Source organism: Streptomyces sp. Q6 (assembly GCF_036967205.1).
GTDB classification, from domain to species: Bacteria; Actinomycetota; Actinomycetes; order Streptomycetales; family Streptomycetaceae; genus Streptomyces; species Streptomyces citrinus.
This window is the reverse complement of record NZ_CP146022.1, coordinates 4,998,563-5,053,835: the sequence shown is the minus strand read 5'-3', so window position 1 is coordinate 5,053,835 and position 55,273 is coordinate 4,998,563. Positions and strand designations below refer to the sequence as shown.

Here is a 55,273-nt window from a genome sequence, read left to right as displayed (position 1 = left end):
CGGCGGCGCCCTGGAAGGTGAGGTCCTTGTCGCCGCGCTCCGAGGCCGCCGCGGCCGCGTACGTGAGCTGGCGGGCGGCGGCGATCTTCATCGCCATGTCGGCGAGCATGAACTGGATGCCCTGGAAGTCGGCGATCGGCTTGCCGAACTGCTTGCGCTCCTGGACGTAGCCCTTGGCGTAGTCGAGGGCGCCCTGGGCGACACCGAGCGCCTGGGCGGCGATGGTGATGCGGGTGTGGTCGAGGGTCTTCATCGCGGTGGCGAAGCCGGTGCCCTCGGCGCCGATCATGCGGTCGGCGGGGATGCGGACGTTGTCGAGGTAGACCTCGCGGGTCGGCGAGCCCTTGATGCCGAGCTTCTTCTCCGGGGCGCCGAAGGAGACGCCCGGGTCGGACTTCTCGACGACGAACGCGGAGATGCCCTTGGAGCGCTTCTCCGGGTCGGTGACAGCCATGACCGTGTAGTACTCGCTGACGCCGGCGTTGGTGATCCAGCGCTTCACGCCGTTCAGGACCCAGAAGTCGCCGTCGCGGACCGCGCGGGTCTTCATGCCGGCCGCGTCCGAACCGGCGTCCGGCTCGCTGAGGCAGTACGAGAACATGGCGTCGCCCTTGGCCAGCGGGCCGAGGTACTTCTTCTTCAGCTCCTCGGAGCCGGAGAGGATGACGGGGAGCGAGCCGAGCTTGTTCACGGCCGGGATCAGGGAGGACGAGACGCAGGCGCGGGCGACCTCCTCGATGACGATGACGGTGGCGAGCGCGTCGGCGCCCGCGCCGCCGTACTCCTCCGGCACGTGCACCGCGGCGAGCTCGGCCGCGACGAGCGCGTCGAGCGCCTCCTGCGGGAAGCGGGCGTCCTCGTCGACCGCGGCGGCGTGCGGGGCGATCTTCGCATCGGCCAGCGCGCGCACGGTCTCGCGGAGCAGGTCGTGCTCCTCGGACGGGCGGTACAGGTCGAACTCCGGGGTGGAAGTCGATCCGGCCAAGGTGTCTCACGCTCCAAGCGATGCTAATTACCGTTAAGTAACCCGAATTTTAGGTGTCTGCGCACTCCGGGGATACGTGAGCTACGCGACAAGGGGAAAGTTGCCCGGTGAGAGGCCGGTCGACGCCCCGACTATGCTCGGGCAGCGCACGCCGCACCCACACCTCTGGAGCCCCGTTATGGCCCTCAAGATCACCGTGATCGGCACCGGCTACCTCGGCGCCACGCACGCCGCGGCCATGGCCGAGCTCGGCTTCGAGGTGCTCGGTCTGGATGTCGTACCCGAGAAGATCGAGATGCTCACGCGGGGCGAGGTCCCCATGTACGAGCCCGGTCTGGAGGACCTGCTGCGCAAGCACGTCGCCGGGATCGAGGGGTCGAGCGGGCGGCTGCGCTTCACGATGGACTTCAAGGAGGTCGCGGAGTTCGGGGACGTGCACTTCGTGTGCGTGAACACCCCGCAGCGGCACGGCGAGTACGCGTGCGACATGAGTTACGTGGACTCCGCGTTCGGCTCCCTGGCCCCGCACCTGGAGCCGGGCGCGCTGGTCGTGGGCAAGTCGACGGTGCCGGTGGGGTCCGCGGCCCGGCTGGCGGCGCTGCTGCCCGAGGGGACGGAGCTGGCGTGGAACCCGGAGTTCCTGCGTGAGGGCTTCGCCGTGAACGACACGCTGCACCCGGACCGGATCGTGGTCGGCGTGGGCAGCGAGCGGGCCGAGAAGCTGCTGCGGGACGTGTACGCGACGCCGCTGGCGGAGGGCACGCCGCTCGTCGTGACGGACTTCCCGACGGCCGAGCTGGTCAAGACGGCGGCGAACTCCTTCCTGGCCACGAAGATCTCCTTCATCAACGCGATGGCCGAGGTGTGCGAGGCCGCGGGCGGCGACGTCGCCAAGCTGGCCGAGGCGATCGGCTACGACGACCGGATCGGGCACAAGTTCCTGCGGGCCGGGATCGGCTTCGGCGGCGGGTGCCTGCCGAAGGACATCCGGGCGTTCATGGCGCGCGCCGGTGAGCTGGGCGCGGACCAGGCGCTGACGTTCCTGCGCGAGATCGACTCCGTGAACATGCGGCGGCGCGGGGCGATGGTCGAGATGGCGCGCGAGGCGCTGGGCGGCGGGGCGTTCCTGGGCAAGCGGGTCGCGGTGCTCGGCGCCACGTTCAAGCCGGACTCGGACGACGTGCGGGACTCCCCCGCGCTGAACGTCGCCGGGCAGATCCACCTCCAGGGCGGTCAGGTCACGGTCTACGACCCGAAGGGCATGGCGAACGCCCGGCGGCTGTTCCCGACGCTGGGGTACGCCGACTCGGCCCTCGACGCGGTGCGCGGCGCGGACGTCGTGCTGCATCTGACGGAGTGGCGGGAGTTCCGCGAGCTGGACCCGGCGGAGCTGGGTGCCGCCGTGTCGGAGCGGGTCATCCTGGACGGCCGCAACGCCCTGGACCCCGCGCTGTGGCGGGACGCCGGGTGGACGTACCGGGCCATGGGGCGGCCGTCCGCGTGACGGAGTACGGGGACTGCTGAGGTCAGAGGGTGGCCGTGGACGGTCCGCGGCGCTGTTGGGCGGCGCGGGCCGTGAACTCGGCGCCGCGCAGGACCCTTTGGACGTTGCCCCAGGTGAGCAGGGCGACGTCCGCCTCGGGCCAGCCGCGGTCCAGGAGCTCGGCGATGAGGGCCGGGTAGCCGGAGGCGTCGGCGAGGCCCTCGGGGTGCGGGTCCCCGGTGTCGTACATCCCCGAGAGGCCGACCGACTCGGGGCCCGCGACGCGTCGTACGTGGTCCAGGTGGTCGGCCACGTCGCGCAGGGCGGGTCCGGTGCGGGCGACCGAGCAGGGCACGAGGCACAGGCCCTTGCCCGCGCCGACGGCGGCGAGCAGGTCGTCACCGACGTTGTCCGGATGGCTGTTGAGGGCGCGGGCACCGGAGCGGGTGAGGACGGTCGGGGCCTTGGAGGCGGCCAGGGCGCGGACGGCGGTGGCCGGGGACGCGCCCGTGAGGTCGACGAGCATGCCGAGCCGGTTCATCTCCCGTACGACCTCTTCGCCGAACAGGCTCAGGCCGTCGTCGGACGCCCAGGCCGTGCCGCTGAGGGTGAGGGCGCGCAGGCCGAGCGCGTGCAGGGCGCGCAGGGTGCCGAGCGAGTCGCCGGTCGCGGTGCCGGGCGCGGGGCCGATGACGACGGCGACGCGGCCGTGCGCGCGGGCGTCGGCGGTCTCGGACGCGGAGCGGGCCAGGCGCAGGCCCTCCGGGTAGCGGGCGACGACGTTGTTGACGAGGTCGATCTGTTCCAGGGCCGTGGTGACGGGGCGCGCGGGGTCGACGTGCAGCGCCCACAGCAGGGCGCCGGTGCCGCTGGCGCGCAGCCGGGGCAGATCGGTCTCGACGGTGCTCTCGCCGAGTTCGAGGTCGTACCAGGGCAGGGTCCGCAGTGTCTCCGGCAGGCCGCAGTAGCCGTCCGCGACGGGGTGCCGGGCGAGCAGGTCGCGGGCGGTGACCGGGACGGGTACGGGGAGCGGTGGCGGGGGCGGGACCTCGACAGGGGGCTGATCGTCGAGCCCGCCCGCTTCGGCGGGTGCGGTCAGTTCGTCCTGCAGGTCTGCCATGGCAGGGCTCCGGACGTCGGTGGGGCGGCGTTGGGACCACCGTGCCACGGAGTGCGGCACGCTTCTCGGTGAGCGAAGCGTTCGGGTGTCCGTACCGCCGTCGGGGTGAGGCGCGCCGCGTCGGCGTCGCGCCCCACCCCGTCCGGATCGCGTGTCCGGCGGAGCCGGGGCTCAGCCGTCGAGCTGTTCCAGCGTCGCGTTCGACGGCCCGCGCCGGCCCTGGAGGTCACGGGCGACCGCTTCCGCGTCGCCGAGGACCCGGACCGCGTTGCTCCAGGTGAGTTTCGCGAGGTCGCCGCGGGACCATCCGCGGTCGAGGAGTTCGGCGATCAGGTTCGGGTAGCCGGAGACGTCCCCGAGGCCCTCCGGCAGGAACGCCGTGCCGTCGTAGTCGCCGCCGATGCCGATGTGGTCGACGCCCGCGACCTCGCGCATGTGGTCGAGGTGGTCGGCGACCGTCGAGACCGTGGCGACCGGCCGGGGCGTCGCCTCCTCGAAGGCGCGGTGCAGCTTCATCGCCTCGGGCGACGTGTCGAGGTGGTGGAAGCCGTGCGCGCGCAGGTTCTCGTCGGCGGCCGCCGTCCAGTCGACCGCCGCCTGGAGGACGAACTTCGGGACGAAGGTGGCCATGGCCACTCCCCCGTTCCCGGCCAGCCGCTCCAGGACGTCGTCCGGGATGTTGCGCGGGTGGTCGCAGACCGCGCGGGACGACGAGTGCGAGAAGATCACCGGCGCCTCGGTCACGTCCAGGGCCGCGCGCATCGTCGTCGCGGCGACGTGCGACAGGTCGACGAGCATGCCCTCGCGGTTCATCTCGCGGACGACCTCGCGGCCGAAGGCCGACAGGCCGCCGACCCCGGGCTCGTCGGTCGCCGAGTCGGCCCAGGCGATGTTGTCGTTGTGCGTGAGCGTCATGTAGCGGACGCCCAGCGCGTACAACGCCCGCAGCGTGGCGAGGGAGTTGTTGATGGAGTGGCCGCCCTCGGCGCCCTTCAGGGACGCGATACGGCCTTCCGCGCGCGCCGCCTCCATGTCCGCGGCCGTCAGCGCGGCCCGCAGGTCACCCGGGTACCGGGCGATCAACTGGTCGACGCAGTCGATCTGTTCGAGCGTGGCGCTGACCGCCGCGTCGCCCGTCAGGTCGGTCCGTACGTACACGGACCAGAACTGCGCGCCGACGCCGCCCGCCCGCAACCGGCCGAGGTCGGTGTGGAGATGGGCGCTCTGGTCGGTGGCGATGTCGCGCGCGTCGATGTCGTACGTGACCTGCTCGCGCAGCGCCCACGGGAGGTCGTTGTGCCCGTCGACGACGGGGAACTCGGCGAGGAGTTCGCGGGCCTGTGCCACCTGGTCCGTCACGCGGTTCACTTCCCCGTGCCCGAGCCGAAGCCGAACCCGCCGGCCCCGCCCTCGACCTTGGCGCGCAGCCGCTTGCCCTTCTCGGTGGCCTGGTCGTTCAGGTCCTGCTGGAACTCGCGCATGCGGCCGAGGAGTTCCTCGTCGTGGGCGGCGAGCATACGGGCCGCGAGCAGTCCGGCGTTGCGCGCCCCGCCCACCGAGACGGTCGCGACCGGCACGCCGGCCGGCATCTGCACGATGGACAGCAGCGAGTCCATGCCGTCGAGGTACTTCAGCGGCACCGGGACGCCGATGACCGGCAGCGGCGTCACGGAGGCGAGCATGCCGGGCAGGTGGGCGGCGCCGCCCGCGCCGGCGATGATCGCCTTGAGCCCGCGCTCGGCGGCCTGCTCCCCGTACGCGATCATCTCGTGCGGCATGCGGTGCGCGGAGACGACGTCGACCTCGTAGGGGATCTCGAACTCGTCGAGCGCCTTCGCCGCGGCCTCCATGACGGGCCAGTCGGAGTCCGACCCCATGACGATTCCAACCACAGGACTCATTCGGTGATCGTGCCTCTCAGGTACCCGGCGGCGTGCCGGGCGCGGTCCAGGACCTCGTCCAGATCGTCACCGTAGGTGTTCACGTGACCGACCTTGCGGCCGGGCTTCACGTCCTTGCCGTACATGTGGATCTTGAGCTGCGGGTCGCGGGCCATGCAGTGCAGGTACGCGCTGTACATGTCCGGGAAGTCGCCGCCCAGGACATTGCACATCACGGTCCACGGCGCGCGCGGGCGGGGGTCGCCGAGCGGCAGGTCGAGGACGGCGCGCACGTGGTTGGCGAACTGGGACGTGATCGCCCCGTCCTGCGTCCAGTGTCCTGAGTTGTGCGGGCGCATCGCCAGTTCGTTGACCAGGATGCCGGGCTTGCCGTCGGGGCCGCGGGTCTCGAACAGCTCGACGGCGAGGTGGCCGACGACGCCGAGTTCCTTGGCGACGCGCAGCGCCAGCTCCTGGGCCTCGCCCGCGAGCGTCTCGTCGAGGTCGGGCGCCGGCGCGATCACCGTGTCGCAGACGCCGTCGACCTGCTGGGACTCGACGACGGGATAGGCGACCGCCTGGCCGTGCGGGGAGCGCACGACGTTGGCCGCCAGCTCCCGTACGAAGTCGACCTTCTCCTCGGCGAGGACCGGCACACCGGCCTTGAACGGCTCGGCGGCGTCCGCTTCGGAGCGTACGAACCACACGCCCTTGCCGTCGTAGCCGCCGCGCACCGTCTTGAGGATGACGGGGAAGCCGTCACCTTCAGAGGCGCCTTCAGAGGCGCCTTCCGCGGCGAAGGCGACCACGTCGGCCACGTCGCGCACGATGCGGTGGCGCGGGCAGGGCACGCCGAGCGACGTGAGTTTCGCGCGCATCTCGCCCTTGTCCTGGGCGTAGAGCAGAGCGTCGGGTCCTGGGCGCACGGGGATGCCGTCCGCCTCCAGGGCCCGCAGGTGCTCGGTCGGCACGTGCTCGTGATCGAAGGTGATCACGTCACAGCCGCGCGCGAACTCACGCAGCGTGTCGAGGTCGCGATAGTCGCCCACGACGACATCGCCGACGACCTGCGCCGCGGAATCCTGAGGAGTGTCACTGAGGAGCTTGAACCTGATGCCGAGCGGGATGCCTGCCTCGTGTGTCATACGAGCGAGCTGGCCACCGCCGACCATGCCGACTACCGGGAACGTCACACCCTCAGGGTATCGGCCAATCGGCCGGTACCCGTACGGCCCTCCTCTCGTACGAAAGTCCATACGCGCCGTCCGCCCACAGGCGCCCGTGAAGCCGCCTGGTTAGCATGGCCGGGTCGGCCTCTCGCGGGACCGGCGGACCATACGACGGGGACGACGGGGGCTGAGGCGATCACCATGACAGGGACCAGCGGCCCACACACCCCTTCCCGGCTGGGCGCACTGCGGCTGCGTTTCGACGCGCTCGCCCGGGAGATCGCCAAGTTCGGCGTCGTGGGCGCGCTCGGCGTCCTCGTGAACTTCGCGGTGTTCAACCTCATGCGGCACGGCACGGACCTCCAGGTCGTGCGCGCCAGCGTGATCGCGACGGTCGTCGCCATCGTCTTCAACTACGTGGGGTTCCGTTACTTCACGTACCGCGACCGCGACAAGAGCGGCCGCGCCAAGGAACTCACGCTGTTCCTGCTGTTCAGCGTGGTCGGCCTGGTCATCGAGAACGGTGTCCTGTACGCGGCGACGTACGGCTTCGGCTGGGACAGCCCGTTGCAGTCGAACATCTTCAAGTTCCTCGGCATGGGCCTCGCGACGCTGTTCCGCTTCTGGTCCTACCGCACGTGGGTGTTCAAGGCGCTGCCCGCGCGCGAGGCCGTCGCGAGCGCGGAATCGTTTTTGGACGAGCCCGCCGAAGTGACCCGCGTCATCTGATCACCCGCGTCACCTGATCACCCGCGCCATCTCATCAGCCGCGTCACCTGATCATCTGGCCCTCGTCGTCGCCGTCCGCCGGCTTCCTCAGGGGCGTACGGGACAGGAACAGGCCGAAGACGGGCGGCGCCGCCTGGAGCATTTCGAGCCGGCCGCCGTCGGCCTCGGCGAGGTCGCGGGCGACGGCGAGGCCGATGCCCGTCGAGTTCCGGCCGCTGATGGTCCGCTCGAAGATCCGCGAGCCGAGCTCCGACGGGACGCCGGGGCCCTCGTCCGTGACCTCGACGACGGTCTGGTTGCCGGTGACACGGGTGCGCAGGGCGACGGTGCCGCCACCGTGCATCAGTGAGTTCTCGATCAGCGCGGCCAGGACCTGGGCGACCGCGCCCGGGGTGCCGACCGCGGTGAGATGCCGCTTGCCCGACGAGACGATCGCGCGCCCCTCGCCGCGATAGGCGGGCCGCCACTCCTCCAGCTGCTGCTTGATCACCTCGTCGAGGTCGAAGGTGACGGCCGAACCGGTGCGCGGGTCGCGGGAGTTGGTGAGCAGCCGCTCGACGACGTCGGTGAGCCGCTCGACCTGCGCGAGCGCGATCGTCGCCTCCTCCTTCACCTCGTCCAGATCGTCGGTCATGGTGATCTCCTCGAGGCGCATGGACAGCGCGGTGAGGGGCGTGCGCAGCTGGTGCGAGGCGTCGGCGGCCAGTCGCCGCTCGGCCGTGAGCATGCGCGCGATCCGCTCCGCCGAACCGTCGAGGACGTCGGCGACGCGGTCCAGCTCGGGGACGCCGTAGCGCTTGTGCCGCGGGCGCGGGTCGCCGGAGCCGAGGCGCTCCGCGGTGGAGGCCAGGTCGGTGAGCGGGGAGGCGAGCCTGTTGGCCTGCCGTACGGCGAGCAGGACGGCGGCGACGACGGCGAGCAGCGCGACGCCCGCGATGATCAGCAGGGTGCGGCCGACCTCGCGGGTGACGGTGGAGCGGGGCTCCTCGACGGTGACCTGCTCGCCCTGCTCGCCGGTGGCGGTGTACTTGATGACGTCGCCGTCGGGCTCGGTGCCGATGTGGATCGGGGCGCGGTCCGGCATCCGGATCACCGCGTACCGCTCGGTGGCGACCTGGTCCTTGAGGATGTCGCCGTTGATCTGCTCCTCGCTGAGCAGCCGGCTGTCCACGATGGAGGCGAGGCGGACGGCCTCCGACTCGACGCGTTCCTGGGCGCTGTTGGTGATGGTCCGGGTCTCCACGATGACGAGGGAGACCCCGAACACGGCGATCACGACCAGGACGACGGCGAGCGTGGAGTTGATCAGACGGCGGCGCATGCCCTCAGTGTCCCGGATCGGCGCCCGGGACCGGGGTCACCGGCGCGGGGCTCAGCTCTTCTCGAAGCGGAAGCCGACGCCGCGCACCGTGGCGATGTAGCGCGGGTTCGCCGCGTCGTCGCCGAGCTTCTTCCTGAGCCACGAGATGTGCATGTCCAGCGTCTTGGTCGACGACCACCAGGTGGTGTCCCAGACCTCGCGCATCAGCTGGTCGCGGGTGACGACCCGGCCCGCGTCGCGCACGAGGACCCGCAGCAGGTCGAACTCCTTCGCCGTGAGCTGGAGTTCCTCGTCGCCCATCCAGGCGCGGTGCGACTCGACGTCGATGCGCACGCCGTGCGTGGCGGGCGTCTCCTTGGGCTCGGCGGAGCCGCGCCGCAGCAGGGCCCGGACGCGGGCGAGCAGTTCGGCGAGGCGGAAGGGCTTGGTCACGTAGTCGTCGGCGCCGGCGTCGAGGCCGACGACCGTGTCGACCTCGTCGGCGCGGGCGGTGAGGATCAGGATCGGCACCGTGTGCCCCTCGGCGCGCAGTCGGCGGGCCACTTCGAGGCCGTCCATCCCGGGCAGGCCCAGGTCGAGTACGACGAGATCGATGCTTCCCTGAAGTCCGGCGTCGAGGGCGGTGGGGCCGTCCTCGCGGACTTCGACCTCGTAACCCTCCCTGCGCAGGGCGCGGGCCAGCGGCTCCGAGATGGACGCGTCGTCCTCGGCGAGCAGTACACGGGTCATGGGGTGATGGTAGTCCGCGCCGGACGACGGCCGCCGGGTGATCGGGCACAGCGGTCCGCCGACCGAAACGGAATCTCTCCCTCCGCCGTCACACCCTCAGGCTGTGGGGTGCGATCCTGGAGAACGCCTTGGATTCAGCGCGGCGGTTCCACAGGGGCCTGTGATCCATCTCTCAAGTCCTTCCATATGCCGCACTGTCGTGTCGTATGGTGACCGAACGCCTGATGCACTAATGGGGGACCTTTGGAGCGCACTGCGCACCCAAGGTCCCTTTTATGTGTGAGCTGACGACGTCAGCGTTGAAAGGAATGACCTGTGGCCGGGCCCCGCGCGCAAGGATGCGTGCGAGGTGTGGATCTCGGGTCCGCCGTACCAGATCCCCTCTGGCGTGGGGAGGACGGTAGGACTCCGGTGCCGGCCGCCCCCCACCGGGCGCGCAATCGCTGCCGCGTACGCGCGTCCCGACACCCCACGAGGATCGACCATGGCGTCCAGCCTGACGAAGGACTCGGCCGGTACCCCCGGCTCTGAGAAGACCTTCTTCGGCCACCCCCGCGGACTGGCCACTCTCTTCATGACCGAGATGTGGGAGCGCTTCAGCTTCTACGGCATGAAGGCCCTTCTCCCGCTGTACCTGATCGCTCCCGGCGGGCTTCACATGAACCCCGCCACGGCCACGGCGATCTACTCGGTCTACATGTCGATGGTCTACCTGCTCGCCATGCCCGGCGGCTGGTTCGCCGACCGCTTCTGGGGTCCCCGCAAGACGGTGGCCATCGGTGGCGGCATCGTGATCCTCGGCCACATCACACTGGCCCTGCCGACCTCGGGTTCGTTCTTCGCGGGCCTCGCGCTCGTGGCGCTCGGCTCGGGTCTGCTCAAGGCCAACATCTCCACGATGGTCGGCCACCTGTACGACGGCCCGGAGGACCCGCGTCGTGACGCCGGCTTCACCGTCTTCTACATCGGCATCAACCTGGGTGCTTTCCTCGCGCCGCTGACCATCGGCACCGTCGGTGAGAACGTCAACTGGCACCTGGGCTTCGCGCTCGCCGCGGTCGGCATGGCGCTCGGCCTCGGCCAATTCCTGCTCGGCACCCGCCACCTGAGCTCCGAGAGCGACATCGTCGTCAAGCCGGCCTCCGCCCAGGAGAAGTCGAAGGCGCTGCGCACCAGCCTGGTCTGGGCGGCCGTCGCCGCGGTCTTCTACGTGATCGTCGTCGCCACCGGCACGTACACGATCAACTGGGTGCTCGTCCCGCTGACGCTGATCGGCCTGATCATCCCGATCGCCGTCCTGGTCCGCATGAAGCGCGACAAGGAGCTGACGGGCGAGGAGCAGTCCAAGCTCTCCGGTTACGTGTGGTTCTTCGTCGTCGCCGCCATCTTCTGGATGATCTACGACCAGAACGGCTCGACGCTGTCGATCTTCGGCGAGTCCTCGACCACCAACTCGCTGCTCGGCTTCGACTTCCCGACCTCCTGGTACCAGTCGCTGAACCCGATCTTCATCATGGCGCTGGCCCCCGTGGTCGCGTCCGGCTGGCTGTGGCTGAACAAGCGCGGCAAGGAGCCGAGCACCGCCGTCAAGTTCGCGTCGTCGCTCGCGCTGATCGGTATCTCCTTCGTCGTCTTCCTCATCCCGCTGATCGACACCGCCAACAACGGCGGCAAGGTCTCCCCGATGTGGCTCGTCGCGATCTACTTCATCCAGACCGTCGGTGAGCTCTGCCTCTCCCCGGTCGGCCTCTCGGTCACGACCAAGATGGCCCCGGCGAAGTACGGCTCGCAGATGATGGGTGTCTGGTTCCTCGCGGTCACCGCGGGCGACTCCGTCACCGGCCTGCTCTCGACGGCCGGCGTCGACCTGAACACCACGGGCGCCGTCGCCATCGAGGCCGCCCTCGCGGTCGCGGCCGGCGTCGGTATCTGGATGTACCGCCGCAAGGTCAAGGAACTGATGGGCTCCGTCAACTGACGGATCCCGTACGGCTCCGAGAACCCCGTCGCACTTCGGTGCGGCGGGGTTCTCGCACGTCGGGGCCCACGGTCAGGGCCCACCGAGGGCCCGGAGCCTCTGTTCGGCCGCACGACGCCGGGCCGGGCCGAGGCGGGGCGCGCGAGGAGGCCCCGCGGCACGTCGGCCGCCTCGGTCAGGCGCACCCCGGCGCCCGTCCTCCCGGAGATCCGCCCGGAGCCGTCACCTCCTGATCGCGCGCCGTGTCCGTGGCAGGAACGTGAACACCGCGCCGCCCAGCAGGATCACCGTGCCGGCCACCAGGCCGAGGGCGCGCAGGGCGCCGTCGTGGGCGGCGCCGGTCTCGGCGAGGCCGCCGCCGGTGGCGTCGCCGCCGCCCGCCGAGCCGCCCGCGGAGCCGGAGGCCGAACCCGAGCCGGTGCCCGAGCCGGTCGCGCCGCCCTCCACCGCCGTGGTGTCGATCTCCAGGGAGACCTCCGTCTTGGTGGGGGTGCAGGTCGTCGTCGTGCCCAGGGCCTTGACCGTGAGGACGCCCGGCGAGAGCGTCGACTTGCCGTCGGCGCCCGGCTTGTAGGTGCCGGTCAGGTCGGGGATGGTCATCGGGTCGCCGGACTTGATCGGTTCCTTGTTGGTCGGGCCCTCGACCGCGACCGTGCCGCTGTCGGCGCCGCCGAGCTTCACCGCCATCGACGGCTTGACCGAGTCCGCCGGGATGTCGGCGGGGCTGTCCATCACGGACTTCTTGAACTTGACGGTCAGGGCGTAGTTCCCGCCGTCCTTCTTGGCGTTGATCTGCACCGGGGACGTCGCGTTCTTGTCGCCGATGGGGGTCTTGCAGGCGTACGGGATCTCGACCTCCTTGCCGGTGAAGTCGGACTGCCCGCCGCCACCGCCGGTGTCGCCGCCGCCGGTGGACGACGTACCGCCCGTCGAGGTCGTGCCGCCGGTGGACGAGGTTCCGCCGGTCGAGGAGGTTCCGCCGGTCGACGTCGTACCGCCGGTCGACGTGGTGCCGCCGGTCGACGTGGTGCCGCCCGTGGACGTCGTCCCGCCCGTCGAGCCCCCGCCGTCCGTGACCTTGATGGTCACCGCGGGCTTGACCGTCTCCTTCGGCGTGCACTTGGTGTCGGTGGAGATCGGCTTGCTGACGTTGATGGTGTACGCGTCCGGGGTCAGCGTCACGTCCCCGGCCTTGGTCAGTTTCAGCTTGCCCGTCATGTCGGACAGGACCATCGGGCTGTTCTTCTTGATCGCCGGATTCTTCCGGGGCCCCTGCACCTTGAGGTCGCCGGTCTGGGCCCCGCCCAGTTTCACGGTGCCCGTCGGCTGGACGGTGTCGGCGTCGAGGTCGAGGACGTCCGGGTTCTTCGACGCGGCCTGCGTCGTCTTCCAGACCACGTCGATCTCGTCGCCGACCTTGGCGGTGGCCGGGGCGGTGATGTCGGCCACCGTGGTGCCCTGCACCGGGGGGAGCCCCGAGATGGAGGGCGGGATGCACTCCGTCTTGAAGCTCGACTCGGCCGCCTGCGCCGGCGCCGCGGCGAGCCACAGCCCCGCACCGGACAGAATCAGGGCGCAACCGGCCGCACCGGCTCTCCGTAGCGTGCTCACGTAGGTCCTTTCGTCGTGTGACTGGGGTCGTTCGGTGCGGAGAGCTGCCCGGCCGCGGGTCCGCCCGGACGGGTGTCCGGGGTGAACCAGGGCAGGGTGGACGGGGACGGGCCGGCGCCGCCGGGCGCGAGCCCCTCGTCGGGTACGGGATACGGCTCCCGGTCCGGGGCGCCGGCGCGCGGGGGCCGCTGCGGAAGGCTCAGCCTCGGGAGCTTCACGGTGAGTTCGGACAGGCGCTGGCTGCCGCGGTGACGTCCGCTCGCGAACCGGTCGCGGGGGCGCAGCCGGTCCACGATCGCCATGCCGATCCGGAAGACGGCGGCGGGGACGACGACGCACAGCAGGATCCAGAAGAGCGTCACGCCCCAGGGGCGGCCCACGCCCCACGGCTGTTCGGCGAGGACCTTGCCCTCGTACTTGAGGGAGACGAGGTAGTTGCCGTTCGCGCCGGCCGTCAGCTCGACGGGGAGCTTGATCCGCGCCTTGCGGCCGGGGGCGATGGTGCCGCGCCACTGCTGTTCCTCCCACTGGGGCGCGAACACGCCGTGCGAGGTGCCGACCTGGAAGACGGGGTTCCTGACGGGCGTCGGGCCGACGTTGCCCACGGTGAAGGTGAAGGTGCGCGCGGGCGGGGCGCCGAACCAGGTGAGGATGCCGCTGGAGCCGTCGAGCCGGGTGTCGGTGACCATGGACAGCCGGCCGTCGCCGGACTCGGCGGGGAGCGGTTTCACCGGGTGGCCCGCCACCGTGAACGCGGCGTCCGCGGCGGCCTTCTCGCCCATCACGGTCGCCACGTGGACGACGCACGGGCACGCCTTGGGCGGCTCGGCGACGGGCAGCTTCTTGCTGAACCTCCCGTCGGCGCCGGTGGTGACGGCGAGCCCGTCGGCGTTGGCGCAGGAGTTGGTGCCGCCGATGACGCCGCGCTCCGGGCTCGACTGCCCGCAGATCAGCAGCATGAGCAGCGCCTTCGGCCGCCAGTGCGCGCCCTTCACGGTGATCGAACCACCGGTTCCGGCCTGCGACTTGGAGAGGGTGACGGTGGGCCGGTCGGCGGCGGCCGCCCAGGGCGCGGTGCCCGCGAGCAGGGCCGCCGCGAGGACGAGGACGGTCAGCAGCCGCGAGGCACGGGCGCTGCGGCGGTTCATGGCGTACTCCTTGGCCTTGCCTTCGGCGGCGTACGTGGACGGTGGCGGCGGCGCCCGCGCCGGCGAGCACGGCCAGGGCTCCCGCGAGCGCTCCCCACGGCACGAACCGGGCGGTCGTCGTCGCCGAGTCGGCCGCGCCGCCGCCCGCCGTGACCGTCACCTTCACGTCGACGGCGTCGAGCGACGGTGCGTCCGGCCAGGGTTCGGTGAGGCGGACGCGGCGTCCCGGCAGCAGTTCCACCGGCAGGGTGCGCGGCGGCCGGTCGAGGACGGCGCCGAGGACGCCGTCGGCGCGGACCGTGAGGCGCGGGGTGAGGGTCGTGTTGCCGCGGTTCACGACGTCGTACGCGATCGAGTCCCCGTCGACGCGTACGTGCTCGACGGTGAGCGCGGCGAGGGTGGGGCCGCTCACCCGCAGGTGCACGCTGACCCCGGCCCGTCGCGCACCTGCGCTCGCGACGATCACGCCCGGGTGGTCGCCCGGTGTGGCGCCCGCCGGGACGTGCACGGTGAAGGGGATCTCGGCGCGGGTGCGGGCGGGTACCTTCACGGACTTCTCGGCGAACGTGATCCAGGCGCCGACGTCCCGCGCCTCGGCCCGGACGTCGAGCGCGCCGTCGGACCGGTTGTCGGCGTCGGCGCCGCGCAGCGCCACCCGCAGGGGCTCGGAGGTCGGATTGGTGACGGCCACCTTGTCCTCCAGGGTGGTGCCGGGGGTGCCTTCCGCGTAGATGTACGGGCGCCCGTCCGAGGCGGCGGGCCGTGACCCGCCGCCCGCGGACGGGGTGATCGTCCAGGTGGCGCGGTCCGCCGCCGCGGCGGGCGGCATGAAGCCGCACGCCGTGAGCAGCGCGGCGACGAGCAGGGCGCCGACGAGCAGGACCGGGCGCGTCGGAGCCGGGCGCACCGAGCCCTGTGGCCCGCGCGCCGTAGGGGCGTGCCGTGCGTCGGCGAGTGCTGCGACATCGGTGGGTGCTCGCGCCGTTCCCCGCGCCCCTAGCGGGGCGCCCCCTGGCGGCGCCTGGTGAGCCACAGGGTGCCTGCCGCACCGGCCAGCAGGACGGTGCCGCCCAGCGTGCCGAGCGCGATCGCCGAGTCCTCGGGACCCGTCTGCGGCAGCTCGTCGCCGCCGGAGGGGGACGACTGCGAGGAACCGGAGCCCGTGGAGCCCGTGGAACCCGAGCCGGAGCCGCCCGCGCCCTTCACGTCCAGTTCCAGGGACGGCTTCGGCTTGTTGGACGGGGTGCAGGTGGTCGTCGTACCGAGCGCCTTGATGGTGAGGACGCCGGCGGTGAACGTCACCTTGCCGCTCTTCTTCGGCGTGTACGTCCCGCTCAAGTCACTGATCTTGATGGGGGTGTTGGCGGGGATCGCGGCCGCGTTCGGGGGCCCCGAGACCGGCAGCGTGCCGCTCTCCGCGCCGCCCAGCTGGATGACGGCGCTGGGGTTCATCGCGCCCTTGCCGAGTTCGACGGGGCTGGAGGAGACGCCCTTCTGGAAGGACATCGTGATCTTGTAGCCGCTGCCGCTCTTGACCGACTTCATGTCGATCGGGGAGACGGCGCTCTTGTTGCCGATCGGCGTCTTGCACTGGTAGTTGACGTCCTGCACCGTGGCCGAAGCGCTGGGGGCGGCCATCAGCACCGCCGAGCCGGCCAGGGCCGCGCTGAGCGCGAACGCGGCGGTTCGTTTCTGGTACGTCCGGTACGACACCTCGAGAATCCCTTCAGACCGACGGTTACTGACGGTTCATCAGATGCGGGTGGCTCAAGGTACGCCCGGGACCTTGCCGAGGGAAGACAAAGTGCGCGCCGGATCGAAGACGATCCGACGCGCACGAAATACACACAGAACCACAGACGGAACGGCACACGCGCGGGTGCGCGGCCGTGCCCCGCGGGCTCAGACGGGGGCGTCCAGCTCCGCCCACACGGTCTTGCCCGTGACTCCCGGGGTACGCACAACTCCCCAGTCGAGGCAGAGGCGTTGGACGATGAACATGCCGTGGCCGCCGGGGCGTCCCGCGCGGTGCGGGGTGCGCGGCGCGGGCTGTCCGGCGCCGCGGTCGGCGACTTCGAGGCGCAGCACCTTGTTGCTCAGGGAGACGGTCAGCTCGTCCGCGCCCTCCGCGTGCAGGCAGGCGTTGGTGACCAGCTCGGAGACGACAAGGAGGACATCCTCGGCCGCGGCCCGGCGGTCCGCGGTCGCCGCCGGGAGCCAGCCCCAGGCATGCAGCGCTTCGCGGGTGAAGTCGCGGGCCAGCGGCACGATGCCACTGGCCCCGTCGAGGCTCAGCCTGCGGACCTGACGGCCCGTGGCAGCCGGCATGTCGCCGGGCTCGGGGCCGTGGTCGCCCGGCGAGTAAGGCCGGGTGGTGCTCATCAGCACTTCACCTCACCGATTCACCAATTCAGCTTCAGGATGTCGTCGTACGTCGTTCGTCACGGTCGCCTTCGTCGTGATGCGGGCCACAGGGGCGGTCGGGAGTCTCCTGCCCGGCCGAACCGAGGGAACACCCACGAATTCCGTCCGACGCCTGTGACGCTGGTAACGCCCCGATCACGTGATGACAACTGGAGCGTAACTTCTACGCTCCGTGATCGTGGCGCCACCTGGTCACTCGGTGGCCAGTGCCGCTTCCAGAGAGTCATGGAGGGTGAAGACCGCCTCGGCGCCGGTGATCTCGAAGACCCGGGCCACCACGGGCAGCATTCCCGCCAGGTGGACCCCGCCGCCGGCGGCCTCCGCCTTGAGGCGGGCACCGAGCAGGACGTTCAGCCCGGTCGAGTCGCAGAACTCCAGTCGCGAACAGTCGATGACCAGGCGAGATACCCCGTTCGCCAGGCAGTCATCCAGCGGTTCACGCAGGAGATCGGCCGTGTGGTGATCCAACTCACCTGCCGGGGTGACGACGGCACTCGTGCCCTCGTGTCGCACCTCGACCAGAAGCCGGCCCAGATGCGCGCTGCCGACTGTCCCGCGGTCCATGACGTCTCTCTCTCGCTGCCTTCGACGTGCCGATTGACGCCCTCGAACACTACGCCCTCTCTACGCCGCTCGGTACCCGAACAACCTCTAGAAAACGGACATTTGGCGTCAGACCGCACTTGCGGCCCGGCAAGGAAAGCGGGTAGGCCTAGTAAGGACAGCATTCGACACGACCGGCTTTGGAGGCGCCGCACACCGCAGTGCACGTATCGGCATCGGCAGCCATATGCCGAGAACGATGGAGGACACATGTCACCCCGGCTCGACGAATCGCGTACTGACCAGGCGTCGTCGACTCTCCCCCCGGAACCCCCTGTCGACGTCGAGCCCGAGGATGCGGCCGACACGTTCGAAGGCCTGGAAGGCCTTCCGGAGATCCCTCCGTTCGCCGAGGTCGGACCCCTCGACGCGCGAGCCCTCTCCAAGACCCTCTTCGGGCGCCTCGAGTCGCTCGAGGAAGGCACCCCCGAGTACTCCTACGTCCGCAACACCCTGGTCGAGCTGAATCTCGCCCTGGTGAAGTTCGCGGCCTCCCGGTTCCGCTCCCGCAGCGAGCCGATGGAGGACATCATCCAGGTCGGCACCATCGGCCTGATCAAGGCGATCGACCGCTTCGAGCTGAGCCGTGGCGTCGAGTTCCCCACTTTCGCGATGCCTACCATCGTCGGCGAGATCAAGCGCTTCTTCCGCGACACGTCGTGGTCGGTGCGCGTCCCCCGCCGTCTCCAGGAACTCCGTCTCGACCTCGCCAAGGCGGGCGACGAGCTCGCCCAGCAGCTCGACCGCGCCCCCACGGTGGGCGAGCTCGCCGAGCGCCTCGGCATCTCGAACGACGAGGTCGTGGAAGGCATGGCGGCGTCGAACGCGTACACCGCCAGTTCGCTGGACGCGCAGCCCGAGGAGGACGACTCCGAAGGCGCGCTCGCGGACCGCATCGGTTACGAGGACCACGGTCTGGAGGGCATCGAGTACGTCGAGTCCCTCAAGCCGCTGATCGCCGAACTCCCGCCGCGCGACCGCAAGATCCTGTCGCTGCGCTTCGTGGCGAACATGACGCAGTCGGAGATCGGCGACGAGCTCGGAATCTCGCAGATGCACGTGTCGCGGCTCCTGTCGCGCACCCTCGTGCGGCTGCGCAAGGGGCTGACGGTCGAGGAGTGAGCCACCGACCGCCCTCCGGCACACGTACGGGCCCGCCTCCCTGATCCCCGGGAGACGGGCCCGTCCGCGTCACCGCGCGCGTCCCGGCGGCAGGTCCTGCGGGGCCGACCGGTACAGGTCGAACGCCTCGCGGGCGTCCGGGACGAAGCGGTCGTGGTGGACGAGGTCGATGAGGTCGGGCTCCGGGAGCCAGGCGTGCCAGGCCACCTCCGCCGGGTCCGGGGTGACGGGGCCGGTGAGGACGGTCTCGTGCAGGGCCAGCCAGTACGGGCTGATCGCCCCCTCGCAGCGGTACTTGAGGACGAACCTCGGGGTCGCGTCGACGCCGAGCTCCTCCTTCAGCTCGCGTGCGGCGGCGGCCTCGTAGCTCTCGGATGCCTCCACAGCGCCCCCGAGCATCCAGTTGTAGTGGCCGGGGAAGCGGGAGGCGTCGTCGGGGCGGCGGTGGACGAGGGTGCGGCCCTGCGGGTCGCGGCAGACGGTCGTCGCGACGCGGTGCAGCCAGCCGTGGCGGATCGCTTCCGATCTGCTGACGACCGCCAGGAACCGGTCGTCGTCGTCCACCCGGTCGACTCGTTCGGTGTGTCCGGTGGGGTCCCCGGTCACGGGGACTCCTGGTACGCCTCGCGGATGTTCTGGGGGACGCGGCCGCGGTGGTGGAGGGTGATGCCGCGCTCCCGGGCCCAGCGGTGCAGCGCGTCCTGCGACGGGGGCTCGGGCGGGTGGAGGTGGGCGGCCAGGGACGGGTGCGTGTTCTCCCTCGGGTCCGAGCCCTCGGTCCAGGAGCCCACCGTGCCGGTGCGGGTGTCGAGGAACGTGCCGTGGAAGCCCTCGGTCCCCGCCTCGATCGGCAGCCACTCCGCGCGCCAGGCCGCAGGATCGGCGTCGGCGGCCAGGGCCGTCCTGTGGCGGTGGACGCGCTCCATGTCCGGGAGGCCGAGGAGGTCAAGGCCGGCGGGGGCGGTGGCGGGCTCCAGGAGCCACCGGCGCAGCACCGGCGGCACCGTCAGGCCCATGCGGCGCTCGGCCCCGTCGATGGCCCCCTCGGTCGTCGTCCCCGTCGTCGACATCCGTTCCCGCCCCCGTACGCAGTCGGTCAGTTGTTCGACAACCTTAGACGCGGTTGCCCGCGCGCCACACCTCGCGGACGAGCGGAACGCCCGGCCGGTACGCCAGGTGTACGTGGCTGGGCGCGTCCAGGATCGCCAGGTCCGCGCGCGCCCCGGGCGCCAGGTGGCCGATGTCCGTGCGGCGCAGGGCCCGCGCGCCACCCGCCGTCGCCGACCAGAGGGCCTCGTCGGGGGTCATGCCCATGTCCCGTACCGCGAGGGCGATGCAGAAGGGGACCGAGGACGTGAAGGACGAGCCCGGGTTGCAGTCCGTGGAGAGGGCCACCGTGGCGCCCGCGTCCAGGAGGCGGCGGGCGTTCGGCCACTGCGCCCGGGTCGAGAACTCCGCGCCCGGCAGGAGCGTCGCGACCGTGTCGCCCTGCGCCAGGGCGTCGACGTCCGCGTCGGTGAGGTGCGTGCAGTGGTCGGCCGACGCCGCGTCCAGTTCGACCGCCAGCTGGACGCCCGGACCGTACGAGAGCTGGTTCGCGTGGATACGGGGGTGGAGGCCGCGCGCCTTGCCCGCCGTGAGGATCGCCCGCGCCTGGTCGCCGTCGAACGCGCCCTTCTCGCAGAACACGTCGATCCAGCGGGCGTGCGGGGCGCAGGCGTCCAGCATCTCGCCGGTGACGAGTTCGACGTACGCCGCCGGGTCGTCCGCGTAGTCCGGGGAGACGATGTGCGCGCCCAGGTACGTGACCTCGTCCGTGTGGGCGGCCGCGATGCGCAGCGCGCGCTCCTCGTCGGCGGTCGTCAGGCCGTAGCCGGACTTCGTCTCGAACGTCGTGGTGCCCTGACGCAGGGCCTCCGCGAGGTAGCGGGTGAGGTTCGCCTCCAGGGCCTCGTCCGTCGCCGCGCGGGTCGCCGCCACCGTCGTACGGATGCCCCCGGCCCGGTAACTCTGTCCGGACATCCGGGCGTTGAACTCGGCCGTGCGGTCGCCCGCGAAGACCAGGTGGGAGTGGGAGTCGACGAAGCCGGGGACGACGGCGCGGCCCTGCGCGTCGTGCGCCTCGTCCGTCGCGGGGACGTCGGCCGTGCGGCCCGCCCAGGCGATCCGGTCGTTCTCGATGACGAGCGCGGCGTTCTCGATCAGTCCCAGGGGGCCTTCGCCGAGGTCCGGGTTGTTGGTGACCAGGGTGGCGATGTGGGTGATGGCCGTGGTGGTCGTCATGGTTCCTCTCCGTCGGTGGGTGGGGGGTTCTTCTCCCCCGACCCACCCCTTCCCGAAAGTTGGCGCCCCGCGCCGGGGTGCGGGTGTACCGCCTGAACGGCTCGTCCTCGGCAAAGCCCCGAGTCAGGAGTGCAGCTCCGCGATCGCGTCCGACAGGGCCTTCGCCACGTCGCCGACCAGGGCATGCCGACCGTCCCGTACGACCACCCGGCCCCCCGCGATCACGTCCGTCACGTCGGAGGCGGTCGCCGCGAACACCGCGGTCTCCGCGCCGAGGCGCGGCAGCGCGCCCGCCGTGCGGACCGAGTCGAGGGTGATCGTGACCAGGTCGGCGACCGCGCCCGGTTCGAGGACGCCCGCGTCGGTCCAGCCGAGGGCCGCGTGCCCGTCGGCGGACGCCGCGCGCAGCAGGGCCGCCGCCGTCCAGTGGCCCCGGGTGCGCGAGCGCAGGCGCTCGTTCAGCTCCATCGCGCGCGCCTCCTCGAAGAGGTCGATCACCGCGTGGCTGTCGGAGCCGAGGGAGAGCGGCGAGCCCGCCTTCTGGAGGGCGACGGCCGGGCCGATGCCGTCGGCCAGGTCGCGTTCGGTGGTGGGGCACATGCACGTACCGGTGCCCGAGCCGCCGAGCAGGCCGATGTCGCCGTCCGTGAGGTGCGTGTTGTGCACGCCGGTCGTGCGGGCGCCCAACACCCCGCTGTCCGCGAGGAGTTGGGTGGGGGTGCAGCCGTGGGCGGCCTGGCACGCGTCGTTCTCCGCGGTCTGCTCGGAGAGGTGGACGTGGAGCGGGGCGGCGCGGTCCGACGCCCACCGCGCCACCGTCGCCAGCTGGTCCGCGGGGACCGCCCGCACCGAGTGGACGGCCGCGCCGATCCGTACCCCGGGGCGGTCCTTGAGCAGCGACACGCGCTGCGCCCACGCGTCGGCCGTGCCGTCGCTGAAGCGCCGCTGGTGGCGGTCCGGTTCCTTGCCGAAGCCCGACGAGAGGTACGCCGTGTCGAGGAGCGTGATGCGCAGGCCCGCCTCGTCCGCCGCCGCGATCAGCGCCTCGCCCATCGCGTTCGGGTCCGCGTACGGTGTGCCGCCGGGCTGGTGGTGCAGGTAGTGGAACTCGCCGACCGCCGTGATGCCGGCCAGCGCCATCTCCGCGTACACGGCCCGCGCGAGCGCGTGGTAGCTGTCGGGCGTCAGCCGGTCCGCGATCCCGTACATGACCTCGCGCCACGTCCAGAACGTGCCCGAGCCGACCTGGACGGTGGAGCGCAGGGCGCGGTGGAAGGCGTGGCTGTGGGCGTTGGCGAGGCCGGGCAGGGTGAGGCCGCGCAGCGCGGTCGCGCCGGGCGGCGGGGTCTCGACGCCCTTGCGCAGCGCGGTGATGCGGTCGCCGGTGACCTCCACCACCACGCCCGGCTCCACGAACGCGTCGAGCCAGGCGTGTTCCAGCCAGTACGTCGTCACTTGCAGGCCAGCCCTTCCAGTACGTCGGCCAGTGCGCACACCCCGGCGAGGCAGTCGTCCTCGGCCGCGAACTCGGCCGGGGAGTGCGAGACGCCCGTCGGGTTGCGTACGAACAGCATGGCGGTGGGGATCGACCGGGCCAGGATTCCGGCGTCGTGTCCCGCGCCCGTTCCGAGGACGGGCGCGGTGAGCGTGGTCTTCGTACCGAGGATGCGGGCGATCTCGTCGCGCAGCGCGTGGTCGAACTCGACGACCGGCGTGAAGGACTCCCGGGTGAGCGAGACGTCGATGCCGTGCGCGTCCGCGTAGGCGCGGGCCGCCTTCTCGATGCCGGTGACCGTGTCGTCCAGCGACCGCTGGTCGGCGGCGCGCGAGTCGAGCCAGCCGCGGACCAGCGACGGGATGGCGTTGACGCCGTTCGGCTCGACGGAGATCTTGCCGAACGTCGCGACCGTGCCCGCCAGTTCGGCCTCGCGGCGGGCCGCGAGGACCGTCTCCGCGTACGACAGCATCGGGTCCCTGCGGTCGGCCAGGCGGGTCGTGCCCGCGTGGTTGGCCTCGCCGCGGAAGTCGAAGCGCCAGCGGCCGTGCGGCCAGATGGAGCTGGCGACGCCCACCGCGTCGCCGGACAGGTCCAGCGCGCGGCCCTGTTCCACGTGGAGCTCGATGAACGCGCCGATCCGGGCGAGCCGCGCGGGGTCCGCGCCGATCGTCTCCGGGTCGTACCCGGCGCGTTCCATCGCCTGCGGGAGGCTGACGCCGTCGCCGTCCTGCAGCGCGTACGCCTGCTCGCGGGTGAGGACCCCTGACGTGAGGCGGGAGCCGACGCAGGCCAGGCCGAAGCGGGCGCCCTCCTCGTCGCCGAAGTTGGTGATCGCGACCGGTTTGGTGAACTCCACTCCCCTGCGGCGGAGTTCGTCGAGCGCGGCGAACGAGGAGACCACGCCGAGGGGGCCGTCGAAGGCGCCGCCGTCGGGGACGGAGTCCAGGTGCGAGCCGGTGACGACCGCGTCGCCGGCCTCCGGGTCGCCGAGCCAGGCCCACTGGTTGCCGTTGCGGTCCAGCTCGTAGGTCAGGCCGCGGGACGCGGCCTGGGCCCGGAACCATGCGCGGCAGTCGGCGTCGGCGGCCGTCCAGGCGTAGCGGCGGTAGCCGCGGGTGTCGTGGTCCCGGCCGAGGGGCAGGAGGTCCCGCCACATCTCCAGGAAGCCGGGGCCCACAAGGCCGGCCGGGGCCGCGGTCACTCGCCCTCCCGCATGGGCACGCGGACGCCGCGCTCCGCCGCGACCTCCGCCGCGTGCTCGTAGCCCGCGTCGACGTGCCGGATGACGCCCATCGCCGGGTCGTTGGTGAGGACGCGCTCGATCTTCCGCGCGGCCAGCTCGGTGCCGTCGGCGACGCAGACCTGGCCCGCGTGGATGGAGCGGCCCATGCCGACGCCGCCGCCGTGGTGCAGAGAGACCCAGGACGCACCGGACGCCGTGTTGACCAGGGCGTTCAGGAGCGGCCAGTCGGCGATCGCGTCGGAGCCGTCCTTCATGGCCTCGGTCTCGCGGTACGGGGAGGCCACCGAGCCCGAGTCGAGGTGGTCGCGGCCGATCACGACGGGGGCCGACAGTTCGCCGGACGCCACCATCTCGTTGAACTTGAGGCCGGCCAGGTGGCGCTCGCCGTAGCCGAGCCAGCAGATGCGCGCCGGGAGGCCCTCGAAGGAGATGCGCTCGGCGGCCATGTCGAGCCAGCGGTGCAGGTGCTTGTTCTCCGGGAACAGCTCCTTGATCGCGGCGTCCGTCTTGCGGATGTCCTCCGGGTCGCCGGACAGCGCGGCCCAGCGGAACGGGCCGAGGCCCTCCTCGAACAGCGGGCGGATGTGCGCCGGGACGAAGCCGGGGAAGTCGAAGGCCCGGTCGTAGCCGGCCTTGCGGGCCTCGTCACGGATGGAGTTGCCGTAGTCGAAGACCTCGGCGCCCTTGTCCAGGAAGCCGACCATCGCCTCCACGTGCAGGCGCATCGAGTGGCGGGCCTTGTCGGTGAAGCCGGCCGGGTCCGCCTCGCGCTCCTTGTCCCAGTCCTCGACCGGGATGCCGACGGGCAGGTAGGCGAGCGGGTCGTGGGCCGAGGTCTGGTCGGTGACGATGTCGATCGGGGCGTCGCGGCGCAGCAGCTCGGGGAAGACCTCGGCGGCGTTGCCGACGACGCCGATGGACAGGGCGCGGCGCTCGTCGCGGGCCTTGAGGGCCAGCTCAAGGGCGTGGTCGAGGTCGTCGGCCTTGACGTCCAGGTAGCGGGTGCCGATGCGGCGGTCGATGCGGGTCTCGTCGACGTCGACGCAGAGGGCGACGCCCTCGTTCATGGTGACGGCCAGCGGCTGGGCGCCGCCCATGCCGCCGACACCGGCGGTCAGGGTGATCGTCCCGGCGAGCGTGCCGTCGAACTTCTTGCGGGCGACCGCGCCGAACGTCTCGTACGTGCCCTGGACGATGCCCTGCGAGCCGATGTAGATCCACGAGCCGGCCGTCATCTGGCCGTACATGGTGAGGCCCTCGGACTCCAGCTTGCGGAACTCCTCCCAGTTGGCCCAGTCGCCGACCAGGTTGGAGTTGGCGAGGAGCACGCGCGGCGCCCACTCGTTGGTGCGCAGCACGCCGACCGGCTTACCGGACTGGACGAGGAGGGTCTCGTCGGACTCCAGCGTCTTCAGCGTGCGCACGATCGCGTCGAACGCCTCCCAGGACCGGGCCGCCTTGCCGGTGCCGCCGTACACGACGAGCTTGTCGGGGTGCTCGGCCACCTCGGCGTCGAGGTTGTTCATGAGCATCCGCAGGGCGCCCTCCTGCTGCCACCCCAGGGTGTTGAGCTCGGTGCCGCGCGGGGCTCGTACGGGGCGGGGTCCTGACATCGACGGCCTCCTGGGGTGCGTACGCATGGTGATGTTGTTATTCACATCCTTGCTCGCTGAATAGACCTAGTCAACACCCCCGCCGGAAGGCGGCACCGATACGCAAGGCCCCGCGAGGCCGTGACAAGGGGTCGCGGGCGCGCGCGGGCAGGCGTGGGTGACCGTTCACGATCGAGTGGGGTCGGTTTCGGCGCGGGGTCTGAGCGCGTCGGCGTCATCCGGCCGACGTCGTGCTCGCACGGCGGAGCGCGAGGCGCGTCCCAGGGAGCAACTAACTGATCTTTCCCGCCGGTTGGCGGATTCTAGTCCTCAGTACGCATGTTCCACTGGAAAATGCCAGAACGCTCACCAGGTATCCGTACGGTGCGTAGCGTCTGCGTCACATCAGCACCAAGGATGCACGGATGCGACGTACAAGGTGGGGGATTCAGGCGTGCCCGGAATCGACGAGTGTCTCCTCGAAGCCATGCGGCTGCCCGGAGCACGAGGCGCCTCGGTGGTCGACTGGACCAGTGGACTCGCCCTGGGCACCGTCGGCGAGTCCCCCAACGGCGACCACGAGGCCACCGCCGCCGAGGCCGCCGAGGTCGCCCGGCTGACCGCCGAACACCGCGCGTTCGCGCCCGCCGACGGCGCGGACTGGACGGTGAACGGCGCGGAGCCGCCCGTCGAGGACGTCATCATCACCAGCCGGGACGGCTACCACCTGCTGCGTTTCGTACGGACCAGCTTCGACAGCAGCGTCTTCCTGCACCTGTGGCTCGACCGGTCCGACGGCAATCTGGCTCTCGCCCGGCTGCGCCTCGGCGACCTCGCGGACCGGCTGGTGCTGGGATGACCTCTCGCGCGGGCGTCTCCCCGATGCTGCACCGGCTGGCCGCCGAGCGGGCGACCGGGGCGCTGATACGCGAGCACGGCACGCTCTACCTGGAGGACGGCCGGGTCGTGCACGCGGAGTCGCCCGCGACACCCGGCATGGACGTCCTGCTGACCGCGAACGGCGTGATCCCCGCCGACGGCTGGTGGGAGGCCGTCGACCAGGCGGGCGCGGGGCGACGCGTCGGCCGCTACCTCGTCGAGCAGGGCCGGCTCTCCGACGGCGCGCTCGAACTGTGCCACCTGGGCGCGGTGTTCGACGCCGCGTACTTCACCCTCGCGCCCAGCAGCGGGCCGACCCGGTTCCGGTACGGGGTGGCGCACTGGTTCGGGACCGTGCGGCCGGTGCCGGTGGAGGCCGTGGAGCGGGAGACGCTGCGCCGCAGGGACCTGCTCCAGCGGATCTGGCCGGAGCCGGACACCGACACGGCTCCGCTGACCCGCACCGAGGACGGCGGGGAGCGGGTGCCCTCGCGCAGACAGCTCGTGCTCGACCTGGTCGACGGGGCGCGCACCGCCTCCCAGATCGCGCTCACCCTGGGCCGCCCCGCGTTCCACACCCTCGTGGACCTGCGCCGCCTCGCTTCCGGCGGCCTGGTCTCCCCCGCCGCCCCCGACCCCGCGTCCGTCCCGGACTGGATCACGCGGCACGCGGACGTCGACGACCCCGATGTGGCCCTGCTGCGCCGGCTGCGGGCCGCCCTGGAGGCGCTGTGATCCGCCGTCGCCAGAGTGCCGAACGGCCTTCGCGAAAGCCTTCCGAAAGGAGACCACCCATGGTCGACGAGGCCGAACTCCTCGCCGAGCTCCAGCGGTTGAGAGTCCGTGTGCCCCAGCTGACCGGGGCGCTCGCGGCCAGCGTCGACGGTCTCGTCCTGGCCCAGGACACCCCCGGCATCGAACCGGAGGGCGTCGCCGCGCTGACCGCCGCGGCCCTCGGCGTCGCCCAGCGCCTGGCCGACGCCACGGAACAGGGCGCCTTCCGGGAGCTCCTGGTGCGCGGCACGGACGGCTATGTCGCCACGTACGCCGCCGGGGAGGCCGCCGTCCTCACCCTGCTCGCCGAGGACCGGGTGAACGTGGGGCGGCTCCATCTGGAGGGGCGCAGGGCCGGGACGCGGATCGGCGAACTCGTCACGACCGCGGCCCGCTCCGAAGCGGCGGCCAAGGAGTCCGCCCTGCGGGCCAGGGGCCGGGCCCGCGCCCGCACCACGCCCGCCACACCCGCGCTCCCGGTCCGCACGCCCAAGACACCGACCTTGCCCGAACAGCCCAACCCGCAGGCGGGCACGGCCCATTGAGGCCGGACGGCCCGCACCGACCCGTACCGCACGGACCACGTCAGTAATCCAGGAAAGGACCCACCATGGCCACCACCGAAGCCGCACTGAAAGACGCCATCGCCTCCATCGAAGGCGCCTCGGCCGCTGCCCTCGTCGACTACACGAGCGGGATGGCACTAGGCACCATCGGCGGTTCCAAGAGCTTCGACCTGGAGGTCGCGGCCGCCGGCAACACCGACGTCGTGCGTTCCAAGCTGCGCACCATGGAGCACCTCGGCATCAAGGACGAGATCGAGGACATCCTCATCACGCTCGGCACCCAGTACCACCTGATCCGGCTGCTGAAGGGCCGCGGTGGCAACGGCCTGTTCCTGTACCTGGTCCTGGACTCGTCCCGGGCCAACCTGGCGATGGCCCGCCACCAGCTGAAGAAGATCGAGGCCGAGTTGGAGGTCTGAGCCCTCCGACGCGTCAGCGACGCCGTGCCCCTCCGGGCGCGGCGTCGCCCGCTGCCGTGCCGGTGACCCGGTACCCCTTGACCTGCTTGCCGACGGGGGCGCCCGCGCGGGGGCCGAGCCAGTCGACGCGCACCCACACCAAGGACGCGTCGCGGTGTTCGCGCCGCCCCAGCCAGGCCGCCTTCCACCACAGGCCGGCACCCGCGCCCGCCAGGGCCATACCGCCGGCCGCGGGCACGGCGAAGGCCGAGCCGAGCGCGGCGAGGAACGCGAGGACCAGCCACCAGCGGTGCCCGCGCCGCCAGTTCCGTACGGTGACGCCCCGGTCCTGGAGGACGTCGAACCTGCCCGCGCGGGAGGCTCCGCGGGTCAGTCGCTCGTAGCGCCTCCTACGGCAGTACGCCACCGCGACGGCGACCGCGAAGAAGAGGACGGCGCCCGCGAGGACCCCGATCCGCCGCCCCGTGAGACCGCCGGGCAGCAGCCCGATCCCGGCCGCGAACAGCCCGAGCCACCACAGCGGCGCGGCTCCGGCCCGCACCACCACTGCCGTCCTGACCAGCCCTTGCGCTCCACGCGTCACGCCGCGACTCCCTCCGTCGGCGCGGAACGCTAGCGCGGGCCCGTGAACGACGGCTGAGGGAAACCTGAGGGGTTTCTGAGAGCGCCCTCAGGCCGTCGTCGCCGCCCAGCTGCCGAGCAGCCGCAGCCGCTCCTCCGTCACGGAGCCGGGTTCGGGCGTGTAGACGACGAGCGACTGGTCCGGATCGCCGGACACCGTCAACGTCTCGTAGGGCAGGGAGAGTTCACCGGCCACGGGGTGCGTCACGCGCTTCGCCCCGTACGTCTTCTCCTTGACCTGATGGTCGGCCCACAGGCGTCGGAAGTCCTCGTCGGCCAGCGACAACTCGCCGACGAGCGTGGCCAGTCGGGGGTCCTTGGGGTGCAGGCCCGCGTCCAGGCGCAGGAAGGCGACCGTCTCGGCGGCGACGGCATGCCACTCCGGGTACAGGGCGCGCGCGTCCGGGTTGAGGAAGACCTGGCGCGGCATGTTGCGCTCCTCGGGGGCCATCGCGGAGAAGCCGATGAGGGCGTCGGCGAGCGCGTTCCACGCGAGGACGTCCATGCGGCGGCCGAGCACGAACGCCGGGGCCTTCTCGATCGTGGCGAGCAGCAGCTTCAGGCCGGGGCGGACCTGCTGCCCGGCGGGGCGCCGACGCCGGGGCACGGAGTCCGGCCGCGCCACCGACCGCAGGTAGGCCGTCTCGGTGTCGTCGAGCCGCAGCACCCGGGCGATCGCGTCGAGCACGGAGTCCGAGACGGAGGGGCCGCGGCCCTGTTCCAGGCGGATGTAGTAGTCGACGCTGACCCCGGCCAGCTGCGCGACCTCCTCGCGCCGCAGCCCCGGCACCCGGCGCCGTCCGTGTCCGGGCAGGCCGACCTCCTCCGGCTGGATCCGGGCCCGCCGCGAGCGCAGGAAGTCCCCCACGCCGCCTCTGTCGTCGAGCTCGCTCACGCGGTCCTTGGTCATACGGTCGATCCTAGGGACCCCGCCGGTGGGGATCCTGGTACTGGTGGACCCAGGAAAAGCTCTGCTCTGGGTAAGGCGCCCGCCGCGCACCACGCTGATGCCCATGACGAACCCGTACGAGAACCTGAACGCCCGCACCGCACTGATCACCGGCGCCGCCAGCGGCATGGGCGAGGCCACGGCCCGGCTGCTCGCCGCGCACGGCGCCCGCGTCGCCCTCCTCGCCCGCCGCGCCGACCGCCTCACCGAACTCGCCGCGAAGATCGAGGCGGACGGCGGCCGGGCCCTCGTCGTCCCGGCCGACCTCACCGACCAGGCATCCGTGGACGCGGCGGCGGAGCGCGTGCACACCGCGTTCGGCCCGGTCGACCTGGTGGTGAACGCCGCCGGGGTGATGCTGCCCAACCCCGTCACCGACGGCCGCGCCGACGAGTGGCAGCGGATGCTGGACACGAACGTCACGGGCGCGCTGCGCGTCATCCGCGCCTTCGTCCCCGATCTGACCGCCGCCGCGCGCGCCGGGCGCACCGCGGACCTGGTGAACATCTCGTCGATCGGCGCGCACGTCCCGTTCCCGAACTACGCGGTGTACGGCGCCACGAAGGCGGCCCTGACGTATCTGTCGCAGTCCCTGCGCACGGAGCTGGGCCCGCTCGACGTCCGCGTCACCAACATCGAACCGGGCCTGACCGACACCGAGCTGGCCTCGCACGTCGACAACGCCGAGCTCTCCGGGCAGCTGGACGGCATGTTCGAGGCGCTCATCGGCCTCACGTCGCACGACATCGCGGACCTCATCGCGTACACGACGAGCCGCCCCCGGCACGTGAACCTGCGCCAGGTGATCGCCCTCCCGACCCGCCAGGCATGAGCTCGGACAGGCTCTAGTCCTCCCAGTCGCGCTCGCGCCGCTCGCGCCGGGCGGGGGCCCAGCGCAGCGTGTGCAGCGCGTTCACACCGACGATGCCGGCCCAGGCGATGAGCAGGCCGGGCACCTCCGCGTTGACCGCGGCGATCGCGGAGAGCGGGATGGCGAGGACGAGGGAGACGACGGCGAACCCGAAGCGCTCGCCCCAGCTGTCGGCGCCGGGACCCTGGCCGCCGCGGCTGCCGCGGGCGACGACCATCTGCTGCTCGGCCAGTTGCCGGCGCACCCGCCGGTCCACGACCGAGTCGAGCCGCTGCTCGACCTTGTCGACGAAGGAGTCCACGAGCGCGGACTCGTACTCCTCACCGAGCTCCCTGCGGGCATGCAGGGTGGCGTCGAGTTCCTTCTTCAGTTCGGCGTCACGTGCCTGTTCGCGGGCTTCCATACCCGTCCACGTTACGCAGCGCCGGCGCCCGTGACAGTGGGGCTAACCCCCCTCTTGCCCGGCTCGTCCGGTGTCCCCAGGATCGTGCGCTCCGGCACGTGCGAGGTGTCGCGCCGGGCGAGCGCCCAGTACAGGACGGCCGGGACGACGAGGCCCACGATCCACGACACGTCGGCGCCGCCGAGCGGCTCGACCAGTGGACCGGTGTAGAAGTGCGTGGCCAGGAACGGCAGCTGGGCGAGGACACCGACCGCGTAGACGACGAGCGCGTCCCAGCGCCAGGCCCCGTACCGGCCGCGGGGGTCGGCGAGGGCCGGGATGTCGTACCGCTCCTTGGAGATCAGGTAGTAGTCGACGAGGTTGACGGCCGACCACGGTGTGAAGAACGTCAGCAGGAACAGCAGGAAGTCCTTGAACGACGCCAGGAAGCTGTCCTTGCCGACGAGGGCGACAGCGGTACCCGCGACCATGATGAGCGCGATGTAGACGGCGCGGCCGCGCTGCGACAGGGCCCGCTGCCCGCGGAACCCGCTGATGCCCGTCACCATCGACATGAAGCCGCCGTACGTGTTGAGCACGTTGATGGTGAGCTTGCCGAGCGCGATCACGAAGTAGAAGAACGACGCGACGAGTCCGGCGCCGCCGAGCGAGACGACGTACCCGACCTGGTTGTCGAGGAACGCGCCGCCCGAGGAGGCCGCGACCAGCACACCGAACGTCATCGACCACTGCGAGCCGATCGCCGAACCGGACAGCGTCCACCAGAAGGTGGCCTTGGCGCTGGTGTCACGCGGCAGGTAGCGCGAGTAGTCGGCGACGTACGGGCCGAAGGCGAGCTGCCACGACGCCGACAGGGAGACGGCGAGCAGGAACATCGGCAGCGAGAAGTGCGCGTCGCCGAGCAGGTCGCCGAGGTCGACGCGGTCGAGCAGCCGGACGCCGAGGTAGACGAAGGCGAGCGCGCAGACGACGCTGGCGACCCGGCCCAGGATGTGGATGACGCGGTAGCCGACGGCCGCCATGACGGCCGTGACGACGGCGAACAGCACGATGCCGGTCGCGTCGTTCGTGTGCGTCAGCTCGGCCGTCGCCTGCCCGGCGAGCACGCTGCCGGACGCGAAGAACCCGACGTACATGAGGATCACGAGGAGCAGCGGTACGACGGCGCCCTTGACGCCGAACTGGGCCCGCGACTGGATCATCTGCGGCAGCCCGAGCTTGGGCCCCTGCGCGGAGTGCAGCGCCATGACGGCGCCGCCGAGCAGGTTGCCGAGCACGAGGCCGGCCAGCGACCAGACCACGTCGCCGCCGAAGACGACGGCGAGCGCGCCGGTGACGACGGCCGTGATCTGGAGGTTCGCGCCGAGCCAGAGCGTGAACTGGTGGAAGGCGCGCCCGTGCCGCTCGCTGTCGGGGACGACGTCGATGGAGTGCTTCTCCACTACCGCTGCCATGGGTTCCTCCTACTTCTTGGCCAGGCCGTGCTGCGCCGCGTAGTCGTTGGCGACGTCCTCGGGGTCCTTCTTGTCCTTGTCGACGAGCCGGTTGAGCTCGGTGAGCTGCTCGGTCGTCAGGACGTTGCCGAGGCGCGCGAGGGCCTTGCGGACCGTCGAGTCGGCCTTGCGGTCGGCGATCAGCGGGACGATGTGCTGGCCGGGGACGAGGTTCTTCGGGTCGGTGAGGACGACCCAGTCGTTGGCGGCGATGTCGGTGTCGGTGGTGAACAGGTTCGCCACGTCCACATCGCCCTTCTTCAGGGCGCCCTTGACCAACGGCCCCGAGGAGTCGAGGGACTTGAACTCCTTGAACTCGACGCCGTACACGTCCTTGAGGCCGACGGCGCCCACCTGCCGCTTCTTGACCTCGGGCGCGGCGCCGATGACGAGCTCGCCGTTGTGCTTCGCCAGGTCGGCGAGGGACGTGAGGTGGTACTTCTTCGCGGTCTGCCGGGTGACGACGAACGCGTCCGAGTCCTCGGCCATCCCGTACGGGAGGATCTGGAGGCCCGCCGGGAGGGCCATGGCGAGCGCGTTCTGCATCTCGCCCTCCTCGGTGGCGGTGGCCTTCGGCGCGAGGTAGTGCAGGAGGGCGCCCTGGTACTCGGGCAGCAGGTCGATGTCCCCGCCCTTGAGCGCGGGGATGAGGATCTCGCGGGTGCCGAGGTTGGGCCGCACGGTGGTCTTCACCCCGGCCGCTTCGAGCACGGCCGCGTACAGATACCCGAGGACCTGGTTCTCGGTGAAGTTGGCGGTGCCGATGGTGACGCCGCCCTTGCTGGACCCGGCGCCGGAACCGCCCGAGCCGCCGGCGCCGTCGAGGGAGGTGATGCCGCCGGAGCAGGCCGTGACGGCGGGGACCGCGGCCGCGGCGAACAGGCCGCCGAGGAGGGTACGTCGGTTCATCTGGGGCGCTCCTAGGCGGACTTGAGGGGGGCGGGGCCGGTGGGCCGGTGACGGAAGAGGAGTCGCTGGAGCCCGGACAGGGCCAGGTCGAGGACGACGGCGACGAGCGCGACGAGGACGGCGCCGCCGAGCACCTGCACGAGATCGCGCTGGGCGAGCCCGTCGAAGACGTAGCGGCCGAGACCGCCGAAGGAGACGTACGCGGCGATGGTGGCGGTCGCGACGACCTGGATGAGGGCGAGCCGCAGACCGGTCATGACGAGCGGCAGCGCGAGCGGCAACTCGACCTGGAGGAGGACCTGGTGGCCGCGCATGCCCTGGCCGCGCGCGGCGTCCTTCACCTCGGCGTCGACGGCGGTCATCCCCGCGTACGTGTTCGTCACGATGGACGGCACGGCGAGCGCGACGAGGGCGATGTACACGGGCCACATCGACAGGCCGCTCGCGAGGAACACGAGCACGACGAGGCCGACGGTCGGCAGCGCGCGGCCGAACGACGACAGGTTGATGGCGAGGAAGGCGCCGCGCCCGGTGTGCCCGATGAGCAGGCCGACGGGCAGCGCGATCGCGGCGGCGATGAGCGTGGCGAGAAGCGAGTACTGGAGGTGTTCGGCGAGCCGGTGCGCGATGCCGTCGGACCCGGCCCACTGCTCGCCGCTGACCAGCCACGCGCCCAGGTTCTTGAGGAGTTCGTACATGGCGGTTCAGGCCTTCCGGGTACGGGGCCGGGCCCACGGCGTGAGCAGCCGCTGCACGCCGACCAGGGCCGCGTCGGCGACGAGCGCGAGCAGCAGCGTAAGAACGACGCCGACGATGACCGGGGTCGGGAAGTTCCGCTGGAACCCGTCGGTGAACAGCTGGCCGAGGCCGCCGTCCCCGATGTACGTGGCCACCGAGACCAGGGAGATGGCCATCACGGTGGCGATCCGGACGCCCGCCATGATGACCGGCAGGGCGAGCGGCAGCTCGACGGTGAGCAGCGTGCGCAGCGGCCGCGTGCCCATGGCCTTGGCGGCTTCCTTCGTCTTGTGCGGTACGGAGTCGAGTCCCTCGACGGTGTTCCGCAGCAGCACGACGAGGGTGTAGATCGTCAGGCCGATGACGGTGGTGGTGCGGGTGAGCCCGGACACCGGGAGCAGCAGGACGAACACGGCGATGGACGGGATGGTGAACAGGACGTTCGACAGCCCGAGGAGGAAGCCGCGCAGGGGCCGCACGCGGTGCGCGAGGACGGCGAGCGGCAGGGAGATGAGCAGCCCGAACAGGACGGCGGTGAGGGCGGCTTGAAGATGGGACACGGAGAGACTGACAAGGTCGCCCTTGTGCTCCCCGATCCAGGACCAGTCGACACTCATGCCAGGTCCTTCGCAGCCGCATCGTCAAACCCCGCGGACTTGTCGACGGCGGGGTCCGAATCTTCAAGCCCCTGCGGCGATTGAGCAGCGGGGTCCGGGGCGGAGACCCGAGACGGCACGCCCGACAGGGCAGCAGCATGAGCGGCCCCGGCCCGCTGATGGATGTCGTCCCGGGACGAGACACCGGTCAACACCCCTTCCGCATCGACGCGGGCGACGAGCCCGACCGGCGAAGCGACCGACTCGTTCAGCGCCGAGAGCAGTGAATCCCCGTCCCGCAAAGCCCGTACGGGCGTCTCGGCCTCCCCGGCCCGCCAGGCGACGGGCCGCCGCGACGCGTCGAGGACCAGCTCCCAGGAACCGCCCTCGGGTGCGGGACCCTGCGGCACATCCGCCAGCGTCGACAACGACAACAGCTTCAGCCCCCGCTCGGCCCCGAGGAAGTCGGCGACGAAGCTGTCCACAGGCCGGGCGAGCAGCTCCGCCGGCGGAGCGCACTGCACCAGATGCCCGCCCTCGCGGAACACGGCTATGCGGTCGCCGAGCCGCACCGCCTCGTCGATGTCGTGCGTGACGAAGACGATGGTCTTGTTCAAGTCCTTCTGGAGCCGCAGGAGTTCGTCCTGGAGCTGGGTGCGCACGACGGGGTCGACGGCACCGAACGGCTCGTCCATGAGGAGCACCGGCGGGTCCGCGGCGAGTGCCCGCGCGACACCGACGCGCTGCTGCTGCCCGCCGGAGAGCTGGTGCGGGTAGCGCTTGCCCATCTCGGCGGAGAGCCCGACGCGCTCCAGGAGGTCACCGGCCGCGGCCCGCGCCTTCTTGCGGCCCCAGCCGAGCAGCAGCGGCACGGTGGCGATGTTGTCGAGGACGGTGCGGTGCGGGAACAGGCCGGCCTGCTGGATGACGTAGCCGATGGAGCGCCGCAGCTCGGCAGCGTCCTGGTCGAGGACGTCACGCCCGCCGACGCGGATCGTGCCGGAGGTGGGCTCGACCATCCGGTTGATCATCCGGAGGCTGGTCGTCTTGCCGCAGCCCGAGGAGCCCACGAAGACGGTCACACCCCCTTCCGGCATGTCGAGCGAGAGATCGTGCACCGCTGTCGTGCCGTTCGGGAATCGTTTGTGGACCGCTTCGAACTGGATCATGGAGCGCCTCTGGAGTCCTCTTGCCCGTCCTGCATATCGTCATGCAGAGTTCTTGGTGCGTGAATAACTTGTCAATGCTCCCGCGTAAATCACCGGTAAATCCCCTCACGGGGACCGAACTCTGAGACGCGGACGCCCCCTTGGTGGCTTTTTGTCACCTTCGCCACCTTTCGAGGAGGAGCAGCGCATGGTGCCCCACCCCGTCGTCGTGCTCGACGGCCACGGCCTCCCGGTCGCCGACGTAGTCCGCCTCGCCGACGCGACGGCCCGGCCGGTCCCCGGCACGGACGCGATGAAGCGGGTCGAGGAGTCCTGGAACGCCGCCCGCGAGATCGCCGCGTGGGGCAGGGTCTACGGCCGCTCCACCGGCGTCGGCGCCAACCGCAGCGAGGACGTCCCCACCGAGGCCGCCGCCGACCACGGCCTGCGCCTGCTGCGCAGCCACGCGGGCGCGATCGGCGCCGAACTGCCCGAACGCGAGGTACGGGCCATGCTCGCCGTCCGCGCCAACCAGCTCCTCGCCGGCGGCGCGGGACTGCGCCCCACCGTCGTCACCGCCCTGTGCGAGGCCCTGGAGAACGGCGCGCACCCCGCCGTCAACGAACACGGCTCCGTCGGCACCGGCGACATCGCACCCCTGGCCCAGATGGGCCTCGCCCTCGCGGGCGAACACCCGTGGCGCGGCAAGGGCACCCCGCCGCAGGCCCAACCCCTGGACAACAACGACGCGTTGGCCCTGATCTCCTCGAACGCCCTCACCCTCGGTCAGTCCGCGCTCGCCCTGGACGAACTGCGCACCCTGCTGAACGCCACCCAACTCGTCGCCGCCCTCAGCCTGTTGGCCACCGACGGCTCCTACGAGGCCTACGCGCTCCCGGTGCACGAGGCCCGCCGCCACAAGGGCTCGTACGACGTGGCCGCCCGGATGCGCGAGATCCTGGGCGCCGCCGACCGGCCCACACCGCCGCTCGGCCGCATCCAGGACCCGTACGGCTTCCGCTGCGTCCCCCAGATCCACGGCCCGGCGGCCGACGCGGCCGACGCCCTCGAAGACGTCCTCACGGTCGAGATCAACGCCGCCGCCGAGAACCCCCTCATCTCCCCCGAGGACATGGCCGCGTACCACCACGGCGGCTTCTACATGGCCCAACTCGCGCTCGCCCTGGACCACTTCAGGCTCTCCGTCACCCAGGTCGCCCGCCTGTCCACCTCACGCCTGTCCACCCTCAACGAACCCGCGTACACCCGCCTGCGCCCCTTCCTCGCGGACGGCGAACCCGCGTCGTCCGGCGTCATGATCCTGGAGTACGCGGCGGGCGCGGCCCTCGGCGACCTGCGCGCCTTCTCCGCCCCCGCCTCGCTCGGCCACGCCGTCCTGTCCCGGGGCGTCGAGGAACAGGCCAGCTTCGCCTCCCTCGCCGCACGCCAGACGCTGCGCCTGTGCACCGCGTACCGGCAGGTCGTGGGGTGCGAACTCGTCGCGGCGGTACGGGCGTTGCGCCAGCGCGACCTGCGCCCCGACCCCGACCTCCCCGTGGGCCGCGCCTTCGACCTCGCCGACGCGGAACTCTCACCCGACCTGGCGGACCGCCCGCTCACCCAGGACGTGGCACGAGCCGCGTCCTTGCTGGAGCGCTTGATGACCTGAGCAACTACCCTTGCTCCACTGGACATTGGGCATGGGGGGCCGATGGACATGACGAAGACGCAGGGGCAGCCGGGGCCGGAGCCGGCCACCGACGCGACACAGCGGACCCTGACCGAGTATCGGCGCAGGTCACTCGCATCAGTGGCTTTCGGCGCGGTCATGGCCCTGATCGGTGCGGGGTTGTCGGCCTGGGCGGACGAGCCGTCGGATGCCCTGACCGTGGTGGGCATGGTCACGCTCGTGGGCGGGCTCCTGTCCCTCCTCCACACCCACCGCATGCGGCGCACCCTGAAGACCCACCCCTGGGCCCACCGCCTCGTCGAGGTGCACCGAGACCACGTGATCGTCCTGCGCGACCCGGCGTCGGACATCCGGATCCACCTCAAAGCCACCCGGAACAACCCCGCCCGCCGCCCGACGGAGAACGGCCCGCTGTGGTGGTCAGGCACCCCCGAACACGGCGGCGTCCTGTCCACCCCCGGCGGCGACACCCTCACGTGGGTGCGCCCCCTCGTGCGACGCCACGCCCGCTACCGCTGGGTCCTGCTGCTCGGCCTGATCGTCGGCGGGCTCGGCGTCGCGGGCTCGACGGCCGCCGACCACGACCCCATGGTCGAGCTGAAGGTGATCGACGACACCACGCAGGCGGGCCCCTGCCGCGTCAGCCTCAAGGACCCGCTGACCCACGAACACCGCACGGCCACCTTCATCTGCGAGGGCCACCGCGACAAGCTCATCCCCGACCTCGAATACGGCTGGGTCGTCTCGTACGGGCCCTGGAAGGGCGACCTCTACAACGCGGACTGGGAGGGCTCCACCGGCAACGACGTCAACGACGGCCTGATCGGCGCCGGCCTCCTCCTCACCGCGGTCGGCGGCATCGGCGGCGCGGTCTCGCACCGCGAACGCCGCCGCTTCCCCGACACGGCACCCACCCGCCGGGACCGCCCGGTCCGCACCCCGTTACCGCGCCGAGCGGCCCGCGCCACACTCGTCGCCACCGCCCGCACCCGACGGACCCTGCGCCGCAGGTCGTGAACGCGCTACAGCTTCCCGAAGGTCACCGCACGCCACGTCCACCCGGCCCCGAGCACCGCGTCCCGCACCGGGTCGGTCAGCTCCGCCGTGTCGAAACGGAAGGTCTCCTCCAGGCGGCGCCCGCCGCCCTCGTCCCGCCCGAACGTCCACTGCCCGCCGACGGTACGACCCTGCCCCCGCCCGTACGCGCGCGACCGGGCGAACCGGGGCGTCCCGTCGACCCAGCTGACCTCCCACTGCTCCTGGAGGGCCCGCACCTCCCGGTCCTCCGGAACCAGCCGCGTCCTGATCCGCACGGTGCGGTCCACGCGCCGGCCCCGGAAGAACCCCCACCAGGCCGGCTCCCGCACCCGCCACTCGGCGACGAACTCCACCTCCTCCTCCGGCGCGGCACCCCGCACGACCCAGGGCACGTCACCCCCGCCCAGCGAGAGCAGCAGCTCCCGCACCTCCTGCGCGGAGCGCGGCGCGACCCCCTCGGCGGGACGCCTCGTGCCGGTCAGCCTCTCCAGAAACCCCATCCCGGCAACGTAGCAACCCAAAGCCTGGCGCCCCCGCCCCCTGCCTGAATAAACTCATGCACAAATCGGCCTCCATGAATGGACCGCCGGGACGGGGAGACATGAGCGAGAGCGAGCACACGAACACGGCGAGCGGCGCCGCCGGACCGGCCGGCCAGGGCGGACACAGCCCGGCCAGCCGCCTCCAGCACCTCTTCGAGGGACACCGCCTCACGCCCACCCAGCGGCGCATCGCGCACTGCATGGTCCGCCGGGCGGCCGACGTCCCGTTCCTCTCCTCGGTGGAACTGGCCGAACTGGCCGGCGTCAGCCAGCCGTCCGTGACCCGGTTCGCCGTCGCCCTCGGCTTCGACGGCTACCCCGCCCTGCGCAAACACCTGCGCGAGGTCGCCCCCACCGAACCGACCACGGCCACCAAGGCCAATGAGTACCAGCAGGCCGTCGAGGCCGAGATCGCCAACCTGCGCCACCTCGCCGACCTCCTCGCCGACCCGGCCCCGGTCGAACGGGCGGGCCGTCTCCTCGCCGCCTCGCCGACCCTGCCCGTCATCGGCCTGCGCGCCGCCGCCTCCCAGGCGTACGGCTTCTCGTACTTCGCGGCGAAGGTCCACCCGGACGTACGCCTGCTCGACGAAGGCGGCACGATGCTCGCCGACCGGATCGACGCGGCGGTCCGCGCCGGAGCCACGACCCTGCTCTGCTTCGCGCTCCCCCGCCACCCCCGCGAGGTCGTCGACGCACTCGCCCACGCCAAATCGGCGGGCCTCACCGTGGTCACCGTCGCCGACTCGGCCTTCGCCCCCGTCGCCAAACACTCCGACCTGCTGCTCCCCGCGGCGGTCGGCACCGGCCTCGCCTTCGACACGGCGTGCGCGCCGATGCTCCTGGGCCGGGTACTCCTGGAAGCGATGTGCGACGGCCTGCCACAGGCCCAGGCCCGCCTGGAGGAGTTCGACGCACGAGCGGCGGAGCGCGGCCTCTTCGTGGAGTAGACCCGCGCGATCCCCGTACGGGGCAGAAGAGTTGCGCGGGGACCGCCGCACCCCCTGTTACGGGGGGCGGGACGACGGCGGTCCCCGCGAGGGACGTGACCCGGGTCAGGGCCAGGTGCCACGTCCAGGGCGTCCATGGAGGTCCGGGAGCCGCTCCGGTTGTCCTTGACGCCGCTTCGTGCCGGGTGAGGCGGGGAGCCGCTCCCGCCCCTTCCGACATCCACTAATGTGCCGGACTCGTGTTAAGCGGGTGCTGCGCGCACGTGACGCGCTCGTACCAGTTCAGCGACGTTCGTCCGCGCCGCCGACCGCGCCCGGCCACCCGATGGCGTGAACCGGTCGGTCATCCACGTACGCGCGGAGAAAAGAACCCGCAGAGTCGGCCCTGTCCCTCGACGCCGACCGCAAGGATCCTCCTGTGCCCGGATGGTCACGCAGCTTCCTCAATCCCCTGCTCGTCACGGCCCTTGAGGAGGGGCGCACCTTTGAACAATGGCTCGACGGCAGAGTTCCGGGCATCGACTACGCGCGGATCACGGCCGACCAGAGCACCCGGTCATCCATCCTCGCCAGGGGGCGTGAGCCCGGCACGGGCGTCCGGCATCAGCACGAGGAGAACAGCGAGGCGGCCGAGGAGTTCGGCGTGGCCGTCGTCACGTTCCATGAGGACAACGGGATCGGGGCCACGCACCCGAAGGTCCCCCGGCCCTCGTTCGACCAAGCCGTGCACGCGCTGCACTGCCGCCGCACCCCCGAGGGCTTCCCCGTTCGCGCGCTCGTGGCGACGGAGCACGAACGGATCTGGCGGCTCCCCGAGGACTTCCGGCGGCTGCACCGCGCCCTGACCGTCACGGACGACGGCCTCTTGATCGCACGCAGGGAACGCGTCGACATCCACTCGGTCGACCGCTCGGAAATCGGCCGCGCGGGCGTCGAGGAGGTGCGACGCACCGGCGAGCGCATCGGGCGGCATGTCCGCCGACGCGCGCTGGACGGCGGAACTCCCGGCGGGCGGCGCCGATTTGGCTGGCTCCCGCCCGACCCGCGCTCAGGCCGCAAGATCAATATGCGCAAGGATCCCGCCGAGTGGCCGGTGCTGCGCGAGATGGTCGACGCCGCGCTGGAGGGCCGGGGCTGGAACGCGATCGCCCGCGATCTGAACAGCCGTGGCGTACGCACGGCATCGGAGAACCCCTGGAGCGGAGCGACCGTACGGCAGGCGCTGACCAATCCCGTGCTGTGCGGATACCGCTTCCTGCACGGCGAGTTGGTCACGCATCCGACGACAGGCGTCCCGGTCGTCGGAGCATGGGACGCCGTCGCCACCCCGGACGAGTGGCGCGCGCTCGTGGAGATCTCCCGGCACAACGGCGCGCGGAGCGGCACCCGGCTCACCAACGGCAGCAGGCCGCCCGAGGCGCCGCCCACGCCCCTGCGCAAGTACCTCTTCAGCGGGTTCCTGCGGTGCGGCGCGGTCAAGGACGGCCGCACCTGTCTCTCCCGTATGGGCGGCTGCGCCAGGCCCACGCCCCGGGTCCCCGACAACGCGGTCTACGTCTGCGCGGCGATGGACTGCGGAGGCACCTCGCGCAATGTCCGCGCCGTGGACGCCCACCTGGTGGACGTCGTGAACGGGCTGCTCCTGGACCGCCCCGCGCCTCCTTGCGCACCTCGCGCCGGCTGGGAGGGCGAGGCCTTGCTGCGGCAGTTGACCGAGGAACTCCACCTGCTCTCCGGGGCCTCCGCGGATCCCGGGAGTTCCGCCGCGGTCGCCGACCTCTCGGGAAGGATCGCCGGGCTCGAGGCGGCACGTGCCGAGCATCTGGCGGCCGGCACGGCGCTCCGACCCCACCGGGACCCCGGCCGGTGGCCCGCCATGAGCCTGACCGAACGCCGCGCGGCGATCGCCGACGTGATCGAATCGGTGATCGTCATGCCGTTGCCGCCCGGCATGTCACGGCGAGCGCCGTTCGACCCTCAGTTGTTGCGGGTCGTCCCCAGGCAGCCGTCCGGGAGGTAGCGACAGGCGTGGTGCGGCCCCTCGCCGTCACGGACGACGGGGGCCGCACGGCGGGTCACTTGCCTTCGTTCGCCATGTACGCCAGCAGGTCCTGGCGGCTCACGACACCGGTCGGCTTGCCCTCGACCAGGACGATCGCCGCGTCGGCGGAACCGAGCACGCGCATCAGGACCGCCAGCTGCTCACCGGAACCGACCTGCGGCAGCGGAGCCGACATGTGCTTCTCCAGCGGGTCACCGAGCGAGGCGCGCTGAGCGAACAGCGCGTCCAGCAGCTCGCGCTCCACCACGGATCCGACGACCTCGGCCGCCATCACGTCGGGGTGCCCGGAGCCACGCTTCACCACGGGCATCTGGGACACGCCGTACTCGCGCAGTACCTCGATGGCCTCGCCGACCGTCTCCTCCGGGTGCATGTGGACGAGCCCCGGGATGGAGTCCTCCTTGCGGCTCAGCACATCGAGAACCCGGCCGGACTCGGTCGGCTCCTCCAGGAAGCCGTACGAGGACAGCCACTCGTCGTTGAAGATCTTGCTGAGGTACCCGCGCCCGCTGTCCGGCAGCAGGACGACCACCACGTCGTCCGGGCCGAGGCGCTCCGCCACCCGGAGTGCCGCGACGACGGCCATGCCGCAGGAGCCGCCGACCAGGAGGCCCTCCTCCTTCGCGAGGCGGCGTGTCATCTGGAACGAGTCCTTGTCGGACACCGCGACGATCTCGTCGGCGACGTCACGGTCGTACGCGGTCGGCCAGAAGTCCTCGCCGACGCCCTCGACGAGGTACGGGCGGCCGGAGCCGCCGGAGTAGACCGAGCCCTCGGGGTCGGCGCCGATGACCTGGACGCGGCCCTCGCTCGCGTCCTTCAGGTAGCGGCCGGTGCCGGAGATGGTGCCGCCCGTCCCGACGCCCGCCACGAAGTGCGTGATGCGGCCGTCCGTCTGCTCCCACAGCTCGGGTCCGGTCGAGTGGTAGTGGGAGAGCGGGTTGTTCGGGTTGGAGTACTGGTCGGGCTTCCAGGCGCCCGGCGTCTCGCGCACGAGGCGGTCGGAGACGTTGTAGTACGAGTCCGGGTGCTCGGGGTCGACGGCCGTCGGGCAGACGACGACCTCGGCGCCGTACGCGCGCAGCACGTTGATCTTGTCGGTGGAGACCTTGTCGGGGCACACGAAGATGCACTTGTACCCCTTCTGCTGCGCCACGATGGCGAGGCCGACACCGGTGTTTCCGCTGGTGGGCTCGACGATGGTGCCGCCGGGTTGCAGCTCCCCGCTCTGCTCGGCCGCCTCGATCATGCGCAGCGCGATGCGGTCCTTCACGGAGCCGCCGGGGTTGAAGTACTCGACCTTGGCCAGGACGGTCGCCTGGATGCCTTCGGTCACCTTGTTGAGCCTCAGCAGCGGGGTGTTGCCGACGAGACTGATCATCGAGTCGTGGATCTGCACGGTGTCTCCGGGTCTCCTCCGTAGGGATGCGGCCAGAGTAAGCCGCGCACCGGCCCTTCATCTCCCGTTGCGATTGGCCGACGGTGATTACGGGGCAATGAGTTCATGAAGCCGTAAAAGGCGGGCGGGACGGAACGTCGGTGGGCAGCAGAGGCAGGTGGCCGCGGAACATGTCGAGCAGGGCGAGGGTGGCACGTCGGATCGCCGCGGGTGCGGCGTACGGCGGCGGTGGGATCGGGCTCCTCGGTGCCGCCGCGATCGGGGTGGTGCTGACCGAGGTGCAGATGGCGCGGCGCCAGGTGGGCAACCACGGCACGGATCCGGTGCGGGTGCCGTCGGCGGACGGTCTCTACGGCCGGGTGTACGCCGCGTCGTCCGCGGGGCCGTTGCGGTTCGCCATGCTGGGTGACTCCACGGCGGCGGGGCAGGGTGTGCACCGTGCGCGGCAGACGCCGGCGGCGCTGCTGGCCTCGGGGCTCGCGGCGGTCGCGGAGCGGGCCGTGGAGCTGCGCAATGTCGCGCTGCCCGGTGCCATGTCCGACGATCTGGACCGTCAGGTGGCGCTGATCCTCGCCGATCCGCTGTGGCAGCCGGATGTGATCGTGATCATGATCGGTGCGAACGACGTCACCCATCGCATCCCGGCCACGAAGTCCGTGCGTCATCTCTCGGCGGCGGTGCGGCGGCTGCGTACGGCGGGTGCGGAGGTGGTGGTCGGTACGTGCCCGGACCTGGGCTCGGTGGAGCCGGTGCAGCAGCCGCTGCGCTGGCTGGCCCGGCGGGCGTCGCGGCAGTTGGCGGCGGCGCAGACCATCGGGACGGTCGAGCAGGGCGGTCGTACGGTCTCGCTGGGTGATCTGCTGGGGCCGGAGTTCTCGGCGAATCCGCGGGAGCTGTTCGGTCCTGACAACTACCACCCGTCGGCGGAGGGGTACGCGACGGCGGCGATGGCGGTGCTGCCCACGCTCTGTGCGGCTCTGGGGCTGTGGCCGGAGGAGGAGCGGCCGGACCTCTCGCGGTCGGAGGGTTTCCTGCCGGTGGCGCGGGCGGCGGCGCGGGCCGCGGCGGAGGGCGGTACGGAGGTCACGGCGGCGATGCCGACCGGGCCGCGGGGGCCGTGGGCCCTGTTGAAGCGGCGGCGGCGTCGGCGGGTGCTCACGCAGGATCCGGTGCCGGCCGAGTCGAGCCGTTTCGGCGACTGAGCCGTGGGGGCGGGGCCGGGCGGACCCCTACACTGAGCAAGCGCTTAGAAAAATGCGGCAGGGGTCACATGCCCATGCCGGTGACCTCGGGAGTACGTACAGGTAACTTCCGAGACGGTCCGCCTGCACAGCGTTACAGCGATACAGCGCTGCCCCGCGATTCGAACCCTCTGGAGCCGTGATGCCCGAAGCAGTGATCGTCTCAGCCGCCCGTTCCCCCATCGGCCGCGCCTTCAAGGGCTCCCTGAAGGATCTGCGCCCGGACGACCTGACCGCCACGATCATCCAGGCCGCGCTCGCCAAGGTCCCCGAGCTCGACCCGCACGACATCGACGACCTGATGCTCGGCTGCGGCCTGCCCGGCGGCGAGCAGGGCAACAACCTCGGCCGCATCGTGGCCGTCCAGATGGGCATGGACCACCTGCCGGGCTGCACCGTCACCCGCTACTGCTCCAGTTCCCTCCAGACGACGCGGATGGCGCTGCACGCCATCAAGGCGGGCGAGGGCGACGTGTTCATCTCGGCCGGTGTCGAGATGGTGTCGCGCTTCGCCAAGGGGAACTCCGACTCGCTCCCCGACACCCGCAACCCCTTCTTCGCCGAGGCCGAGGCCCGCACCGCGGCCGTCGCGCAGCAGGAGGGCACGACCTGGCACGACCCGCGCGAGGACGGCCTGGTGCCGGACGCGTACATCGCGATGGGTCAGACCGCCGAGAACCTGGCGCGCGTGAAGGGCGTCACCCGCGAGGACATGGACGCCTTCGGCGTGCGCTCGCAGAACCGTGCCGAGGAAGCCATCAAGAACGGCTTCTGGGAGCGGGAGATCACCCCGGTGACGACCCCCGACGGCACGGTCGTGTCGAAGGACGACGGGCCGCGTGCCGGCGTCACCCTGGAGGGCGTCTCCGGCCTCAAGCCGGTCTTCCGCCCCGACGGTCTGGTCACGGCCGGAAACTGCTGCCCGCTGAACGACGGCGCCGCCGCCCTCGTGATCATGTCGGACACGAAGGCCCGTGAGCTCGGTCTGACCCCGCTCGCCCGCGTGGTCTCGACGGGCGTCTCCGGTCTCTCGCCGGAGATCATGGGTCTCGGCCCGGTGGAGGCGTCCAAGCGGGCGCTGAAGCTGGCCGGTCTGTCCGTCTCGGACATCGACCTGTTCGAGATCAACGAGGCGTTCGCGGCGCAGGTCATCCCGTCCGCCCGTGACCTCGGCATCGACGAGGACAAGCTGAACGTGAACGGTGGCGCCATCGCCGTCGGCCACCCCTTCGGCATGACCGGCGCCCGGATCACCGGCACGCTGATCAACTCGCTCCAGTTCCACGACAAGCAGTTCGGCCTGGAGACGATGTGCGTCGGCGGCGGCCAGGGCATGGCGATGGTCATCGAGCGCCTGAGCTGACCGTCAGCATCGGTCCTCGGCGGTCCCCTGACCTGAATCCGTCTATGCAATCGTGATCCAATCTCCCCCAGGATGTGACGTGCATCTCGGGGGAGATCCATTTTTGCAGGTCAGGGCAGTACCCAGGCCATAACGGGCCTAAACGCCCGGCCAAAAGACCTGTCCAATTCGTGACGTAATGCACTGACAACTGGTTCGTCCAGGCTTCAAGCTGATGTAGGAAGTCGGGGGTCGACTTGAAACCGGGAGTACGTCAGTGAGCGCCATGCCCGTCGCAATGAGTGTCCTGCTGCTCGCCACGGCCGCTGCCACGGCCGTCGGCGCCGCCACCCTGCACAACGTGAGGGGCCTGCGTCGCCAGGTCTCGGACCTGCGCGAGGAGCTGGCCCGTGGCCGCGCCGTGGGCGAGCGGCGCGTCCCCGCGGCGCGCAGCACCCCCGACACGGACGCCATACGAGCCGCCGTGGCCGACGCCCTCGCCGAGGAGCGGGAGCGCGAGCTGGCGGAGGCTCGGGCGTTCTGGGCGGCGCAGGAGGCGCGTGACACGTCCGACTTGCCGCCGTTCCTGACCGGCGGTGGCGCGCTGGGCTCGGCCCACTCCCTGGACGAGGTCCTCGGCGGCGAGTTCTTCATGCCGCGCCAGGCCGACTTCGCGGGTCTCGAGCCGATGATCGAGTCGGCCATGGAGCCCGCCCTGGAGACGGAGGACGAGTTCGCCGACGACTCCCCCGAGCTGGCCGCGGCCCGCCGCCGGCACCCCTCGCACCCCGACTTCGTGCCGGTCCAGTCGCCGGTCATCAGCGACCACGAGCGCACGGTGGCGTGTCTGGAGGAGCTGGCGCAGGCGCGCACGGCCCTGTCCGACGTCCGCCCCGGCCCGCTCGGCACGCTCGACGTCTACGTCTTCGCCGACGGCACGACGCTGTGCATGACCCCGGGCCACCGCGAGACGGCGGAGCAGCTCGCCGCGGCGCTGCGTGACGGTCGCAGCCCGTTCCTGCTGGGCGGCTCGGGCGTCTCCGGGGCGTACGCCCTGACGTTCGAGTGCGGTGCGGAGAACGTGTACATCCTGGCCGACCGGGTCATAGCGTCGGCCTGAAGCGCAGCCCCCGCCGCTCGATCGCCGCGGGGGCCGACGCGGTCCGGCCCTAGACGCCCGCCCGCTTCATCGCCGACTCGACGAGCTCGACGGCTCGCGTCACGTCTTCGGGCTCGCGGAGCACGACGGACAGGTCGCGGCCCGCGACCGTGATCTGATCGGCCGCGGCGAACATCCCCGCGTCCGGCATCTCCCGTACGGCCCGATCGGGATCCTCCAACCGCTGGGCCCACGCCGAGAGTTCCCTGGCCAGCCCCAGCGCCTCCGCGGCAGCGCTCCGCTGGAGTCTGCTCTGCGGCGCGGCCCGCAGGCGATCGGCGAACTGATCCACTGCCGCTGTCAAAGGCGTCGTATCAAGCACGCGGTGACTGTAGCTGTTTACAAGGCTGCGACGCTCAGGCACGGTGGCGTGAAGGCCCGGCCACATCGAAGCGTTCCGGAGGCGCCGATGTCCCAAGTCTTCTCCGAGGAGACCCACCGCAATCTGCTGGCCCGCATCCCCCACTGCACCGGTCGTGAAGTCTCCGACTGGTTGCGCACCGTCGAAGACGGACCCTGTTTCCTTCGCTTCGAAGAGAAGGTCAGCTGGCTCCGCGGGGAGCACAACCTCGCGTACGGCCACGCCAAGGCGATCATCCACGAGTACGACCTGCGGCGCGCGGCGCGCCGTTTCGGCTAGCTCCCACTCCCCCGCACGCCAAAGGGCCCGCGCATCCCCGAAGGGTGCGCGGGCCCGAGACCGCTACCGGCTGACCGGCTAGTCGTTGCCCTGGAGGATCGCGATGATCCGCAGGAACTCCATGTAGATCCAGACCAGCGTCATGGTCAGGCCGAACGCGGCCAGCCACGCCTCTTCCTTCGGGGCGCCGTACGCGATCCCGTCCTCGACCTGCTTGAAGTCGAGGGCGAGGAAGCACGCGCCGAGCAGGATGCCGATGACACCGAACAGGATGCCGAGGCCGCCGCTGCGGAAGCCGAGGCCGTCACCGCCGCCGAAGACGGCGAACAGCAGGTTCACGGCCATGAGCAGGATGAAGCCCATCGCTGCGGCCATCACGAAGCCGTAGAAGCGCCGGTTGACGCGGATCCAGCCGGCCTTGTACGCGATGAGGACCGCCGCGAAGACGGACATCGTGCCGAGCACGGCCTGCATGGCCGCACCGCTCGCGATGTAGCTGTCGACGATGCTGGAGAGCACGCCGAGGAAGACACCCTCGAGCGCCGCGTACGCCAGGATGATCGGCGGGGACGCCTTGCGCTTGAAGGCCTGGACGAAGCCCAGGATCATCGCGACGAGGCCCGCGCCGATGGCGATGCCGTACGACTTGTTGATGTGGGCCTCGTCGACCGGCAGCAGCGCCCAGGCGAGGGCGGCGGTGACGATCAGCGTGCCGAGCGTGGTGGCCGTGCGCATGATGACGTCGTCCATCGTCATGCGGCCGGTGGTGGCGGGCGCCTGCGGAGCGCCGTACTGCAGATCCTGCTGTGCGTAGGGGTTCTGCGCGTACGGGTTGCCGGCGGGGGCCTGGCCGTACGGATTGGCCTGTGTCCCTACGGCGGGGCCCCCGGCCTGCGGCTGCTGCGCGTTGAACTGCGCGTAGCCGTTGTCGCGGCTGAACCCCCGTCGCGAGAAGACCGGGTTGCTGCTCCTCATTTCACTCCTCCATGGCCACCCTGTATGGCCTTGCCACAAGAGTAATGGTCTGGCAAAGATCCGACCCTAGTGCTCAGGGAGGATCTTTCCCATCCTGTAACGAGGAACGCGGTAGCACCCTGTGATGTTCCGCTCGGTGAGGGATCTCGGCGAGGGATCTCGCTGACGGATCTCGGCGAGGGATCTCGGCGAGGGGTCAGAGGGGGAAGCCCGTGTAGGCCTCCGCGAGATCGGTCTCCGCGGCGGTCGACGTGGTGACGCGGTCGAGGGTGGCCCGCTGGATCCGGTCGTCGAAGTCGGTCGCGTCGGGGGCGCGGTGCAGCATCGTCGTCATCGCGTAGCTGAACCGCTCGGCCTGCCAGACACGGCGCAGGCAGGTCGCGGAGTACGCGTCGAGCAGGTCCGCGTCCCCCTTCCGCGTGTAGGCCACCAGGGCGCGGGCGAAGGTGACGACGTCGCCGACAGCGAGGTTCAGGCCCTTGGCGCCGGTCGGGGGGACGATGTGGGCCGCGTCGCCGGCGAGGAAGAGCCGGCCGTGCCGCATGGGCTCGTGGACGTAGGAGCGCATGGGGGTGACGGACTTCTGGGTGATCGGGCCGCGGGCCAGGCGCCAGGCGGGGTCGTCGACCTCCAGGCGGCGGTCGAGCTCGTCCCAGATCTCCTCGTCGGACCAGTCGTCGGCGTTCGTGCCGTCGGGGACCTGGAGGTAGGCGCGGGTGACGGTGGGGGACCGCATGCTGAGCAGGGCGAAGCCGCGGTCGCTGCGGGCGTAGACGAGCTCGTCGTGGGACGGGGCGACGTCGGCGAGGATGCCGAGCCAGCCGAAGGGGTACGTGCGCTCGTACGTCCGTGAGAGGTCCTGCGGGACGGCCTTGCGGGCCACGCCCCAGAAGCCGTCGCAGCCGACGACGTAGTCGCACTCCAGGACGTCCTCGCGGCCTTGGTGCCGGAAGCGGACGCGCGGGGTGTCCGTCTCGGCGCCCTCCACGGCGAGCGCCTCCGCCTCGAACAGGAGCGGGCCGCCGTCGGCGAGCTGGGCGGCGATGAGGTCCTTGCAGACCTCGGTCTGCGCGTAGACCATCACCTGCTTCCCGCCGGTCAGGGCGGGGAAGTCGACGCGGTGCCTGCGGCGGTCGAAGCGGAGCTCGATGCCGTCGTGGGGCAGCCCCTCGCGGTCCATGCGCGCGCCGACGCCCGCCTCGCGCAGCACGTCGACGGTGCCCTGCTCCAGGATTCCGGCGCGCTGGCGCTGCTCGACGTAGGCGCGGTCGCGGCTCTCCAGGACGACGGACGCGATCCCCGCGTTGTGCAGGAGCCTGGCCAGGAGCAGCCCGGCGGGGCCTGCCCCGATGATGCCGACGGTGGTGCGCATACGGATCCCTCGTCCCTCTCGCGTCCTTGCGTTCGCCTGGTGAACTTTCGTTCATCACCAGCCCGCTGGGATCCTCCGCCCCCGGCCCGGGGGGTGTCAATGGGTCTGGACGCCCGGCCTGATCTCGATCCGGACGGTGCTGTCGTCCTCCACCACGTAGACGGGGTCGGTCCTGCGGTCCCAGCCCACGGGCAGCAGGTAGTAGCGGTGGCCGCGTTCGATCAGCAGCCGGAAGCCCTCGTAGCGGTACCGGTAGTAGCCGCCCTTGCCCAGCGGCAGCCCGGCCGGCCCCGGGGGTGCGATGGAGAGCCGCACGGTGCTGAGGACCACCACGGAGGGGCGGTGCACGATGAGGGCGGCGTCCGTCCTGGCGTCCTGCCGGCCCAGTTGCCCCGCCGCCAGGGCCACCACCCAGATCAGGAACAGGCCCGCCGTCAGGAGCGACACCACCCGGTCCCACCCGGTGCCGCGGCCTGCGGCGGGCGCGAGGCCGAGCAGCAGTCCGCTCGCGACGAGCAGCGGCGCCGCCCACCCGTACGGCTGGATCCACCGCCACAGCACCAGGAGTACGGCGCCCAGGGCGACCGGCACGAGATGGGCGCGGGCCACCGCGCGCCCGCCCCCGCGCACCCGCTCGACGTGCCGGCCCGGCACCCGCAGCACGGTCAACAGCCGCGGCAGGGCGGGCGCGAGCAGTGCCAGGGTGAGCACTTCGAGCACCGGCAGGGTGGCAAGTCGCAGGCTGCGCATGACCAGTTCGAAGGTGTCGAAGCCGATGGCAAAGCTGTCGAGGCGGAAGTAGCCGAAGTACGCGTTGGTGTAGATGTAGCCCGCGTAGAGCATCAGCCCCGCCATGAACGACCCCGCTCCGACAAGGGAGTTGAGGACTTCAAGGCGGATCCCGCGCGGCTGCGGGGCGGGCCCCTGCGGCTCGGGCGGGGGCGCGGGCGGATCGGGCGCGGGCCCGCGCGGCGCGGGGGCCGGGAGGCCTGGCTCCGGGGCGGGGACGCGGGGCTCCGGGGCCGGGACGCGGGGCTCCGGGGCCGGGACGCGGGGCGGGAACGGCGGCGGTGGTGGCACGAGTCGGTTCACAGCGCCCTGCCGCACTGTCAGCTCCGGCCCGGCGCCGGCCCACCGGAGTCCGGCGGATCGACGACAGGCGGATCGGTGACCGGCGGCTCGGTGACCGGGGGGTCCGTCACAGGCGGATCGGTGACCGGGGGGTCCGTCACGGGAGGATCGGTGATCGGCGACTCCGTGTCCGGGTCGATCGGCGGCGAGCAGCTCTCGTCGGGGTCCACCGGCGGCGCGGCGCACTGCGGCGGGGTCCCGCTGACCCCCGGATTCACCGTGTTCGGTTTGCTGGTGACCTTGGGCGGCGGCTTGACCGACGGCACCCCCGGGTCGCCGCCGCCGCCGCTCGGGTCAGCCGCCCGGGAGTCGGACGTGCCGACGTCCGTACCGCCGCCGCCGTCCGGCGTCCCGCCCGAGCCGGCGCAGCCGCCCGCGCCGAACGCGATCAGCGCGGCCGCGACCACCGTCCCGTGCCGAAAAAGAAGTCGCCTGCGCATGAGCATCTCCCCCGCGCCCACGTGAGCCCCCGTGGCTCGTGGACAGCAGGCTCCCACCGGGCGCCTGCCGGGCACACGTACCGTCGGCAGGACCCTCAAAAATGAGGAGTGGGAGAAGGAAGGGAGGGAAGACGGAGGTGCCCGGAACCGGACTTGAACCGGTACGCCCGCGAGGGGCAGCGAGGTTTAAGCTCGCCGTGTCTGCATTCCACCATCCGGGCAGGCTGTGGGGCTCCGCGTCGACCGTCCGAGCCTATCCGGCGGCATCCCCCGAACAGCGGATCGACGACTCGATGTTGTCTTATTTTATTGACGTCTGAGGGTGCATCAGCCCACAACAGGCGCCATACGCACTTGCCGGGGGCCTTTCCACGAGCGATCGCCCGTCCCCACGGATTGACGGGATTTCACCTGCCTCCCCGCGCCCGGCGCCCCGGCACCCTCTCAGGGTCCCGGATCATCCCCAGGTATGACACGGACTCCGCCGGTCCGTCCGAAGTCGCCCCTCGGAACGGGAACTGCGGCTGACTCCATCGCCGCGCGGCGCCGGGACGATGGAACGGTCCCCAGCCAGGCAGGACCCGTACCGACAGGAGCACCCACCCGTGACCACCACCCCGCTCGCAGGCCGGACCACGACGGCGGCCGCCCGCGCCACGGATCTGTCCAAGATCTACGGACAGGGCGAGACCCAGGTGGTCGCGCTCGACCAGGTCTCCGTCGCGTTCCGGCAGTCCGAGTTCACCGCGATCATGGGCCCGTCCGGCTCCGGCAAGTCGACGCTGATGCACTGCGTGGCGGGCCTGGACACCTTCTCCTCCGGCTCGGTCCGGATCGGTGAGACCGAGCTCGGCCCGCTGAAGGACAAGCAGCTCACCAGGCTCCGCCGGGACAAGATCGGCTTCATCTTCCAGGCGTTCAACCTGCTGCCGACGCTGACCGCCCTGGAGAACATCACGCTCCCCATGGACATCGCGGGCCGCAAGCCCGACCAGCAGTGGCTGGAGAAGGTGATCGGGATGGTGGGTCTCTCCGACCGTCTCGGGCACCGCCCGTCGCAGCTCTCCGGCGGCCAGCAGCAGCGCGTCGCCGTGGCCCGCGCGCTGGCCTCCCGGCCTGACATCGTCTTCGGCGACGAGCCCACCGGAAACCTGGACTCGCGCTCCGGCGCCGAGGTCCTCGGCTTCCTGCGCAACTCCGTGCGCGAGATGGGCCAGACCGTCGTCATGGTCACCCACGACCCGGTCGCGGCGGCGTACGCGGACCGCGTGATCTTCCTGGCCGACGGCCGCATCGTGGACGAGATGTACGAGCCGACGGCGGACACGGTCCTGGACCGGATGCCGCGCCCTTCCGGGGGAAACCCCCAGACCCTCGGATTCGACACCAAGGGCCGCACGAGCTGACCCTCGCCGCGCCTCCGTGATCCGCCCGGCCCTGACCTAAAGAGACCCCGCATGTTCAGAACAGCCCTGCGCAACGTCTTCGCGCACAAGGCCCGCCTCCTGATGACCGTGCTCGCCGTCATGCTCGGCGTCGCCTTCGTCAGCGGAACCCTCGTCTTCACCAACACCATCTCCTCCGCGCTGGAGAAGTCCTCGGCGCAGGGCTTCGACCACGTCGACGTCGCGCTCACCCCCGGCAGCACCAAGGCCGAGGGCGACAAGGTCAGCAAGGAGGTGAAGCTGACCGACGCCACCCTGAAGCGGGCGCGGAGCGTGCCGGGTGCCGCCTCCGCGTACGGCGTGGTCAGCGGGTACGCGGCCGTCGCCGACCAGGACGGCAAGCTCGTCGGCAACGGCTTCTCCACCAAGGGCGGCAACTACTGGGGCTCCGACGACGCCCGGTACCCGCTCCAGGACGGCACGGCCCCCCAGGGCGCGAACCAGGTCGCGCTCGACGCCGAGACCGCGAAGCGCGCCGGGTACAAGGTCGGCGACCAGGTCCGGATGTCCATCGACGGCCCGGTGCTCACGCCCACCGTCACCGGCATCTTCACCACGGACGACGGCAATGTCGCGGCCGGCGGCTCCCTCGCCCTGTTCGACACGGCGACCGCGCAGCGGCTCTTCCACAAGCAGGGCGCGTACGACGAGATCGACGTGAAGGCCGCGGGCGGCACCAGCCAGGACCAGCTCAAGCGGGCCGTGGACGACGCGCTGGCGGCGCACGGCGACGACGCGGTCCACACGGACACCGGCCGCCAACTCGCCGACGACCAGGCCGAGATGATCTCGACCAACATGAGCTCCATGAAGACGATGCTGCTGATCTTCGCGGGCATCGCGCTCTTCGTGGGCATCTTCATCATCGCCAACACCTTCACGATGCTGGTCGCCCAGCGCACCAAGGAACTCGCGCTGATGCGCGCCGTCGGTGCCTCGCGCCGCCAGGTCACCCGGTCCGTGCTCCTCGAAGCGTTCGTCGTGGGTGCCGTCGCCGCCGTGACCGGTCTCGCCGTCGGCATCGGCATCGGCGCGGGCATGCGCGCGCTGCTCGGCAGGACGGGCGCGATCCTCCCGGACGGCCCGCTGGTCGTCTCGGTCGGCACCGTCGTGACGGCCCTCGTCGTCGGCGTCCTCGTCACGATGCTGGCCGCCTGGCTGCCGGGCCGCCGCGCCGCGAAGATCCCGCCGGTCGCCGCGATGAGCGCGGTGCACGCGACGGCGACCACCAAGTCGCTGATCCTGCGCAACACGCTCGGCTCGCTCGTCTCCGGCGTCGGCGTCGCCGCCGTGCTCGCCGCGACGACCATGAAGGGCAGCGACGGTCAGCTGCCGATGGGCGCGGGCGCCGCCCTGCTCGTCATCGGTGTCTTCATCCTCACGCCGCTGCTGTCGCGCCCGCTGATCGCGGCCGCCGCGCCGGTCCTGCGCGCCTTCGGCATCTCCGGCAAGCTGGCCCGCCTCAACGCGGTCCGCAACCCGCGCCGCACCGCCGCCACCGCCTCGGCGCTGATGATCGGTCTCACCCTCATCACCGGCCTCACCGTCATCGCGGGCAGCGTCCAGACCGCGATCGACAAGATGGCGGCCGACTCCCTCAAGGCCGACTACGTCGTCTCCATGGCGAACGGGAACGCCCTGTCCCCCGACGTCCTGAAGACGCTGGAAGGGACCGACGGCGTCACCGCCACCAGCGGCCTGTCGAACTCGCCGTCCCGGATCGGCGACAGCACCGAGTACCTGACCGGCGTCAACGGCTCGACCATCACGAAGCTGGCCGAACTCCCCGTCGACAGCGGCTCGTTCACGGTCGACGGCGCGAAGGTGGTCGTCGACGACGACACCGCGAAGGACCACGGCTGGACGACCGGTTCGACCTTCACCGCCGCCTACGAGGACGGCGCGAAGCAGAAGCTGACCGTCGCGGGCGTCTACGAGGGCAACGAGATGATGCGGGGCATCATGGTCGACGCCCCGACCCTGAACCCGCACATCACCGACGGCGCCTCCGACATGCAGGTCATGCTGAAGACGTCCGGCGGCGCCTCCGACGCCACCAAGGACAAGCTCACCAAGGCGCTCGGCGAGAACCCGGCGATCAAGATCCAGGACGGCAAGGACATCTCCAACGAGATCGCCCAGATGTTCACGCTGATGCTGAACATGCTCTACGGCCTGCTCGCCATGGCGGTCATCGTCGCCGTCCTCGGCGTCATCAACACCCTCGCCATGTCGGTCTTCGAGCGTCAGCAGGAGATCGGGATGCTCCGCGCGATCGGCATCGACCGCAAGGGCATCAAGCGCATGGTCCGCCTGGAGTCCCTGGTGATCTCCCTGTTCGGCGGCGTCCTCGGCATCGGCCTCGGCGTGTTCTTCGGCTGGGCCGCGGGACAGCTCATCGGCAACTCGATGACGACGTACGAGCTGATCGTGCCCTGGGCCCGGATGGGCGTCTTCCTCGCGCTCGCCGCGGCCGTCGGCATCCTGGCGGCCCTGTGGCCGGCCCGCCGCGCGGCCCGCCTGAACATGCTCGCGGCGATCAAGTCCGAGTAGCGGCACGGCG

General features: G+C 71.5%; 53 protein-coding genes and 1 tRNA gene (1 of these 54 only partly in view). 20 read left to right on the top strand and 34 right to left on the bottom strand.

Annotated features, from left to right (window positions below; all coding sequences use genetic code 11):
• On the bottom strand, positions 1 to 985 hold the 5' portion of the coding sequence (locus V2W30_RS23720) for an acyl-CoA dehydrogenase family protein (RefSeq protein WP_338699544.1). Its footprint begins 182 nt before the window's first position; the window shows 985 of its 1,167 coding nt (coding positions 1-985); the start codon lies at positions 983 to 985; the stop codon falls past the left edge of the window.
• Positions 986 to 1,163: 178 nt separating this feature from the next.
• Here V2W30_RS23720 and V2W30_RS23715 point away from each other — a divergent pair, with 178 nt between their 5' ends.
• On the top strand, positions 1,164 to 2,489 hold the full coding sequence (locus V2W30_RS23715) for a UDP-glucose/GDP-mannose dehydrogenase family protein (RefSeq protein ID WP_338699542.1): 1,326 nt from the start codon (positions 1,164 to 1,166) through the stop codon (positions 2,487 to 2,489).
• 22 nt (positions 2,490 to 2,511) lie between these two features.
• On the opposite strand, the gene V2W30_RS23710 is transcribed toward V2W30_RS23715, so the two are convergent.
• From V2W30_RS23710 to V2W30_RS23695, 4 genes are all read right to left on the bottom strand, one after another.
• Positions 2,512 to 3,588 carry a dipeptidase gene (locus tag V2W30_RS23710; RefSeq protein ID WP_338699541.1) on the bottom strand — a complete coding sequence of 359 codons (1,077 nt, stop codon included), beginning with the start codon at positions 3,586 to 3,588 and terminating at the stop codon, positions 2,512 to 2,514.
• Between the two features lie 171 nt (positions 3,589 to 3,759).
• Positions 3,760 to 4,947: a dipeptidase gene (locus V2W30_RS23705; protein ID WP_338699539.1), complete on the bottom strand. Its 1,188-nt coding sequence runs from the start codon at positions 4,945 to 4,947 to the stop codon at positions 3,760 to 3,762.
• Between the two features lie 5 nt (positions 4,948 to 4,952).
• Positions 4,953 to 5,489 (bottom strand): 5-(carboxyamino)imidazole ribonucleotide mutase, encoded by a 537-nt coding sequence (gene purE / locus V2W30_RS23700; protein ID WP_338699537.1) that lies wholly within the window; start codon positions 5,487 to 5,489, stop codon positions 4,953 to 4,955.
• Positions 5,486 to 6,661 carry a 5-(carboxyamino)imidazole ribonucleotide synthase gene (locus tag V2W30_RS23695; protein ID WP_338699535.1) on the bottom strand — a complete coding sequence of 392 codons (1,176 nt, stop codon included), beginning with the start codon at positions 6,659 to 6,661 and terminating at the stop codon, positions 5,486 to 5,488. Before V2W30_RS23695 ends, purE begins: the two co-directional genes overlap by 4 nt.
• Positions 6,662 to 6,838: 177 nt before the next feature.
• Between V2W30_RS23695 and V2W30_RS23690 the strand changes: the two genes are divergently transcribed.
• On the top strand, positions 6,839 to 7,366 hold the full coding sequence (locus V2W30_RS23690; RefSeq protein WP_338699533.1) for a GtrA family protein: 528 nt from the start codon (positions 6,839 to 6,841) through the stop codon (positions 7,364 to 7,366).
• 43 nt (positions 7,367 to 7,409) lie between these two features.
• On the opposite strand, the gene V2W30_RS23685 is transcribed toward V2W30_RS23690, so the two are convergent.
• Complete coding sequence (locus V2W30_RS23685) at positions 7,410 to 8,687, bottom strand: ATP-binding protein (protein ID WP_338699532.1); 1,278 nt, start codon at positions 8,685 to 8,687, stop codon at positions 7,410 to 7,412.
• A 51-nt stretch (positions 8,688 to 8,738) separates the two neighbouring features.
• On the bottom strand, positions 8,739 to 9,416 hold the full coding sequence (locus V2W30_RS23680) for a response regulator transcription factor (RefSeq protein WP_338699530.1): 678 nt from the start codon (positions 9,414 to 9,416) through the stop codon (positions 8,739 to 8,741).
• A 484-nt stretch (positions 9,417 to 9,900) separates the two neighbouring features.
• Here V2W30_RS23680 and V2W30_RS23675 point away from each other — a divergent pair, with 484 nt between their 5' ends.
• The gene (locus V2W30_RS23675) at positions 9,901 to 11,394 is read left to right on the top strand and encodes an oligopeptide:H+ symporter (RefSeq protein ID WP_338699528.1); all 1,494 of its coding nucleotides are present in this window, start codon (positions 9,901 to 9,903) and stop codon (positions 11,392 to 11,394) included.
• Between the two features lie 222 nt (positions 11,395 to 11,616).
• Here the strand turns inward: V2W30_RS23675 and V2W30_RS23670 are convergent, their stop codons facing one another.
• Together V2W30_RS23670 and V2W30_RS23665 are read right to left on the bottom strand one after the other, a co-directional pair.
• The gene (locus tag V2W30_RS23670; RefSeq protein WP_338699525.1) at positions 11,617 to 13,005 is read right to left on the bottom strand and encodes a hypothetical protein; all 1,389 of its coding nucleotides are present in this window, start codon (positions 13,003 to 13,005) and stop codon (positions 11,617 to 11,619) included.
• Positions 13,002 to 14,153, bottom strand: coding sequence for a hypothetical protein (locus tag V2W30_RS23665; protein ID WP_338699523.1), 1,152 nt, complete (start codon positions 14,151 to 14,153; stop codon positions 13,002 to 13,004). The genes V2W30_RS23670 and V2W30_RS23665 overlap by 4 nt, the downstream gene beginning before the upstream one ends.
• Positions 14,154 to 14,473: 320 nt before the next feature.
• On the opposite strand from V2W30_RS23665, the gene V2W30_RS23660 reads away from it, so the two are divergent.
• Positions 14,474 to 14,884 (top strand): hypothetical protein, encoded by a 411-nt coding sequence (locus V2W30_RS23660; protein WP_338699521.1) that lies wholly within the window; start codon positions 14,474 to 14,476, stop codon positions 14,882 to 14,884.
• A gap of 265 nt (positions 14,885 to 15,149) precedes the next feature.
• Here V2W30_RS23660 and V2W30_RS23655 read toward each other — a convergent pair whose 3' ends face one another.
• The 3 genes from V2W30_RS23655 to V2W30_RS23645 all read right to left on the bottom strand — a co-directional run bounded on the left by V2W30_RS23655 (position 15,150) and on the right by V2W30_RS23645 (position 17,141).
• The gene (locus tag V2W30_RS23655; RefSeq protein WP_338699519.1) at positions 15,150 to 15,866 is read right to left on the bottom strand and encodes an LPXTG cell wall anchor domain-containing protein; all 717 of its coding nucleotides are present in this window, start codon (positions 15,864 to 15,866) and stop codon (positions 15,150 to 15,152) included.
• A 189-nt stretch (positions 15,867 to 16,055) separates the two neighbouring features.
• Positions 16,056 to 16,535 carry an ATP-binding protein gene (locus V2W30_RS23650; RefSeq protein WP_338699517.1) on the bottom strand — a complete coding sequence of 160 codons (480 nt, stop codon included), beginning with the start codon at positions 16,533 to 16,535 and terminating at the stop codon, positions 16,056 to 16,058.
• Between the two features lie 234 nt (positions 16,536 to 16,769).
• Positions 16,770 to 17,141 carry an STAS domain-containing protein gene (locus tag V2W30_RS23645; RefSeq protein ID WP_338699516.1) on the bottom strand — a complete coding sequence of 124 codons (372 nt, stop codon included), beginning with the start codon at positions 17,139 to 17,141 and terminating at the stop codon, positions 16,770 to 16,772.
• Between the two features lie 249 nt (positions 17,142 to 17,390).
• Here V2W30_RS23645 and V2W30_RS23640 point away from each other — a divergent pair, with 249 nt between their 5' ends.
• Positions 17,391 to 18,302 carry an RNA polymerase sigma factor SigF gene (locus V2W30_RS23640; protein WP_338699514.1) on the top strand — a complete coding sequence of 304 codons (912 nt, stop codon included), beginning with the start codon at positions 17,391 to 17,393 and terminating at the stop codon, positions 18,300 to 18,302.
• A 69-nt stretch (positions 18,303 to 18,371) separates the two neighbouring features.
• On the opposite strand, the gene V2W30_RS23635 is transcribed toward V2W30_RS23640, so the two are convergent.
• The 6 genes from V2W30_RS23635 to hutU all read right to left on the bottom strand — a co-directional run bounded on the left by V2W30_RS23635 (position 18,372) and on the right by hutU (position 24,939).
• Positions 18,372 to 18,908 (bottom strand): NUDIX hydrolase, encoded by a 537-nt coding sequence (locus tag V2W30_RS23635; protein WP_338699512.1) that lies wholly within the window; start codon positions 18,906 to 18,908, stop codon positions 18,372 to 18,374.
• Positions 18,905 to 19,372: an Lsr2 family DNA-binding protein gene (locus V2W30_RS23630; RefSeq protein ID WP_338699510.1), complete on the bottom strand. Its 468-nt coding sequence runs from the start codon at positions 19,370 to 19,372 to the stop codon at positions 18,905 to 18,907. Before V2W30_RS23630 ends, V2W30_RS23635 begins: the two co-directional genes overlap by 4 nt.
• Before the next feature lie 43 nt (positions 19,373 to 19,415).
• Positions 19,416 to 20,585, bottom strand: coding sequence for an imidazolonepropionase (hutI, locus tag V2W30_RS23625; protein ID WP_338699508.1), 1,170 nt, complete (start codon positions 20,583 to 20,585; stop codon positions 19,416 to 19,418).
• A gap of 123 nt (positions 20,586 to 20,708) precedes the next feature.
• The gene (locus tag V2W30_RS23620) at positions 20,709 to 22,046 is read right to left on the bottom strand and encodes a formimidoylglutamate deiminase (RefSeq protein ID WP_338703735.1); all 1,338 of its coding nucleotides are present in this window, start codon (positions 22,044 to 22,046) and stop codon (positions 20,709 to 20,711) included.
• Positions 22,037 to 23,239 carry an allantoate amidohydrolase gene (locus V2W30_RS23615; protein ID WP_338703734.1) on the bottom strand — a complete coding sequence of 401 codons (1,203 nt, stop codon included), beginning with the start codon at positions 23,237 to 23,239 and terminating at the stop codon, positions 22,037 to 22,039. Before V2W30_RS23615 ends, V2W30_RS23620 begins: the two co-directional genes overlap by 10 nt.
• A gap of 41 nt (positions 23,240 to 23,280) precedes the next feature.
• Positions 23,281 to 24,939, bottom strand: coding sequence for a urocanate hydratase (gene hutU, locus V2W30_RS23610; protein WP_338699506.1), 1,659 nt, complete (start codon positions 24,937 to 24,939; stop codon positions 23,281 to 23,283).
• A gap of 433 nt (positions 24,940 to 25,372) precedes the next feature.
• Between hutU and V2W30_RS23605 the strand changes: the two genes are divergently transcribed.
• From V2W30_RS23605 to V2W30_RS23590, 4 genes are all read left to right on the top strand, one after another.
• A complete protein-coding gene (locus tag V2W30_RS23605; RefSeq protein WP_338699505.1) occupies positions 25,373 to 25,777 on the top strand; it encodes a hypothetical protein in 405 nt (134 codons plus the stop codon).
• Positions 25,774 to 26,532, top strand: coding sequence for a DUF4388 domain-containing protein (locus V2W30_RS23600; RefSeq protein WP_338699503.1), 759 nt, complete (start codon positions 25,774 to 25,776; stop codon positions 26,530 to 26,532). Before V2W30_RS23605 ends, V2W30_RS23600 begins: the two co-directional genes overlap by 4 nt.
• Before the next feature lie 59 nt (positions 26,533 to 26,591).
• Positions 26,592 to 27,116 carry a roadblock/LC7 domain-containing protein gene (locus V2W30_RS23595; protein ID WP_338699501.1) on the top strand — a complete coding sequence of 175 codons (525 nt, stop codon included), beginning with the start codon at positions 26,592 to 26,594 and terminating at the stop codon, positions 27,114 to 27,116.
• 65 nt (positions 27,117 to 27,181) lie between these two features.
• Positions 27,182 to 27,556, top strand: coding sequence for a hypothetical protein (locus tag V2W30_RS23590; protein ID WP_338699499.1), 375 nt, complete (start codon positions 27,182 to 27,184; stop codon positions 27,554 to 27,556).
• A 13-nt stretch (positions 27,557 to 27,569) separates the two neighbouring features.
• Here V2W30_RS23590 and V2W30_RS23585 read toward each other — a convergent pair whose 3' ends face one another.
• Positions 27,570 to 28,139 carry a hypothetical protein gene (locus V2W30_RS23585; RefSeq protein ID WP_338699498.1) on the bottom strand — a complete coding sequence of 190 codons (570 nt, stop codon included), beginning with the start codon at positions 28,137 to 28,139 and terminating at the stop codon, positions 27,570 to 27,572.
• Between the two features lie 87 nt (positions 28,140 to 28,226).
• Complete coding sequence (locus tag V2W30_RS23580; RefSeq protein WP_338699497.1) at positions 28,227 to 29,087, bottom strand: helix-turn-helix transcriptional regulator; 861 nt, start codon at positions 29,085 to 29,087, stop codon at positions 28,227 to 28,229.
• Between the two features lie 103 nt (positions 29,088 to 29,190).
• On the opposite strand from V2W30_RS23580, the gene V2W30_RS23575 reads away from it, so the two are divergent.
• Positions 29,191 to 29,958 (top strand): SDR family oxidoreductase, encoded by a 768-nt coding sequence (locus V2W30_RS23575; RefSeq protein ID WP_338699495.1) that lies wholly within the window; start codon positions 29,191 to 29,193, stop codon positions 29,956 to 29,958.
• 13 nt (positions 29,959 to 29,971) lie between these two features.
• Here the strand turns inward: V2W30_RS23575 and V2W30_RS23570 are convergent, their stop codons facing one another.
• The 6 genes from V2W30_RS23570 to V2W30_RS23545 are packed head-to-tail and all read right to left on the bottom strand — an operon-like array spanning position 29,972 to position 35,305.
• Positions 29,972 to 30,400 (bottom strand): hypothetical protein, encoded by a 429-nt coding sequence (locus V2W30_RS23570; RefSeq protein ID WP_338699493.1) that lies wholly within the window; start codon positions 30,398 to 30,400, stop codon positions 29,972 to 29,974.
• 11 nt (positions 30,401 to 30,411) lie between these two features.
• Positions 30,412 to 31,854: a cytosine permease gene (locus tag V2W30_RS23565; RefSeq protein ID WP_338699491.1), complete on the bottom strand. Its 1,443-nt coding sequence runs from the start codon at positions 31,852 to 31,854 to the stop codon at positions 30,412 to 30,414.
• A 9-nt stretch (positions 31,855 to 31,863) separates the two neighbouring features.
• Complete coding sequence (locus V2W30_RS23560; RefSeq protein WP_338699489.1) at positions 31,864 to 32,802, bottom strand: ABC transporter substrate-binding protein; 939 nt, start codon at positions 32,800 to 32,802, stop codon at positions 31,864 to 31,866.
• Between the two features lie 11 nt (positions 32,803 to 32,813).
• Positions 32,814 to 33,500, bottom strand: a complete 687-nt coding sequence (locus tag V2W30_RS23555; protein ID WP_338699487.1) for an ABC transporter permease — start codon at positions 33,498 to 33,500, stop codon at positions 32,814 to 32,816.
• A gap of 6 nt (positions 33,501 to 33,506) precedes the next feature.
• Positions 33,507 to 34,157: an ABC transporter permease gene (locus V2W30_RS23550; protein WP_338699484.1), complete on the bottom strand. Its 651-nt coding sequence runs from the start codon at positions 34,155 to 34,157 to the stop codon at positions 33,507 to 33,509.
• Entirely contained in the window at positions 34,154 to 35,305 is a 1,152-nt protein-coding gene (locus V2W30_RS23545) for an ABC transporter ATP-binding protein (RefSeq protein ID WP_338699482.1), read from the bottom strand. Before V2W30_RS23545 ends, V2W30_RS23550 begins: the two co-directional genes overlap by 4 nt.
• Before the next feature lie 187 nt (positions 35,306 to 35,492).
• Here V2W30_RS23545 and V2W30_RS23540 point away from each other — a divergent pair, with 187 nt between their 5' ends.
• A complete protein-coding gene (locus V2W30_RS23540; RefSeq protein ID WP_338699480.1) occupies positions 35,493 to 36,953 on the top strand; it encodes an aromatic amino acid ammonia-lyase in 1,461 nt (486 codons plus the stop codon).
• Between the two features lie 48 nt (positions 36,954 to 37,001).
• On the top strand, positions 37,002 to 37,991 hold the full coding sequence (locus V2W30_RS23535; RefSeq protein ID WP_338699479.1) for a hypothetical protein: 990 nt from the start codon (positions 37,002 to 37,004) through the stop codon (positions 37,989 to 37,991).
• Positions 37,992 to 37,996: 5 nt separating this feature from the next.
• Here the strand turns inward: V2W30_RS23535 and V2W30_RS23530 are convergent, their stop codons facing one another.
• Positions 37,997 to 38,512 carry a hypothetical protein gene (locus tag V2W30_RS23530; protein ID WP_338699475.1) on the bottom strand — a complete coding sequence of 172 codons (516 nt, stop codon included), beginning with the start codon at positions 38,510 to 38,512 and terminating at the stop codon, positions 37,997 to 37,999.
• 101 nt (positions 38,513 to 38,613) lie between these two features.
• On the opposite strand from V2W30_RS23530, the gene V2W30_RS23525 reads away from it, so the two are divergent.
• Positions 38,614 to 39,504, top strand: a complete 891-nt coding sequence (locus V2W30_RS23525) for a MurR/RpiR family transcriptional regulator (protein ID WP_338699474.1) — start codon at positions 38,614 to 38,616, stop codon at positions 39,502 to 39,504.
• A 418-nt stretch (positions 39,505 to 39,922) separates the two neighbouring features.
• The gene (locus V2W30_RS23520; protein ID WP_338699473.1) at positions 39,923 to 41,524 is read left to right on the top strand and encodes a recombinase family protein; all 1,602 of its coding nucleotides are present in this window, start codon (positions 39,923 to 39,925) and stop codon (positions 41,522 to 41,524) included.
• Between the two features lie 55 nt (positions 41,525 to 41,579).
• Here V2W30_RS23520 and V2W30_RS23515 read toward each other — a convergent pair whose 3' ends face one another.
• A complete protein-coding gene (locus tag V2W30_RS23515; RefSeq protein ID WP_338699471.1) occupies positions 41,580 to 42,965 on the bottom strand; it encodes a cystathionine beta-synthase in 1,386 nt (461 codons plus the stop codon).
• 170 nt (positions 42,966 to 43,135) lie between these two features.
• Between V2W30_RS23515 and V2W30_RS23510 the strand changes: the two genes are divergently transcribed.
• The 3 genes from V2W30_RS23510 to V2W30_RS23500 all read left to right on the top strand — a co-directional run bounded on the left by V2W30_RS23510 (position 43,136) and on the right by V2W30_RS23500 (position 46,668).
• Complete coding sequence (locus V2W30_RS23510; protein ID WP_338699470.1) at positions 43,136 to 44,167, top strand: SGNH/GDSL hydrolase family protein; 1,032 nt, start codon at positions 43,136 to 43,138, stop codon at positions 44,165 to 44,167.
• A gap of 181 nt (positions 44,168 to 44,348) precedes the next feature.
• A complete protein-coding gene (locus tag V2W30_RS23505; RefSeq protein WP_338699468.1) occupies positions 44,349 to 45,569 on the top strand; it encodes an acetyl-CoA C-acetyltransferase in 1,221 nt (406 codons plus the stop codon).
• Between the two features lie 265 nt (positions 45,570 to 45,834).
• Positions 45,835 to 46,668, top strand: a complete 834-nt coding sequence (locus tag V2W30_RS23500; RefSeq protein WP_338699466.1) for a hypothetical protein — start codon at positions 45,835 to 45,837, stop codon at positions 46,666 to 46,668.
• Between the two features lie 49 nt (positions 46,669 to 46,717).
• Here the strand turns inward: V2W30_RS23500 and V2W30_RS23495 are convergent, their stop codons facing one another.
• On the bottom strand, positions 46,718 to 47,029 hold the full coding sequence (locus tag V2W30_RS23495; protein ID WP_338699465.1) for a hypothetical protein: 312 nt from the start codon (positions 47,027 to 47,029) through the stop codon (positions 46,718 to 46,720).
• A gap of 87 nt (positions 47,030 to 47,116) precedes the next feature.
• On the opposite strand from V2W30_RS23495, the gene V2W30_RS23490 reads away from it, so the two are divergent.
• On the top strand, positions 47,117 to 47,347 hold the full coding sequence (locus V2W30_RS23490; RefSeq protein ID WP_338699464.1) for a DUF4287 domain-containing protein: 231 nt from the start codon (positions 47,117 to 47,119) through the stop codon (positions 47,345 to 47,347).
• Between the two features lie 78 nt (positions 47,348 to 47,425).
• Here V2W30_RS23490 and V2W30_RS23485 read toward each other — a convergent pair whose 3' ends face one another.
• From V2W30_RS23485 to V2W30_RS23465, 5 genes are all read right to left on the bottom strand, one after another.
• Positions 47,426 to 48,322: a Bax inhibitor-1/YccA family protein gene (locus V2W30_RS23485; RefSeq protein ID WP_338699462.1), complete on the bottom strand. Its 897-nt coding sequence runs from the start codon at positions 48,320 to 48,322 to the stop codon at positions 47,426 to 47,428.
• Positions 48,323 to 48,518: 196 nt separating this feature from the next.
• Positions 48,519 to 49,694: a 4-hydroxybenzoate 3-monooxygenase gene (locus V2W30_RS23480; protein ID WP_338699460.1), complete on the bottom strand. Its 1,176-nt coding sequence runs from the start codon at positions 49,692 to 49,694 to the stop codon at positions 48,519 to 48,521.
• A 96-nt stretch (positions 49,695 to 49,790) separates the two neighbouring features.
• Positions 49,791 to 50,786: a hypothetical protein gene (locus V2W30_RS23475; RefSeq protein ID WP_338699458.1), complete on the bottom strand. Its 996-nt coding sequence runs from the start codon at positions 50,784 to 50,786 to the stop codon at positions 49,791 to 49,793.
• 17 nt (positions 50,787 to 50,803) lie between these two features.
• A complete protein-coding gene (locus V2W30_RS23470; RefSeq protein ID WP_338699457.1) occupies positions 50,804 to 51,265 on the bottom strand; it encodes a hypothetical protein in 462 nt (153 codons plus the stop codon).
• Between the two features lie 138 nt (positions 51,266 to 51,403).
• A tRNA-Leu gene (locus V2W30_RS23465) sits at positions 51,404 to 51,486 on the bottom strand.
• Between the two features lie 384 nt (positions 51,487 to 51,870).
• On the opposite strand from V2W30_RS23465, the gene V2W30_RS23460 reads away from it, so the two are divergent.
• Together V2W30_RS23460 and V2W30_RS23455 are read left to right on the top strand one after the other, a co-directional pair.
• On the top strand, positions 51,871 to 52,671 hold the full coding sequence (locus V2W30_RS23460; protein WP_338699456.1) for an ABC transporter ATP-binding protein: 801 nt from the start codon (positions 51,871 to 51,873) through the stop codon (positions 52,669 to 52,671).
• A 51-nt stretch (positions 52,672 to 52,722) separates the two neighbouring features.
• Positions 52,723 to 55,263 (top strand): ABC transporter permease, encoded by a 2,541-nt coding sequence (locus tag V2W30_RS23455; RefSeq protein WP_338699454.1) that lies wholly within the window; start codon positions 52,723 to 52,725, stop codon positions 55,261 to 55,263.
• The last annotated feature ends 10 nt before the right edge of the window (positions 55,264 to 55,273 follow it).

Coding starts and splice junctions, on each gene's coding strand:
- V2W30_RS23715 (WP_338699542.1), top strand. CDS start 1,164: ATGGCCCTCAAGATCACCGTGATCGGCACCGGCTACCTCGGCGCCACG.
- V2W30_RS23710 (WP_338699541.1), bottom strand. CDS start 3,588: ATGGCAGACCTGCAGGACGAACTGACCGCACCCGCCGAAGCGGGCGGG.
- purE (WP_338699537.1), bottom strand. CDS start 5,489: ATGAGTCCTGTGGTTGGAATCGTCATGGGGTCGGACTCCGACTGGCCC.
- V2W30_RS23690 (WP_338699533.1), top strand. CDS start 6,839: ATGACAGGGACCAGCGGCCCACACACCCCTTCCCGGCTGGGCGCACTG.
- V2W30_RS23685 (WP_338699532.1), bottom strand. CDS start 8,687: ATGCGCCGCCGTCTGATCAACTCCACGCTCGCCGTCGTCCTGGTCGTG.
- V2W30_RS23680 (WP_338699530.1), bottom strand. CDS start 9,416: ATGACCCGTGTACTGCTCGCCGAGGACGACGCGTCCATCTCGGAGCCG.
- V2W30_RS23675 (WP_338699528.1), top strand. CDS start 9,901: ATGGCGTCCAGCCTGACGAAGGACTCGGCCGGTACCCCCGGCTCTGAG.
- V2W30_RS23665 (WP_338699523.1), bottom strand. CDS start 14,153: ATGAACCGCCGCAGCGCCCGTGCCTCGCGGCTGCTGACCGTCCTCGTC.
- V2W30_RS23650 (WP_338699517.1), bottom strand. CDS start 16,535: ATGAGCACCACCCGGCCTTACTCGCCGGGCGACCACGGCCCCGAGCCC.
- V2W30_RS23645 (WP_338699516.1), bottom strand. CDS start 17,141: ATGGACCGCGGGACAGTCGGCAGCGCGCATCTGGGCCGGCTTCTGGTC.
- V2W30_RS23640 (WP_338699514.1), top strand. CDS start 17,391: ATGTCACCCCGGCTCGACGAATCGCGTACTGACCAGGCGTCGTCGACT.
- V2W30_RS23630 (WP_338699510.1), bottom strand. CDS start 19,372: ATGTCGACGACGGGGACGACGACCGAGGGGGCCATCGACGGGGCCGAG.
- hutI (WP_338699508.1), bottom strand. CDS start 20,585: ATGACGACCACCACGGCCATCACCCACATCGCCACCCTGGTCACCAAC.
- V2W30_RS23615 (WP_338703734.1), bottom strand. CDS start 23,239: ATGTGGCGGGACCTCCTGCCCCTCGGCCGGGACCACGACACCCGCGGC.
- hutU (WP_338699506.1), bottom strand. CDS start 24,939: ATGTCAGGACCCCGCCCCGTACGAGCCCCGCGCGGCACCGAGCTCAAC.
- V2W30_RS23600 (WP_338699503.1), top strand. CDS start 25,774: ATGACCTCTCGCGCGGGCGTCTCCCCGATGCTGCACCGGCTGGCCGCC.
- V2W30_RS23595 (WP_338699501.1), top strand. CDS start 26,592: ATGGTCGACGAGGCCGAACTCCTCGCCGAGCTCCAGCGGTTGAGAGTC.
- V2W30_RS23590 (WP_338699499.1), top strand. CDS start 27,182: ATGGCCACCACCGAAGCCGCACTGAAAGACGCCATCGCCTCCATCGAA.
- V2W30_RS23580 (WP_338699497.1), bottom strand. CDS start 29,087: ATGACCAAGGACCGCGTGAGCGAGCTCGACGACAGAGGCGGCGTGGGG.
- V2W30_RS23575 (WP_338699495.1), top strand. CDS start 29,191: ATGACGAACCCGTACGAGAACCTGAACGCCCGCACCGCACTGATCACC.
- V2W30_RS23570 (WP_338699493.1), bottom strand. CDS start 30,400: ATGGAAGCCCGCGAACAGGCACGTGACGCCGAACTGAAGAAGGAACTC.
- V2W30_RS23565 (WP_338699491.1), bottom strand. CDS start 31,854: ATGGCAGCGGTAGTGGAGAAGCACTCCATCGACGTCGTCCCCGACAGC.
- V2W30_RS23560 (WP_338699489.1), bottom strand. CDS start 32,802: ATGAACCGACGTACCCTCCTCGGCGGCCTGTTCGCCGCGGCCGCGGTC.
- V2W30_RS23555 (WP_338699487.1), bottom strand. CDS start 33,500: ATGTACGAACTCCTCAAGAACCTGGGCGCGTGGCTGGTCAGCGGCGAG.
- V2W30_RS23550 (WP_338699484.1), bottom strand. CDS start 34,157: ATGAGTGTCGACTGGTCCTGGATCGGGGAGCACAAGGGCGACCTTGTC.
- V2W30_RS23545 (WP_338699482.1), bottom strand. CDS start 35,305: ATGATCCAGTTCGAAGCGGTCCACAAACGATTCCCGAACGGCACGACA.
- V2W30_RS23540 (WP_338699480.1), top strand. CDS start 35,493: ATGGTGCCCCACCCCGTCGTCGTGCTCGACGGCCACGGCCTCCCGGTC.
- V2W30_RS23535 (WP_338699479.1), top strand. CDS start 37,002: ATGACGAAGACGCAGGGGCAGCCGGGGCCGGAGCCGGCCACCGACGCG.
- V2W30_RS23530 (WP_338699475.1), bottom strand. CDS start 38,512: ATGGGGTTTCTGGAGAGGCTGACCGGCACGAGGCGTCCCGCCGAGGGG.
- V2W30_RS23525 (WP_338699474.1), top strand. CDS start 38,614: ATGAGCGAGAGCGAGCACACGAACACGGCGAGCGGCGCCGCCGGACCG.
- V2W30_RS23510 (WP_338699470.1), top strand. CDS start 43,136: ATGTCGAGCAGGGCGAGGGTGGCACGTCGGATCGCCGCGGGTGCGGCG.
- V2W30_RS23505 (WP_338699468.1), top strand. CDS start 44,349: ATGCCCGAAGCAGTGATCGTCTCAGCCGCCCGTTCCCCCATCGGCCGC.
- V2W30_RS23500 (WP_338699466.1), top strand. CDS start 45,835: ATGCCCGTCGCAATGAGTGTCCTGCTGCTCGCCACGGCCGCTGCCACG.
- V2W30_RS23490 (WP_338699464.1), top strand. CDS start 47,117: ATGTCCCAAGTCTTCTCCGAGGAGACCCACCGCAATCTGCTGGCCCGC.
- V2W30_RS23485 (WP_338699462.1), bottom strand. CDS start 48,322: ATGAGGAGCAGCAACCCGGTCTTCTCGCGACGGGGGTTCAGCCGCGAC.
- V2W30_RS23480 (WP_338699460.1), bottom strand. CDS start 49,694: ATGCGCACCACCGTCGGCATCATCGGGGCAGGCCCCGCCGGGCTGCTC.
- V2W30_RS23470 (WP_338699457.1), bottom strand. CDS start 51,265: ATGCGCAGGCGACTTCTTTTTCGGCACGGGACGGTGGTCGCGGCCGCG.
- V2W30_RS23455 (WP_338699454.1), top strand. CDS start 52,723: ATGTTCAGAACAGCCCTGCGCAACGTCTTCGCGCACAAGGCCCGCCTC.